General features: G+C 67.3%; 61 protein-coding genes and 1 tRNA gene (2 of these 62 only partly in view). 22 read left to right on the forward strand and 40 right to left on the reverse strand.

Annotated features, from left to right (window positions below; genetic code table 11):
* The 7 genes from ABV606_RS04965 to ABV606_RS04995 form a co-directional block, all read right to left on the reverse strand.
* A protein-coding gene (locus tag ABV606_RS04965; protein WP_353988585.1) for a M23 family metallopeptidase crosses the window boundary here: on the reverse strand, positions 1-43 show its 5' end (the start). It extends 1343 nt beyond the left edge of the window; only the first 43 of its 1386 coding nucleotides appear in the window; the start codon lies at positions 41-43; its stop codon lies off the left edge, out of view.
* 204 nt (positions 44-247) lie between these two features.
* A complete protein-coding gene (locus ABV606_RS04970; protein WP_353988586.1) occupies positions 248-1063 on the reverse strand; it encodes an inositol monophosphatase family protein in 816 nt (271 codons plus the stop codon).
* A 50-nt stretch (positions 1064-1113) separates the two neighbouring features.
* Positions 1114-2082, reverse strand: a complete 969-nt coding sequence (locus ABV606_RS04975) for an NAD-dependent epimerase/dehydratase family protein (protein ID WP_353988587.1) — start codon at positions 2080-2082, stop codon at positions 1114-1116.
* A complete protein-coding gene (locus ABV606_RS04980; protein ID WP_353988588.1) occupies positions 2075-3073 on the reverse strand; it encodes a zinc-dependent alcohol dehydrogenase in 999 nt (332 codons plus the stop codon). The genes ABV606_RS04975 and ABV606_RS04980 overlap by 8 nt, the downstream gene beginning before the upstream one ends.
* A 10-nt stretch (positions 3074-3083) precedes the next feature.
* Positions 3084-3830 carry a hypothetical protein gene (locus tag ABV606_RS04985; RefSeq protein WP_281488676.1) on the reverse strand — a complete coding sequence of 249 codons (747 nt, stop codon included), beginning with the start codon at positions 3828-3830 and terminating at the stop codon, positions 3084-3086.
* Between the two features lie 59 nt (positions 3831-3889).
* Positions 3890-4924, reverse strand: a complete 1035-nt coding sequence (locus ABV606_RS04990; RefSeq protein ID WP_353988589.1) for a zinc-dependent alcohol dehydrogenase — start codon at positions 4922-4924, stop codon at positions 3890-3892.
* 155 nt (positions 4925-5079) lie between these two features.
* Positions 5080-6120, reverse strand: coding sequence for a DctP family TRAP transporter solute-binding subunit (locus ABV606_RS04995; protein ID WP_353988590.1), 1041 nt, complete (start codon positions 6118-6120; stop codon positions 5080-5082).
* A gap of 258 nt (positions 6121-6378) precedes the next feature.
* Between ABV606_RS04995 and ABV606_RS05000 the strand changes: the two genes are divergently transcribed.
* Entirely contained in the window at positions 6379-8310 is a 1932-nt protein-coding gene (locus tag ABV606_RS05000) for an amino acid transporter (protein ID WP_353988591.1), read from the forward strand.
* Positions 8311-8507: 197 nt separating this feature from the next.
* Here ABV606_RS05000 and ABV606_RS05005 read toward each other — a convergent pair.
* Positions 8508-8592, reverse strand: a tRNA-Tyr gene (locus ABV606_RS05005).
* 101 nt (positions 8593-8693) lie between these two features.
* Here ABV606_RS05005 and ABV606_RS05010 point away from each other — a divergent pair.
* Together ABV606_RS05010 and cls are read left to right on the forward strand one after the other, a co-directional pair.
* Positions 8694-9182 carry a YajQ family cyclic di-GMP-binding protein gene (locus ABV606_RS05010; RefSeq protein WP_281488683.1) on the forward strand — a complete coding sequence of 163 codons (489 nt, stop codon included), beginning with the start codon at positions 8694-8696 and terminating at the stop codon, positions 9180-9182.
* 81 nt (positions 9183-9263) lie between these two features.
* Positions 9264-10727 (forward strand): cardiolipin synthase, encoded by a 1464-nt coding sequence (cls, locus tag ABV606_RS05015; RefSeq protein WP_353988592.1) that lies wholly within the window; start codon positions 9264-9266, stop codon positions 10725-10727.
* Here cls and ABV606_RS05020 read toward each other — a convergent pair.
* From ABV606_RS05020 to ABV606_RS05030, 3 genes are all read right to left on the reverse strand, one after another.
* Positions 10708-12084: an FAD-dependent oxidoreductase gene (locus tag ABV606_RS05020; protein WP_353988593.1), complete on the reverse strand. Its 1377-nt coding sequence runs from the start codon at positions 12082-12084 to the stop codon at positions 10708-10710. The two genes, cls and ABV606_RS05020, sit on opposite strands and share 20 nt — an antisense overlap.
* A gap of 83 nt (positions 12085-12167) precedes the next feature.
* Complete coding sequence (locus ABV606_RS05025; protein ID WP_281489034.1) at positions 12168-13226, reverse strand: polyprenyl synthetase family protein; 1059 nt, start codon at positions 13224-13226, stop codon at positions 12168-12170.
* Positions 13227-13237: 11 nt separating this feature from the next.
* Positions 13238-14350 (reverse strand): class I SAM-dependent methyltransferase, encoded by a 1113-nt coding sequence (locus ABV606_RS05030; protein WP_353988594.1) that lies wholly within the window; start codon positions 14348-14350, stop codon positions 13238-13240.
* Positions 14351-14471: 121 nt separating this feature from the next.
* Here ABV606_RS05030 and ABV606_RS05035 point away from each other — a divergent pair, with 121 nt between their 5' ends.
* Positions 14472-15776 (forward strand): isochorismate synthase, encoded by a 1305-nt coding sequence (locus ABV606_RS05035; RefSeq protein ID WP_281488687.1) that lies wholly within the window; start codon positions 14472-14474, stop codon positions 15774-15776.
* 4 nt (positions 15777-15780) lie between these two features.
* On the opposite strand, the gene ABV606_RS05040 is transcribed toward ABV606_RS05035, so the two are convergent.
* The 3 genes from ABV606_RS05040 to ABV606_RS05050 are packed head-to-tail and all read right to left on the reverse strand — an operon-like array spanning position 15781 to position 19057.
* Entirely contained in the window at positions 15781-16743 is a 963-nt protein-coding gene (locus tag ABV606_RS05040; RefSeq protein WP_353988595.1) for a PPK2 family polyphosphate kinase, read from the reverse strand.
* A 60-nt stretch (positions 16744-16803) separates the two neighbouring features.
* The gene (gene menD, locus ABV606_RS05045; protein ID WP_353988596.1) at positions 16804-18720 is read right to left on the reverse strand and encodes a 2-succinyl-5-enolpyruvyl-6-hydroxy-3-cyclohexene-1-carboxylic-acid synthase; all 1917 of its coding nucleotides are present in this window, start codon (positions 18718-18720) and stop codon (positions 16804-16806) included.
* A 4-nt stretch (positions 18721-18724) separates the two neighbouring features.
* Positions 18725-19057 (reverse strand): PLD nuclease N-terminal domain-containing protein, encoded by a 333-nt coding sequence (locus tag ABV606_RS05050; RefSeq protein ID WP_281488690.1) that lies wholly within the window; start codon positions 19055-19057, stop codon positions 18725-18727.
* A 189-nt stretch (positions 19058-19246) separates the two neighbouring features.
* Between ABV606_RS05050 and ABV606_RS05055 the strand changes: the two genes are divergently transcribed.
* Positions 19247-19687 carry a hypothetical protein gene (locus ABV606_RS05055; RefSeq protein ID WP_353988597.1) on the forward strand — a complete coding sequence of 147 codons (441 nt, stop codon included), beginning with the start codon at positions 19247-19249 and terminating at the stop codon, positions 19685-19687.
* On the opposite strand, the gene ABV606_RS05060 is transcribed toward ABV606_RS05055, so the two are convergent.
* Genes ABV606_RS05060 through ABV606_RS05075 form a run of 4 tightly spaced genes read right to left on the reverse strand, consistent with a single transcriptional unit; the run spans position 19658 to position 23375 of the window.
* Positions 19658-20752, reverse strand: coding sequence for a 1,4-dihydroxy-2-naphthoate polyprenyltransferase (locus ABV606_RS05060; protein WP_353988598.1), 1095 nt, complete (start codon positions 20750-20752; stop codon positions 19658-19660). The two genes, ABV606_RS05055 and ABV606_RS05060, sit on opposite strands and share 30 nt — an antisense overlap.
* A gap of 23 nt (positions 20753-20775) precedes the next feature.
* Positions 20776-21927: an AMP-binding protein gene (locus ABV606_RS05065; protein ID WP_353988599.1), complete on the reverse strand. Its 1152-nt coding sequence runs from the start codon at positions 21925-21927 to the stop codon at positions 20776-20778.
* A 14-nt stretch (positions 21928-21941) separates the two neighbouring features.
* Positions 21942-22859, reverse strand: coding sequence for a 1,4-dihydroxy-2-naphthoyl-CoA synthase (locus ABV606_RS05070; protein WP_353988600.1), 918 nt, complete (start codon positions 22857-22859; stop codon positions 21942-21944).
* A 39-nt stretch (positions 22860-22898) separates the two neighbouring features.
* Complete coding sequence (locus ABV606_RS05075; RefSeq protein ID WP_353988601.1) at positions 22899-23375, reverse strand: hypothetical protein; 477 nt, start codon at positions 23373-23375, stop codon at positions 22899-22901.
* A gap of 44 nt (positions 23376-23419) precedes the next feature.
* Here ABV606_RS05075 and ABV606_RS05080 point away from each other — a divergent pair, with 44 nt between their 5' ends.
* Both ABV606_RS05080 and ABV606_RS05085 read left to right on the forward strand, forming a co-directional pair.
* Entirely contained in the window at positions 23420-24451 is a 1032-nt protein-coding gene (locus ABV606_RS05080) for an o-succinylbenzoate synthase (protein WP_353988602.1), read from the forward strand.
* 101 nt (positions 24452-24552) lie between these two features.
* The gene (locus tag ABV606_RS05085; protein WP_353988779.1) at positions 24553-24954 is read left to right on the forward strand and encodes a four-helix bundle copper-binding protein; all 402 of its coding nucleotides are present in this window, start codon (positions 24553-24555) and stop codon (positions 24952-24954) included.
* 87 nt (positions 24955-25041) lie between these two features.
* Here ABV606_RS05085 and ccsB read toward each other — a convergent pair whose 3' ends face one another.
* Genes ccsB through ABV606_RS05110 form a run of 5 tightly spaced genes read right to left on the reverse strand, consistent with a single transcriptional unit; the run spans position 25042 to position 29726 of the window.
* Positions 25042-26094 (reverse strand): c-type cytochrome biogenesis protein CcsB, encoded by a 1053-nt coding sequence (ccsB, locus tag ABV606_RS05090; RefSeq protein WP_353988603.1) that lies wholly within the window; start codon positions 26092-26094, stop codon positions 25042-25044.
* A complete protein-coding gene (gene resB / locus ABV606_RS05095; RefSeq protein ID WP_353988604.1) occupies positions 26091-27779 on the reverse strand; it encodes a cytochrome c biogenesis protein ResB in 1689 nt (562 codons plus the stop codon). Before resB ends, ccsB begins: the two co-directional genes overlap by 4 nt.
* On the reverse strand, positions 27757-28488 hold the full coding sequence (locus tag ABV606_RS05100) for a cytochrome c biogenesis CcdA family protein (protein ID WP_353988605.1): 732 nt from the start codon (positions 28486-28488) through the stop codon (positions 27757-27759). The genes resB and ABV606_RS05100 overlap by 23 nt, the downstream gene beginning before the upstream one ends.
* 9 nt (positions 28489-28497) lie before the next feature.
* A complete protein-coding gene (locus ABV606_RS05105; protein ID WP_353988606.1) occupies positions 28498-29091 on the reverse strand; it encodes a TlpA family protein disulfide reductase in 594 nt (197 codons plus the stop codon).
* Entirely contained in the window at positions 29088-29726 is a 639-nt protein-coding gene (locus tag ABV606_RS05110) for a histidine phosphatase family protein (protein WP_281488701.1), read from the reverse strand. Before ABV606_RS05110 ends, ABV606_RS05105 begins: the two co-directional genes overlap by 4 nt.
* 247 nt (positions 29727-29973) lie before the next feature.
* Between ABV606_RS05110 and aspS the strand changes: the two genes are divergently transcribed.
* The gene (gene aspS / locus ABV606_RS05115) at positions 29974-31314 is read left to right on the forward strand and encodes an aspartate--tRNA(Asn) ligase (RefSeq protein ID WP_353988780.1); all 1341 of its coding nucleotides are present in this window, start codon (positions 29974-29976) and stop codon (positions 31312-31314) included.
* A 103-nt stretch (positions 31315-31417) separates the two neighbouring features.
* On the opposite strand, the gene ABV606_RS05120 is transcribed toward aspS, so the two are convergent.
* Both ABV606_RS05120 and ABV606_RS05125 read right to left on the reverse strand, forming a co-directional pair.
* Complete coding sequence (locus ABV606_RS05120; RefSeq protein WP_353988607.1) at positions 31418-31852, reverse strand: hypothetical protein; 435 nt, start codon at positions 31850-31852, stop codon at positions 31418-31420.
* A complete protein-coding gene (locus ABV606_RS05125) occupies positions 31849-32178 on the reverse strand; it encodes a hypothetical protein (RefSeq protein ID WP_353988608.1) in 330 nt (109 codons plus the stop codon). Before ABV606_RS05125 ends, ABV606_RS05120 begins: the two co-directional genes overlap by 4 nt.
* An 85-nt stretch (positions 32179-32263) precedes the next feature.
* On the opposite strand from ABV606_RS05125, the gene ABV606_RS05130 reads away from it, so the two are divergent.
* Positions 32264-32998: an aspartate/glutamate racemase family protein gene (locus ABV606_RS05130; RefSeq protein WP_353988609.1), complete on the forward strand. Its 735-nt coding sequence runs from the start codon at positions 32264-32266 to the stop codon at positions 32996-32998.
* Positions 32999-33075: 77 nt separating this feature from the next.
* Here the strand turns inward: ABV606_RS05130 and ABV606_RS05135 are convergent, their stop codons facing one another.
* From ABV606_RS05135 to ABV606_RS05155, 5 genes are all read right to left on the reverse strand, one after another.
* The gene (locus ABV606_RS05135; protein WP_353988610.1) at positions 33076-34350 is read right to left on the reverse strand and encodes a TRAP transporter large permease; all 1275 of its coding nucleotides are present in this window, start codon (positions 34348-34350) and stop codon (positions 33076-33078) included.
* 1 nt (position 34351) lies between these two features.
* Entirely contained in the window at positions 34352-34933 is a 582-nt protein-coding gene (locus ABV606_RS05140; RefSeq protein ID WP_353988611.1) for a TRAP transporter small permease, read from the reverse strand.
* Between the two features lie 68 nt (positions 34934-35001).
* On the reverse strand, positions 35002-35757 hold the full coding sequence (locus tag ABV606_RS05145; RefSeq protein WP_353988612.1) for an SDR family NAD(P)-dependent oxidoreductase: 756 nt from the start codon (positions 35755-35757) through the stop codon (positions 35002-35004).
* Positions 35747-36784, reverse strand: a complete 1038-nt coding sequence (locus ABV606_RS05150; RefSeq protein ID WP_353988613.1) for a zinc-dependent alcohol dehydrogenase — start codon at positions 36782-36784, stop codon at positions 35747-35749. Before ABV606_RS05150 ends, ABV606_RS05145 begins: the two co-directional genes overlap by 11 nt.
* 165 nt (positions 36785-36949) lie before the next feature.
* Positions 36950-37996: a TRAP transporter substrate-binding protein gene (locus ABV606_RS05155; protein WP_353988614.1), complete on the reverse strand. Its 1047-nt coding sequence runs from the start codon at positions 37994-37996 to the stop codon at positions 36950-36952.
* Between the two features lie 239 nt (positions 37997-38235).
* Between ABV606_RS05155 and ABV606_RS05160 the strand changes: the two genes are divergently transcribed.
* The gene (locus ABV606_RS05160) at positions 38236-38949 is read left to right on the forward strand and encodes a FadR/GntR family transcriptional regulator (RefSeq protein WP_281488718.1); all 714 of its coding nucleotides are present in this window, start codon (positions 38236-38238) and stop codon (positions 38947-38949) included.
* Between the two features lie 80 nt (positions 38950-39029).
* On the opposite strand, the gene ABV606_RS05165 is transcribed toward ABV606_RS05160, so the two are convergent.
* The 4 genes from ABV606_RS05165 to ABV606_RS05180 all read right to left on the reverse strand — a co-directional run bounded on the left by ABV606_RS05165 (position 39030) and on the right by ABV606_RS05180 (position 40652).
* The gene (locus tag ABV606_RS05165; RefSeq protein ID WP_281488719.1) at positions 39030-39290 is read right to left on the reverse strand and encodes a glutaredoxin family protein; all 261 of its coding nucleotides are present in this window, start codon (positions 39288-39290) and stop codon (positions 39030-39032) included.
* A gap of 139 nt (positions 39291-39429) precedes the next feature.
* Positions 39430-39528 carry a 30S ribosomal protein bS22 gene (locus ABV606_RS05170; protein ID WP_003792170.1) on the reverse strand — a complete coding sequence of 33 codons (99 nt, stop codon included), beginning with the start codon at positions 39526-39528 and terminating at the stop codon, positions 39430-39432.
* Positions 39529-39652: 124 nt separating this feature from the next.
* Positions 39653-39847, reverse strand: coding sequence for a helix-turn-helix domain-containing protein (locus ABV606_RS05175; RefSeq protein WP_281488720.1), 195 nt, complete (start codon positions 39845-39847; stop codon positions 39653-39655).
* Positions 39848-40205: 358 nt separating this feature from the next.
* Positions 40206-40652, reverse strand: a complete 447-nt coding sequence (locus ABV606_RS05180) for an ArsR/SmtB family transcription factor (RefSeq protein ID WP_281488721.1) — start codon at positions 40650-40652, stop codon at positions 40206-40208.
* A 67-nt stretch (positions 40653-40719) separates the two neighbouring features.
* On the opposite strand from ABV606_RS05180, the gene ABV606_RS05185 reads away from it, so the two are divergent.
* Together ABV606_RS05185 and ABV606_RS05190 are read left to right on the forward strand one after the other, a co-directional pair.
* A complete protein-coding gene (locus ABV606_RS05185; RefSeq protein ID WP_353988615.1) occupies positions 40720-42165 on the forward strand; it encodes a TrkH family potassium uptake protein in 1446 nt (481 codons plus the stop codon).
* Positions 42158-42829 (forward strand): potassium channel family protein, encoded by a 672-nt coding sequence (locus tag ABV606_RS05190; protein WP_281488723.1) that lies wholly within the window; start codon positions 42158-42160, stop codon positions 42827-42829. Before ABV606_RS05185 ends, ABV606_RS05190 begins: the two co-directional genes overlap by 8 nt.
* A gap of 128 nt (positions 42830-42957) precedes the next feature.
* Here ABV606_RS05190 and proC read toward each other — a convergent pair whose 3' ends face one another.
* Positions 42958-43785 (reverse strand): pyrroline-5-carboxylate reductase, encoded by an 828-nt coding sequence (proC, locus tag ABV606_RS05195; protein WP_353988616.1) that lies wholly within the window; start codon positions 43783-43785, stop codon positions 42958-42960.
* Positions 43786-43808: 23 nt separating this feature from the next.
* Here proC and ABV606_RS05200 point away from each other — a divergent pair, with 23 nt between their 5' ends.
* The gene (locus ABV606_RS05200; protein ID WP_281488725.1) at positions 43809-44768 is read left to right on the forward strand and encodes a cation diffusion facilitator family transporter; all 960 of its coding nucleotides are present in this window, start codon (positions 43809-43811) and stop codon (positions 44766-44768) included.
* A 44-nt stretch (positions 44769-44812) separates the two neighbouring features.
* Here ABV606_RS05200 and rocD read toward each other — a convergent pair whose 3' ends face one another.
* Entirely contained in the window at positions 44813-46000 is a 1188-nt protein-coding gene (gene rocD, locus ABV606_RS05205; protein WP_353988617.1) for an ornithine--oxo-acid transaminase, read from the reverse strand.
* Positions 46001-46002: 2 nt separating this feature from the next.
* A complete protein-coding gene (gene tadA / locus ABV606_RS05210) occupies positions 46003-46455 on the reverse strand; it encodes a tRNA adenosine(34) deaminase TadA (protein ID WP_353988618.1) in 453 nt (150 codons plus the stop codon).
* Between the two features lie 49 nt (positions 46456-46504).
* On the opposite strand from tadA, the gene upp reads away from it, so the two are divergent.
* The gene (gene upp, locus ABV606_RS05215; protein WP_281488728.1) at positions 46505-47140 is read left to right on the forward strand and encodes a uracil phosphoribosyltransferase; all 636 of its coding nucleotides are present in this window, start codon (positions 46505-46507) and stop codon (positions 47138-47140) included.
* A gap of 483 nt (positions 47141-47623) precedes the next feature.
* On the forward strand, positions 47624-48442 hold the full coding sequence (locus tag ABV606_RS05220) for a winged helix-turn-helix domain-containing protein (protein WP_353988619.1): 819 nt from the start codon (positions 47624-47626) through the stop codon (positions 48440-48442).
* A gap of 64 nt (positions 48443-48506) precedes the next feature.
* Here ABV606_RS05220 and ABV606_RS05225 read toward each other — a convergent pair whose 3' ends face one another.
* Positions 48507-48905, reverse strand: a complete 399-nt coding sequence (locus ABV606_RS05225; protein ID WP_281488730.1) for a VOC family protein — start codon at positions 48903-48905, stop codon at positions 48507-48509.
* Between the two features lie 310 nt (positions 48906-49215).
* On the opposite strand from ABV606_RS05225, the gene ABV606_RS05230 reads away from it, so the two are divergent.
* The 3 genes from ABV606_RS05230 to ABV606_RS05240 all read left to right on the forward strand — a co-directional run bounded on the left by ABV606_RS05230 (position 49216) and on the right by ABV606_RS05240 (position 50551).
* Positions 49216-49659: a MarR family winged helix-turn-helix transcriptional regulator gene (locus ABV606_RS05230; RefSeq protein ID WP_281488731.1), complete on the forward strand. Its 444-nt coding sequence runs from the start codon at positions 49216-49218 to the stop codon at positions 49657-49659.
* A 125-nt stretch (positions 49660-49784) separates the two neighbouring features.
* On the forward strand, positions 49785-50051 hold the full coding sequence (locus ABV606_RS05235; RefSeq protein ID WP_281489037.1) for a DUF7218 family protein: 267 nt from the start codon (positions 49785-49787) through the stop codon (positions 50049-50051).
* Between the two features lie 119 nt (positions 50052-50170).
* Complete coding sequence (locus ABV606_RS05240; RefSeq protein ID WP_353988620.1) at positions 50171-50551, forward strand: nuclear transport factor 2 family protein; 381 nt, start codon at positions 50171-50173, stop codon at positions 50549-50551.
* Between the two features lie 164 nt (positions 50552-50715).
* Here the strand turns inward: ABV606_RS05240 and ABV606_RS05245 are convergent, their stop codons facing one another.
* Positions 50716-51045, reverse strand: coding sequence for a hypothetical protein (locus ABV606_RS05245; RefSeq protein WP_353988621.1), 330 nt, complete (start codon positions 51043-51045; stop codon positions 50716-50718).
* 341 nt (positions 51046-51386) lie between these two features.
* Here ABV606_RS05245 and ABV606_RS05250 point away from each other — a divergent pair, with 341 nt between their 5' ends.
* The 4 genes from ABV606_RS05250 (at position 51387) to ABV606_RS05265 (ending at position 54408) form a co-directional block, all read left to right on the forward strand.
* Positions 51387-52106, forward strand: coding sequence for a hypothetical protein (locus ABV606_RS05250; RefSeq protein ID WP_353988622.1), 720 nt, complete (start codon positions 51387-51389; stop codon positions 52104-52106).
* Positions 52103-52519 (forward strand): phage holin family protein, encoded by a 417-nt coding sequence (locus tag ABV606_RS05255; RefSeq protein ID WP_353988623.1) that lies wholly within the window; start codon positions 52103-52105, stop codon positions 52517-52519. The genes ABV606_RS05250 and ABV606_RS05255 overlap by 4 nt, the downstream gene beginning before the upstream one ends.
* The gene (locus ABV606_RS05260; protein WP_353988624.1) at positions 52516-53094 is read left to right on the forward strand and encodes a DUF3618 domain-containing protein; all 579 of its coding nucleotides are present in this window, start codon (positions 52516-52518) and stop codon (positions 53092-53094) included. Before ABV606_RS05255 ends, ABV606_RS05260 begins: the two co-directional genes overlap by 4 nt.
* Positions 53095-53181: 87 nt before the next feature.
* Positions 53182-54408: a YihY/virulence factor BrkB family protein gene (locus tag ABV606_RS05265; protein ID WP_353988625.1), complete on the forward strand. Its 1227-nt coding sequence runs from the start codon at positions 53182-53184 to the stop codon at positions 54406-54408.
* On the opposite strand, the gene ABV606_RS05270 is transcribed toward ABV606_RS05265, so the two are convergent.
* Positions 54365-54577, reverse strand: partial view of a nitroreductase family deazaflavin-dependent oxidoreductase gene (locus tag ABV606_RS05270; RefSeq protein ID WP_353988626.1) — the 3' portion only. Its footprint extends 252 nt past the window's final position; only the last 213 of its 465 coding nucleotides appear in the window; its start codon lies off the right edge, out of view; the stop codon is at positions 54365-54367. The two genes, ABV606_RS05265 and ABV606_RS05270, sit on opposite strands and share 44 nt — an antisense overlap.

The following is a 54577-nucleotide window of genomic DNA, read 5'->3' on the forward strand; positions in this document are numbered from 1 at the left end:
CGGAACCGCGATCTGAGACTGGGTTGACGCCGCGCTGAGTCACGTCGGCGTGTCCGGTTGGATGCAGCGACCTCTCCTCACGCGGCGGGCCCGGCGGGCCGAAACGAACTCTGATCTGCCGAACACGTCAACAGATAACGGATTGATAAAGGCTAGCGAATCTCAACCCGACTTCGCGAGTCGAATTTTCTTCCCGTTTCCGTTCAGCGAAAAATCCGCGAGTTTCCGGGCGACGCCTCGGCGCGTCTCAAACCATTCGCCCGCCGCGGCCGGCGTCGAGTTCGGTGAGCACGTCGAGCAGTTCTGTCGCGAGCTTCGGCTCTGCCGCGAGGGTGAGGTCGGCATCCGCGGCGCCGTGCCATCCGCGCACCGTCGCGCCCGCCTCGCTCGCGATGAGCGCCGCAGCTGCGTGGTCCCACGGTTGCAGGCCGCGCTCGAAATAGGCGTTCAACCGCCCGGCCGCAACACCGCAGAGGTCGAGCGACGCGGTACCCATTCGCCTGATGTCGCGAACGCGGGGCAGCAGCGCGGCGACGATCTCGCCCTGCGTGCGACGTCCCTCTGCCGTGTACGCGAATCCGGTCGCGACAAGGGCGTGATCGAGGTCGACGTAGGACGCGATCTCGAGCCGCTCGCCATCGAGGAACGCGCCCTGGCCCGCGGTGGCCCACCACTCTTCGCCGGTCGGAACGTTGAGCACGCATCCGGCGAGCGCGCGCCAGCTCTTCGGGTCGGGGTCGCCTTCGACGGCCGCGACGCTCACCGCGTAGTGCGGGATGCCGTAGAGAAAGTTGACTGTGCCGTCGATGGGGTCGATCACCCAGGTGAGCCCGGTGCTGCCCTCTTCGGCACCTGACTCCTCGCCGTAGAACCCGTCGTTCGGCCGCGCGTCGGCAAGCATGCCGCGGATGAGCGCTTCAGCCTCGCGGTCGGTCTCAGTGACCACGTCGGTCAACGACGACTTGCTGGCAGCAACGCTCACGCCGACGGCGCGCCGTTCGGCGATCAGTGCAGCGGCGGATGCTGCGACCTCCCGTGCCGTCAGAAGCAGTTGGTCGCTCACATCACTCCTCAGGGATCAGCCGGCTCGCATCGGCTGAGTTGCCGCCGAAGTCAGTGCCGGTAGTACGCGATGGTCTGCTCGAGGCCATCCCGCAGTTCGGTGCGCAGCACATCGTCGCGTCTGGCGCGAAGATCGAGTTCACCGACTTCAGCGTGGATGCCGAGGTCTCCCGAGCCGCGGCTGATCGCCGATCCCGGAACGAGTTCGCCGAGCAGGCGCACCACGTCATCGATGTCCACCACGGTACCCGCGATGCTGCACGAGTGCGCGCCGTCGAGCGGTTCGAGAGCGCTCACCACGAATGCGTCGGCGACATCGGCCACGTACACCGCGTCGGTGCGGCCGTGCAGCGGGATCTCGTAGCTCTCGCCTCGCGCCGCTGCGCGGCAGGCGAGCGCGATGCCCGCACTCGCTCCGCTCTCGCGGCCCGGCCCGTAGACCACCAGTGGCCTCAGCCCCATCGAGTTCAATCCGAACTGCTCGTAGAACGCCTTCGCGGTGAACTCGGCAGCCAGCTTGTAGGCCCCGTAGAGCGAACGCGGATTGAGATCGAGGGCGGTGGAGGAGTAGACAGCCGCGCTGCTGGCGTACGAGACGCCGGCGATGCCATGACGTCGGGCGGCGTCGAGCACGTTGACCGTGCCGATGACATTGATCTCGGCGCCGCTCACCGGGTGCTCGTTGCAGAACGGCGTGAGCACACCAGCGAGGTGCACGACGGCGTCGACACCGCTCACGGCGTCGCTCACCTGCGCAGCGTCGCGGATGTCGCCCGTCAACCACTCGATGCCGTTCAACCGTTCGCCGAGCAAGTCGGTGATCAGCGGGCTCGGGGCGCCCACATCGAACACGATGGGCCGGTGTCCGCGCTCGAGCAGGTTCTTCACGACCCACGCGCCGATGAAGCCGTTGCCGCCCGTCACGAGAACGGAGCGCGCGCCACCGGGCTTCTCGGAGGCTGCGTCCGCGTGCTGCGGCATTTGCGCCGGCTGCACGTCCGCGCTCTTGGATTCACTCATCTGCGTCACGGCTCCATTCCTCGAACGAGATCACGACCTTGCCCGGCGCGGTCAGCGCCGATTCGTAGGCCCGAGACGCCTCGGCGACGGGGACGACCGCGCTGACGACGGGCGCCACGTCGATCGCTCCATCGCGCACCGCGTTGATCGCGCGCTCGAACCCTGTGGGGTGGTCGTACACGTAGCTGCTGAGCACGCGCACCTGGCGCAGTACGAGGTCTTCGCTCGTGAACTCGAGCGGAGCGCTGCCCATTCCCACGAGCACGATGGCTCCGCCTGGCTCGACTGCGGCGAGCGCCGACTTCCAACCACCGGCGCTGCCCGACGCCTCGAACACGCGGGAGTACCGGGAATCCGGCGCACTCCTCGGGCCGATGCCGAGGTCGGCGACGAACGCGGCCTTCTCGGGCTGGATTTCGGAGAGCTCGACTCGGATGCCTCGGGCCTGCAGCAGCTTCCCCACGAAGACCCCCTGAGCACCGCCTCCGATGATGAGCACACTGTCGCCTTCGCGCACGTCGGCGAGTTCGACCGCTTTCGCGGCGACGGCGAGCGGCTCGATGCAACCGAGCACGGCTAGGGGCCACTCTGCCGGAACAGTGTGCGCGTGCGAGGCCGGCAGCGTGTAGTGCTCACTGCCCGCTCCCGCCTCGGTCATGCCGAGCACGCGCCGGCTCTCGCAGATCGCCGACATGCCGCCCGTGCAGCGCAGGCACTCGCCGCAGCCGATGATCGGTTCGATCACGACTGTCTCGCCCACTCTCGACGGGTCGACCCCGTCGCCCACAGCCGTCACCGTGCCGAAGGCTTCGTGGCCGACCACCCACGGCAGCCGTGGCACGCCGCGATGCCCGAGGTAGCGGCTCAGGTCTGAGCCGCACAGGCCCAGCCCGCGCACGGCGATCCGCAGTTCCCCGGGTGCGGGTTGCGGCGCCGGGGCCACGTCGAGCACTGCCACATCGCATTCGCCAGTGAGCGAGAGGGCCAGCATCCGTCAGTCCTTACTTGGAGCGACGCTCGATGGCGTCGGCGTCGAACGGGGTGCGGGTGACGTGCGTCTCGTCGACCATGTAGTCCACGAGGAACGTGGAGCAGTGGCCGATACGAGCGTCGCCCAGCTCGGCGGCGAGCGCCTCGATCTTCTCGCGCACGGGGCCGGCGGCATCCGCGGTCAGTGTGTCGACGAAGATCACCGCGAGGTGACGCACGCCGTCGAGTTCGGGGTTGACCGGGCGCAGTTCGGCCTCCTCGGTCTTGTAGTCGGTGATCTCGTCACGCGACTCACCGAGGAACACCGAGCTCACCTTCGGCAGTTCGCCGAGCTCGTCGACGAGGGCACGCAGGCGAGCCTCCAGCTGAGCGAACGTCGCAGTGGCGTCACCAACTGCTTCGATGCGAGCCGTGGTGACGAAAGCGCCGTCGCCGAATCCCTTCTGCAAGGCCGGCACGTTGGCGTACCGCACGAAGTTTTGGAACGACGGCTGGATGCGCTGTGTCCACGGCGTGGGATTGTCGAGACGCTCGAGGTACTGCGTCGAACGGAAGATCTCAGCCTCTCGCGCTTCGTACAGCGTCAGGTACTTCGGCGACTGCGCGGGATCGAGCGCCACTCCCCGGCGGCCGCGGACGAACCCGTCGATGGAGGCCCGCTCGGGCATGTGCTCGAGCGTGTGCCACTCGAGATACGCGTCTTGCGCGGAGGGTTCGATGTCGTGCCAGATCGACAGCACAGCGTCAGCGGTGATCATGTGGGCTCCTTCGTTCAGAGTTTTCAGCAGATGTGGGGTGGTCGAGTCGCGGACGAGGCCTATGGAACGAGGAGGATCTTGTTCGCGCTGCGCGAGCTCGTCAGCAGCTCGAGCGCCGTTTCGACATCGGTGAGCGGCATCCGGTGCGACACGACCTTGAGGGCATCCACGTGCACTGCAGGCAGCACCCGCAACAGCGCGTTCCACGTCGACTCGCTGTAGCCGCGCGAGCCGATGAGCTCCAATTCGCGCAGGACGATCGGCGTCATCAGCAGCTCGCTCGGCCGCGACGCCAGCCCGACGAGTGCCAGCCTGCCGCCTCGGCGCGCCATCGAGATCGCCTGCTCGGGAACCGCAGGATTGCCACTCGTCTCGTAGACGATGTCGGCGCCATCCCAGCCGAGCGACCGCACCACGTCGACCGGGTCGGTCTCGTCGATGTTGACCGGGATGCCGCCCAGTTCGCGGGCGAGCTCGAGCCGTGCCGCATCGGCCCTGGTTCCCGTGACCACGACGTTCGCCGCGCCGGCGTTGCGCGCGAGCACCAGCGTGAGCAACCCGATCGGCCCGCAGCCGATGACTGCGACGAGGTCACCGGGAACGGGCGGCACGCGCTCGATCACCGCGTGCGCCGCGACGGCCAATGGCTCCATGAGCGGCGCGACGGCGGGGTCGCACCCCTCGGGCACGGCGAAACAGTTCTTCTCGGGCACCACCGCGTATTCCGCCCAGCCGCCGTTGATGCCGCCGCCGATGAAGACTCGGCGAACGCACAGTGTCGAGCGTCCGACGGCGCAGTACTCGCACCGACCGCATGCGATCTGGGGGTTCACGCCGACGAGCGTGCCCGGCGCGAGCTCTCCCGTGGTCGACTCGACCACCGTGCCGGCCATCTCGTGTCCGGGCACCAGCGGGAAGATCGCGTTGTACTGGCCGACGATCTGCTCGTGCCAGCGCCAGATGGCGATGTCGGTGCCGCAGATTCCGGCGCCCGTGATCTTGATGAGCGCTTGACCGGGCCGGGGCACGGGCGTTTCGACCTCGCGGAGTTCGAGAGCGCCTGGTTCGGGGGCCGTCTTCACGATCGCGCGCATGTGGGGGCCTTTCGGGGTCGTTGCGATGGTTGGTGCATCCGGGCCAGCGAAACCAGCGAAGGCTGGAAGCAGGCGGGGGCGAAAGAGCCGAGCGCCCGGGCGGGCTCAGCCGCCCGGGCGCTCGGTCTCTTGTCAGGCGTGATGCCGGAGTTGACTCAGTTCGAGGGCGCGCTCTCGCGGATGGCCTTGTAGAACTCAAGGCGCTCACCCGTGTACTTGTTCATGAAGTACGACTCGGCCTTGTTCGCGAATGCGGCCTTGTCGACGTCCTTCACAACCGTGACAGCACCGGTCTCTTCCCACTCGTCGATGATCGCCTGCTCGGCTTCGACGATGCAGTCGTAGTCCTGCTGCCGCGCGTCAGCTGCCGCCTCGGTGAGGGCGTCGCGCTGCTCGTCGGTGAGGCTCTGCCAGGTGTCATCGTTGACGAGCAACAGCTGGACGCCGGTCTGGTGCTCACTGAGGTTCACGTGAGTCTGCACCTCATCGAGGCTCATCGACTTGACGGTCGGGATGGGGTTCTCCTGACCGTCGACGATGCCCTGCTGCAGCGCGACGTAGATCTCCTCGAACGCGACCGCGACGGCAGTCGCGCCGACTGCCTCCGCGTTCATGAGGAACTGCGGGCTGTCGGGGAAGCGCATCTGCAGCGCCGCAAGATCTTCCGGCGTGCGGATCGCCGAGTTCGCGCTGAAGTTGCGCATGCCGAAGAAGAACGGCTCCAGCGTGCGGTAGCCGGTCGCCTCGAGCAGGCCATCAGTGAGTTCGTCGGCAGCGCCGCTGTCGAAGAACTCGAACGCGTGGTCTGCGCCGTCGAACGCATACGCCGTGTCGATGACGCCGATCTCGGGGTACATGCTCGACAGCGCCGAGGGGCCCTGCAGATCGAGGTCGATGTCGCCCGACTTGAGCGCTTCGAATCGCTCGGTGTCGGGGCCCAGCTGGCTGTTGGTGAAGACGTCGATCTTCAGTCCGAGGTCGGTCTGCTCGTTGATTGCATCGCGGATGACGAACGAGCCACACCGGTTGTGCGGGTGATCGTCGGTGAAGCTGGTCGCGAAGGTGAGGGTGGTGGTGCTGGCGGCCTTGTCTCCCTCATCGCCGCCATTCCCGGCGGCACAGCCGGTGAGGGCGAGTCCGATTGCTGCGGAAGTGGCGATGAACGCAGTGCGCTTCCGGTTCAGAGTGCGAGACATCTTTGTCCTTTCGGTGAAGGGGATCAACCCGTCATCGTAGGGAAGGCTCGGAGACCGCGCCGCTGGGCGTCCCACCGAGTGACCCTCGTCGGGGCCGCGATCGAGCAGTCGAGACCGCCAAGCTCCCTGCACATGCACCGTTCGGCCGTTCCGCTGACCCCGGAGGATCGAGTACGGTCCGCTTGAAGTCCGCGCCTGCGGCAGTACGCTGTCGGTGCAGCGCGGGTCCGCGCGGAGCCGCCCTGCATGGAGTGGCTCATGACGGTTCGAGCGTCGCGACTGCGAAGCTGGCTGCTCGACGGACTGACGGATGCCGTCGGGCGGCATCAGGGGCCGCACGCCGTGAAGGTCCACGCCACTCACCCCTGGTGGCGAGTCATGTGTCTCACCGGCGTCGACTACTTCTCGACGCTCGGTTATCAGCCGGCGATCGCGGCGCTGGCCGCCGGCATCCTCTCGCCGTTCGCAACCATCGTGCTCGTCACGCTCACGCTCGCCGGCGCTCTGCCGGTCTACCGTCGCGTGGCGAGTGAGAGCTTCAGGGGGTCGGGCTCGATCTCGATGCTCGAGCGGCTGCTGCCGTGGTGGGCGGGAAAGCTCTTCGTGCTCGTGCTGCTCGGATTCGCGGCCACGGACTTCATGATCACCATCACGCTCTCGTCGGCCGACGCGACCGCGCACATCCTCGAGAATCCATTCACGCCGAGCTGGCTCGAAGGAAGCCAGGTGCCACTGACGCTTGGCCTCATCGCTGTGCTCGGCGCGGTGTTCCTCCGCGGATTCAGAGAGGCGATCGGCATTGCCGTGCCCGTCGTGGCGGTCTACCTCGCGATGAACGCAGTGGTCATCTCAGTTGCCATCTACGAGGTGCTGCTGCACCCAGTGGCGATCCCCGATTGGTGGGCGGCGCTGACGACGCAGCACGGCAACCCATGGGTCATCGCGGGCATCGCGCTGATCGTGTTCCCGAAGCTCGCCCTCGGCCTCTCCGGGTTCGAGACCGGGGTGGCGGTCATGCCGCAGGTGCAGGGCAGGCGGGGCGATACCGAGAACGATCCTGTCGGCCGAATCAAGGGCACGAAGCGATTACTAACGACGGCGGCGCTGATCATGAGCGGGTTCCTGCTCACCTCGAGCTTCGTGACGACACTGCTCATTCCGCATCAGGAGTTCGAGCCAGGCGGCGAAGCGAATGGACGAGCACTCGCCTATCTCGCGCACAAGTACCTGGGCGCCGAGTTCGGCACCGTGTACGACGCCAGCACGATCCTCATCCTCTGGTTCGCCGGCGCCTCTGCCATGGCCGGGCTGCTGAACCTCGTTCCGCGGTATCTGCCCAGGTACGGAATGGCGCCCGCGTGGGCTCGGGCGATCCGGCCCCTCGTGCTCGTGTTCACGGCGATCGCGTTCCTGATCACGATCGAGTTCGGTGCCGACGTGGATGCACAGGGCGGCGCGTACGCGACCGGCGTGCTCGTCCTCATGACATTCGCCGCGATCGCCGTCACGCTCTCGGCCCGCCGTCGCCGAAGACGCGCCTCGACCATCGGATTCGCGACGGTCTCCGTGGTGTTCATCTACACCACAGTGGCGAACGTGATCGAGCGGCCCGACGGCATCCGCATCGCGAGCCTATTCATCCTGGGGATCGTCGCCGTCTCGCTGGTCTCGCGCGTGCAGCGCTCGTTCGAGCTGCGGGCGACGTCCGTGACCTTCGATGCCCAGGCTCTCGAGTTCATCAGAGAGGATGCCGAGCGCGGTGCTGTGCGGATCATCGCCCACGATCCGGATGTCGACTCTCCGGAGGAGTACCGCCGGAAGAACCTCGACGAGCGCCGGTTCAGCCACATCCCGTCGAACTCCCCCACGATCTTCCTCGAAGTGACGGTGGCCGACTCCTCAGACTTCGAGGACGACCTCCGCGTGGTCGGAGCTCGCGTCGGGGGCTTTCGCGTGCTTCGGGTCAGAGCGACCAGCATCCCGAACGCGCTCGCGGCCCTGCTGCTCGAGATCCGCAACCTCACCGGCGTGGTGCCGACCATCTACTTCGCCTGGACCGAGGGCAACCCCATCACGAACATGTTCAAGTTCCTCTTCACCGGCGGCGGCGAGGTCGCGTCGGTCACCCGCGAAGTGCTGCGCGAGAGCGAGCCCGACCCGAAGCGCCGCCCCTCAGTGCACGTGAGCTGATGCGGCACCTCGATCGCGGCCTCGCGGCGCCCACCGCTGCCCGTCTCGGCCAGAGTCGCCGTCGCGCGGCCAGTGTTGCAACCCAGGCAGGTGAAGCGAACCCCAGCCAACTCCGAAACGAAGCTCCGGATGCCGCGCCACCGCGGCCAGCAGCACCCCCGAACGCGAAAACCCCGCCGGAGCGGGGCTTTCGCACATGGTGGCGAGTGAGGGATTCGAACCCCCGAAGGCTACGCCAGCTGATTTACAGTCAGATCCCTTTGGCCGCTTGGGTAACTCGCCTTGATGCGCTTCCGCCCAGTGTGATCACCAGTCGAACGCGCGCAATACAGCATACAAGGCCACGAGGCTCACCTTTGACCACCGCGGCTACACTCGGCGGCATGGCAGATTCCTCATTCGACATCGTCAGCAAGGTCGACAAGATGGAGGCGGACAACGCCGTCAACCAGGCGCAGAAGGAGATCGCGCAGCGCTACGACTTCAAGGGCGTCGGCGCGTCGATCGAGTGGAGCGGCGAGAAGCTGCTGCTGAAGGCCAGCACCGAGGAGCGAGTGAAGGCCGTGCTCGACGTGCTCGAGCAGAAGTTCATCAAGCGCGGCGTGAGCCTGCGCTCTCTCGACAGCGGCGAGCCATTCGCCAGCGGCAAGGAGTTCCGCATCGAGGTCGGGCTCAAGAACGGCATCGCGAGCGACGACGCGAAGAAGATCTCGAAGATCATCCGCGACGAGGCTCCCAAGAGCGTGAAGAGCCAGATCCAGGGCGACGAGTTGCGCGTGCAGTCGAAGAGCCGCGACGACCTGCAGGCGACGATCGCGCTGCTCAAGGGCAAGGATCTCGACGTCGCGCTGCAGTTCATCAACTTCCGCTGATCTGCTGCCGCATGAAGCCCCCCAGCGCGACGGCGGCCGGGCACAGCTGAGAGGCGTACCGCACTCACTATCCTCAACACTATGAACCCGGCATCGATCACTGTATGGATCGGTGCCGCGCTCATCGTGATCGATATCGCGGTGCGCATCACCGCTCTCATCGTGGTGCCGCGCAATCGCAAGCCGCAGACGGCAACGGCCTGGCTGCTCGCCATCTTCCTGCTGCCGTACATCGGCATCCTGCTCTACCTGTTCATCGGGTCGACCAAGCTGCCGAAGAAGCGCCGTCAGCGACAGCAGGCGATCAATCAGTACATCCTCGAAACGACCGACGGCATCGAGTTCGTGCGCACCGAGCCGCCTTGGCCCGACTGGCTCGGGCCGATCGTCGAGATGAACCGCACCCTCGGCGCCATGCCGATGGTCGGCGGCAACCGGGCTGCGCTCTTCTCCGGCTACGAGGAATCACTGCAGGCGATGACGGATGCCGTGAACTCCGCCGAGCGCTACGTTCACGCCGAGTTCTACATCATGAATCTCGACAAGACGAGCGCGCCCTTCTTCGACGCACTGCAAGCCGCTCACGAACGTGGTGTGACAGTGCGCGTACTGCTCGACCACATCGCGTCGTGGCGCTACCCGGGATATCGGCGCACGATCAAGCGTCTGAAGCGCAGCGGCGTGCAGTGGCAGCTCATGCTGCCCGTGCAGCCGCTGCGGGGCAAGTACCAGCGCCCAGACCTCCGGAACCATCGCAAGCTGCTCGTGATCGACGGTGACCTTGCGTTCACCGGGTCGCAGAACATCATCGACGCGAGCTACAACAAGCGGTCGAACAAGCGTCGCGGTCTTCAGTGGAAAGACCTGATGGTGCGCTTCGAGGGCCCCATCGTCGCGGGAATCGATGCCCTCTTCGTCACGGATTGGTACAGCGAGACCGACGAACTGCTGATCCGCGAGACCGAGAGCGCCCGCGCCGTCGAGTCAGCCGTGCCGATGGACTGCCAGGTGGTGCCGAGCGGCCCCGGCTTCGACGGCGAGAACAACCTCAGGCTCTTCAACTCGCTGCTGTACAGCGCACAAGAGCGCATCATCATCACGAGCCCCTATTTCGTGCCCGATGACTCGATGCTCTACGCCATCACCTCGGCGGCCCAGCGCGGGCTCGACGTGCAGCTGTTCGCGAGCGAGATCGGCGACCAGCCGATGGTGTACCACGCGCAGCGCTCCTACTACGAGGAGCTGCTCCGTTCCGGGGTGCGCATCTTCCTCTACCAGGCGCCGACCGTGCTGCACAGCAAGCACTTCACCATCGACGACGAGGTGGCGGTCGTCGGCTCGAGCAATATGGATATGCGCTCGTTCACCCTCAACCTGGAGATCTCGGTGATGGTGCGCTCAGACCAGTTCGTCAAGCAGTTGCGACAGATCGAAGACGACTACCGCAGCCGCAGCACCGAGGTGCTGCTCGACGACTGGCTGCGCAGGCCGTTCCGCACTCAGGTGCTCGACAACGTCGCGCGGCTCACTGCCGGACTGCAGTAGAGATCTTCACCATCTCGTCGCGCGGGACCACCTTGATGCGCGCCCGGCCCTCGGGCTCTCCCAGCGCGATCTCATGCTCGTCGAGCGCGTGCCAACCGTCCAGATCGGTGTACTGGATGCCGCGCGATTCGAGCAGCTCGACGATCGCCTGCTCCTCCGGGTGTGCAGGGTTCCACCAGCTCCCCTGGTCGTTGACCAGGTGCTTCACCGTCTCCATCGCATCGGACTTGGTGTGCCCGATCAGCCCCACGGGCCCCCGCTTGATCCAGCCCGTGGCGTAGACGCCGGGCAACTGCTCGTTGAACTGCCCCGGGCTCGTCGGGTCGTCACGCAGCACGCGGCCCTCGTGGTTCGGGATGACGCCCACGCGCTCGTCGAACGGGATGCCGTCAAGGGGCGAGCCGAAGTACCCCACCGCGCGATACACCGCCTGCACCGGCAGTTCACGGAACTCGCCGGTGCCGACGACTCCGCCTTCACCATCGGGCGCCGTGCGCTCCCAGCGGATGCTCTCGACATGGCCGACGCCCGTGAGTTCGACCGGCCGCGCGAAGAAGTGGAAGTGCAGGCGCCGTGACGCGGAACCCGTCTCGCGCTGCCGCCACTGCTGCAATACTCGATCGATCACCATGACCTGCTTGTTGGTGGCGATCGCGTTCTTCGAGGCGTCGTCGTAGTCGAAGTCCTCGTCGTGGAGGATCATGTCGACGTCGCGCAGCTCGCCGAGCTCGCGGAGCTCCAGCGGGGTGAACTTGACCTGCGCCGGGCCGCGGCGACCGAAGATGTGCACATCGGTGACGGGCGAGCGCTTGAGCCCCTCGTACACGTTGCTCGGGATCTCGGTCGACTGCAGGTCTTCGGGGTGCTTGACCAGCATCCGCGCCACATCGAGAGCGACGTTGCCGTTGCCGATGACGGCGATCGACTGCGCCTCGAGCGGCCACTCGCGAGGAACATCGGGGTGACCGTCGTACCAGCTCACGAACTCGGCCGCACCGTACGATCCCTCGAGGTCGAAGCCCGGCAGCGTGAGGTCGGAATCGCGCATGGCGCCGGTCGCGAAGATGACCGCGTTGTAGTGCTTCTTCAAGTCGGCGAGGGTGATATCGGTGCCGTAGTGCACATTGCCGAAGATGCGGATGTCGCCGCGGTCGAGCACCTCTCGGAGGGCCGTGATGATGCCCTTGATGCGCGGGTGGTCGGGTGCGACCCCGTACCGCACCAATCCGTACGGTGCGGGCAGCGCCTCGAAGAGGTCGATCGAGACATCGAACTGCTTCTCGAGCTTCAGCAGGATGTCAGCGGCGTAGATACCGGCGGGGCCGGCTCCGACGATGGCCAGGCGAAGCTTGGTCACGGTCTTCCTTTCGACTCGATCTACGTCTTGGCTCATCGGTGCGATTTCGCGCCCGACGGTTCTCGGACCCTCGGCCGAGCTGCTCAACTGCTGCGCTCGACCACGGCATCGGCGAAGGTCGACAGCGCCTTCTTCACAGGCCCCTCAGGCAGCGGCTCGAGCGCGGCGACCGCGGCTGAAGCCCAGCGTCTCGCTTCGGCGAGGGTGCGCTCCGTGACCGGGTGGTCACGCAGCGCGGTGATCGCCTGGTCGGCTTCCTCGGGGGTGCCGTCCTGCACATCGCGGGTGATGCGCTCGTGCAACTCGGATGCCGCGGCATCCGTCTGCGCCTGCTGCCTCAAGTACAGCATGGGCAGCGTCGCGACGCCCGCGCGCACATCGGTGCCCGCGGTCTTGCCCGTCTTGTCGGCAGGAGGCGCGAGGTCGATGACGTCGTCGACCAACTGGAAGGCGACGCCCACCCGTTCGCCGTACTCGACGACCGGCTGCTCGAACTCGGCCGGCGCGTTCGAGAACTTCACACCCACCTGCGCGGCGGCCGCGATGAGCGAGCCGGTCTTGTCGGCGAGCACCCCGATGTAGTGCTCGATGGCGTCTTCACCGGGCTTCGGACCGACCGTCTCATGCAGTTGCCCCAGGCAGAGCCGCTCGAAGGTGTCGGCCTGCAGTGCGATGGCGCTCTCACCGAGCGAGGCGATGAGCTTGCTCGCCCGAGCGAAGAGCAAGTCGCCGGTGAGGATCGCGACGGCGTTGCCCCAGCGCATGTGGGCGGCGGGCACCCCGCGGCGAACCGGCGCCTCGTCCATGACATCGTCGTGATACAGCGAGGCGAGGTGCGTGATCTCGATCGCCCTCGCCGCGGTGATCACCTCGTCGGTCGCGCCGTCGCCGAGCTGCGCGGCGATAAGAGCGAGCACCGGGCGCACGCGCTTGCCGCCGGCGTCGAGCAGGTACCGTGCGGTGACATCGGCCAGCTCGTCGGCGAAGCCCATCTCGTCGAACAATCCGGCTTCGACGCGCTCGAGGCCGACTTCGATGGCGCGTGCGAAGCGGCGTTCATCAGCTGATGCGAAGAGGCGGTCGCCGATGCCGAGCGAGGCCGAAAGGCTGCTCCGACGGCGAGCGGGTGCGGTGGGAATCACTGGGGTGCGGCTCACGAGTCGTTCGAACGTTCGGATGCCGGCTCGTTCGCCCCGCGCTTGGCCTCGGGTTCGATGGCGCCGCTCTCGACGGCGGGACGCTGGGGCGCGGGATCAAGGACGGGCTTGCGGCGGGTGGACGGCGTCGGCCTGGTGGTCGTTGCGGCCGTTTCGCCGGCACCCTTGGCGGGCGCAGGCTTCGCGGTCTTGGCTCTTGCAGGCGGAGCCTTCACCGTCGCGGCCTTCGGGGTGGCTGCCTTCGCGGTGGCCTTCGCGGTGGCGGCCTTCGCGGTGGCGGCGTTCACGGCGGCCTCAACTGTGGCGCCGTTGGCCGACCGGCCAGTAGAAGGGTCAGTGGCGGCATCCGCCGGAGCGCTCGGCACGCTGCGGCTCGCGCGGCGGCGCTTCGAGACCGACGCACGAATCGCCGCATCCTCGGGCTTGCGTCCTCGGTGCAGGGCGACGACTCCGGCGGTGAGATTGCGGTGTGCGACGCGGGTGAACCCGGCACCTCTGATCCACTGACTCAGAGTTCCCTGATCTGGCCAGTCCTCGATCGAGTCGGCGAGGTACGAGTAGGCATCGGCATCCGTGCTCGCGATGTTGACGACGGCGGGCATGACCCACTTGAGGTAAGCCTGGTAGCCCGCTCGAACGATCCCGACCGGTGGCTTGCTGAACTCGCAGATCACAAGCCGACCGCCGGGCTTGAGCACGCGGAACATCTCGTCGAGCGCGAGTTTCGGGCGTTGAACGTTCCGCAGCCCGAAACTGATGGTGACGGCATCGAACTCATCGTCACCGAAGGGGAGCGCCTCGGCGTTGCCCTCGATGAACTCGAGCTCGGGATGCCGCCTGCGACCTTCCTCGACCATGCCCCGCGAGAAGTCAAGGGCGACGACCTGGGCGCCCGACCGCGCGAAGGCGGCCGCGCTCGTGCCCGTCCCGGCGGCGACGTCGAGGATGCGCTCGCCCGGTTTCGGGTCGACGGCGCGCACGGTCGCGATGCGCCAGAGAGCGGAGTTACCGACCGAGAGCACGGCGTTCGTGCGATCGTAGCCGCGGGCGACGCTGTCGAACATGCCCGATACCTCTTCCGGGCGCTTGTTCAAGTCGGCCTTGCTCACCACTCCATGCTAGCCGCGTGGCGTCTGGCCGGGACCCGGGCGATGAGGGGAGCCGTGCGGGGCTCTGCAGCGCCGTTCGACCGGGCTGGGGAGGCCCTCGGGAGCGGCATAGGCTGTTGCGGTGTCTGCTGTGTCGTCTGCCGCTGCGTCGTTGCGAGCGGTGACGACGGCGATCGACCTCGACCAGCCGCTGATCCCGCTCGCCGATCCGAGGCATCCGCTCGTATTCGTGCGGCGAGGCGAGGGCGTCGTGGGCTTCGGCGAAGCGCTGCGTCTCGAGTTCGCCGGCGCCGAGCGCATGCGCGAGGCGGCATCCGCGTGGAAGAGCCTCGTCGAGCGCGCGTCTGTGACGGACCCGGTCGGTGTTGCGGGGTCAGGCCTCATCGCCTTCGGCACCTTCGCGTTCAGCGCGCAATCGTCGGCGACCAGCACCCTGATCGTTCCGCGGTTGGTGGTCGGCCGCCGAGGCGACGCCGCCTGGCTGACTCGCATCGACATCGCCGACATGCGCCTCGACGGCGGCACGGCATCCGCCGCACAACCCATCGACGACCTCGCGGATGCAGAAGCGGTGAACCGCGCGCTGAGCCCGGCGCCGTGGGGTCACCCCGTGAAGCTGGCACTCGATGCCGGCACACCGACGGCGTCCGGCTACCTCGCTGCGGTCACGGAGGCTGTGCAGCGGATTCACGACGGCGCGCTCAGCAAGGTCGTGCTGGCGAGAACCCTCACGGGCGAATTGCCGGCGGATGCCGATCTTCGGCGTGTGATCGCCGCGCTCGCGCTCGGCTACCCCGACTGCCACACGTACGCCGTGGATGGTCTGATCGGGTCGAGCCCCGAGACGCTCGTCCGCGTCGAGCAGGGCACGGTGTCGGCCCGGGTGCTGGCGGGCAGCGCGGCGCGGGGTGTCGATCAACGCAGCGACGAGGCGGCAGCGGCAGCGCTCGCCACCAGCACGAAGGACCTCGACGAGCACCGATTCGCGGTGCAGAGCGTGCTGGCGGCGCTCGATCCCTTCGCTCGTGCGCTCTCGAGCGACGAAGTGCCGTTCACGCTGAAGCTCCCGAACCTGTGGCATCTCGCAACCGACGTGGAGGGCACGCTCAGCGCCGGCGCCTCGTCGCTCGACCTCATCGACGCTCTGCATCCCACCGCTGCGGTGGCCGGCACCCCGACAGACACTGCGATGAGGATGCTCGCCGAACTCGAAGGGTTCGATCGCGGCCGGTACGCGGGACCGGTCGGCTGGGTCGACGCCGACGGTGACGGAGAATGGGCCATCGCGCTTCGCGGGGCTCAGATCGACAGCGAAGGACGTGTCACCGCGTTCGCGGGGGCGGGCATCGTGGCCGAATCCGACCCGGAGGCGGAGCTCGCCGAGACGCGGATGAAGTTCAAGCCGGTCGTCGAAGCGTTCGACTGAGAGCTCAGGATGCCTCGAGTCGGCGTCGCTCCGACGCGACATCGAACTCGGCCAGCGGCCACTGCAGTTGAAGACCGCGCAACGTCTCGAGCAGCAGCCCGTGCACGGCATAGCGCGCGAACCACTTGCGATCGGCGGGCACCACGTACCACGGAGCCGCCGCTGTATTGGTGCGATCGATCGCGAGCTCATACGCCCGCATGTAGTCGTTCCAGTACGCGCGCTCGTCGATGTCACCCGGGTCGAACTTCCAATGCTTGTCAGGGCGGTCGAGCCGCTCCCGCAATCGCTCCTTCTGCTCGGCCTTGCTGATGTGGAGCATCACCTTGATGAGCGAGACACCGGCATCCGTCAGCTCGTGCTCGAATTCCACGATCTGCTCGTAACGGCGCTCGACCTCGTCGGGGCGGCTCAACCCCCGCACCCGCTGCACCAGCACGTCTTCGTAGTGCGAACGGTCGAAGACTCCGATCATGCCGGCCGGCGGCAACGCGCGCCGCACCCTCCAGAGGAAGTCATGCTGCCGCTCTTCCTCGGTGGGCGCCTTGAAGGCGGTGATGCGGACGCCCTGCGGGTCGACGGCGCCGATCACATGCCGGAGGATGCCTCCCTTGCCGGCGGTGTCCATCGCCTGCAGCACGAGCAGCACTCGTCTGGTGTCGCCTGTGCGACTGCCCGCGAAGAGCCGCTCCTGCAGATCTGAGAGCTCGTCGTCGGTCGCGCGCATGGCGGCGTCGGCGTCTTCGCGCTCGCCAGTGAAGCCCGGTGTTCCGCGAGGGTCGATCGAGGCGAGGTCGAGGGGCAGCGGGGCGCGGAACAGACGGCGGAAGGCGGATGCCGCTGCGTCGGCGGTGCCGGTGCCGGTCCCGGTGCCGGTCCCGGTGCCGGTCCCGGTGCCGGTCCCGGTCCCGGTGCCGGTTCGATCGTGTGGCAGGTGGTCGCCGCGGATACGGGCCGCATCGCTCATGCGCCGAGCGTAGCCCCGGCATCCGCCGCGGACTATCGCCTGATCACGATCGGGAGGCGATCAGCGCTCGAGCGGCACCTCGATGATCGACAGACGCTCGGGAGCAGTGAGGGCCTGCTCGAGCTCGCCGTAGGTGCGGGCGGTCGTGTGCTGCCAGCCATAGGCTGCGGCGAGCGCAGCGAGGTCCACGCGCTGCGGCGTGTAGAGCACGCGATCGAACGCGCTGCGATCCGCGGATGCCGCCACCTCCAGCCCGTCGAAGATGGTGCCGCCTCCGTCGTTGCCGACGATCAACTGGACCCGCGGGCGGCGCTCGCCCTCTCCGAAGAGCAGCGAGCCGGCGTCGTGCAGCATCGCGAGGTCGCCGAGCAGCACACGCGTGGTGCCGCGGCCGCCTGCCGCCTCGGCGGCGAGCGCGACGCCGATGCCAGTCGCGATCGTGCCGTCGATGCCCGCCAGCCCGCGGTTGGAATGGACGGCGAGCTTCTTGCCCGGCACCACCTCGTCGGCGACGCGGATCAGCCGCGACGCCCCGAGCACCAGCCGGTCGTGCGGCCAGGTCGCGGCCCACACCAGCTCAGCGACCAGTCGACGCGTCAGCGGCCTGCGCACGGCGGCCAGTTCGGCCCGCGCGAACCGAGCTCTGTCAAGACGGTCATACGAGCGGGAGGCATCGACATCCGGTGCGGCGACGGCAGAGTCAGCCGCATCCGCCTCGGCCAGCTCGCGGCCCGCGTGCACCCACTCCGCCGTCCACCGCCGCAGTTGGCGCACGTCGGCCGCGAGCGCAGCGGCGTCGTCTTCGGATGACGAATCGACCACCTCGACGGCGTCGACGAACGACGACACTCGCCGACCCGGGTTGTAGTCGTCGACGCCGGGGGAGCGGACGACGATCGTCTCGACGTCTTCCCGTGCGATGAGCGCGGGCACTTCGCGACTGAGGGTCGGATGCCCGAACACGATGACCCGGCGTACCGCGCCGCCGAACTCCGCGGATTGCAGCAGCCGACGGTATGCCAGCACCAGATTCCGCCCGAAGTGCGCGCCGCTGGCGATCTCAGCCACCAGCGGAGCGTGAAGGGCATGGGCGACAGCCTCGGCCACGGGACCCGCGCGGTGGCCCGCGACGACGATGGTACCCAGCGTCGGAGCGACGGTGGCGATGGATGCGGCAGCAGACGCGGCCGGGGCCTCCGTCGACCGGGCGTGGACGGAGACACCCGCATCGACGGGCGGCAAACCAAGATCGTCGAGCTCGATGGCATCGGCGTCGATCGCGCTCGAGAGCGGCTCGGTGAACGCGAGGTTGGCGTGCACGGGGCCGCCGGCCGACGCGGCGACGAGCTCGCGCGCGAGCGCAGCGGCAGCATCCGTTTCGCCCGGAGCGCCGACCGGCGCATCGAGGTTCCACGCGGCCACCACGGCGGTTCCGAAGATGCCGACCTGGTCGGTGGTCTGGTTGCTGCGGATGCCGCGCAGCTCGGCCGGCCGATCGGCGGTCAGCGCGATCAGCGGAACGCCCGCATGGCGCGCCTCGAGCAGGGCGGGGTGAAGATTCGCGACCGCGGTGCCCGATGTGGTGATGACCGGCACGGGAGAGCGCGACTCCATCGCGAGCCCGAGCGCGAGGAACCCGGCGGCGCGCTCATCGATGCGCACGTGGAGACGCAGTGCCTCGCGTTGCTCGAGCGCTGCGGCTGCCAGTGCAAGCGCTTGGGATCGCGACCCGGGGCTGAGCACCACGTCACGCACCCCGAGACGCACGAGCTCGCTCAGCAGTGAGACGGCGAAGCTCGAGGAGGGAGCCGACGAGGCATCCGCCCGTCGCGCGTCATCGATGCGACGTGATGTCAGGGCAGCAGCGGATCCTTCTGCACGCGAAGCGGATGCCGACCGCTCGCCGCTCGGCGTGTCCACCGCGGTCGACTCGGGCTCGTCGGCCTCGGGGTCGGCCGGTGCGGATGCTCCCGGCATCCGGTCAGTCCTTCGACGAGTCGTCGTCGAGTTCGGCGAGTTCACGCTCCAGCTGCCGAATGCGCTCTTCAGCGGCGAGATCCCGCTCGAGCCCGCCCAGGAATGCAGGGTCGTCGTCTGGCGCGATGAGCCCTGCTCCGCCGCCCCGCTGGCGCCGCGACTTGCCGAAGACCAGCCAGAGTGCGCCGCCGATCGCCGGCAGCAGCACGATGATGAAGACCCAGATCACCTTGTTCAACGCGCGCACGCGAGCGCGGTCGGTGAGAATCAGGTCGATGAGCGCGTAAACGGTGAACGCGACGACGACCACGGCAAGCGCGAACAACAACCGGGCCATCCACTGAGTGTATGCCGAGACGCTGGGGGTGCGCTGGGGCGGTGGGGCGGTGGGGCGTCCGGGGGCACCCGGCCCAGGCGACGGGCACCGCATGGCTGCTCGGCGAAGCCCGGCGCGAGATCGGCAGAGCCCGGTGGCCGGGCTCGAGCGCCGAGCCGGCGTCCAGCGTGCGATCTCTAGACTTGTCGCATGCCTGATCCGGCCGATGCCACGCCTGCCGCCGAGCCCGCGACGAGCGGCGCGACCGCTCCTCGTTCATCCACCAGTCGTTGGGTGATCTACTCGGTGGTGCGCGTCGTCATGTTCGTGGGCGTCTTCGTGCTGCTCTGGGCCCTGGGCATGGATCTGTGGCTCGCCGGCATCGCGACCGCCATCATCACGCTCTGCATCAGCTACATCTTCATCCCGCAACCCAAGCGCGCGCCGCGGGTCGAGAAGCCTGACGTCGACGCCGAGGTCGAAGACGCTGTCATCGCGGATGCCGCAACCCTGAGCCCCGGCGACGACCCGCAGTTCGGAGGCCAACCGGCCGTCGAGCAACCCCCGGCTGCTGCATCGGGCAACGCCTCAGACGCGACTCGAGAGAACGAGCCGACCCCGTCAGAAGGCGATCGCGGCGGCGAGCGCTAGTCCGTACAGCAGCGCGGCAAGGCTCGTCAGCTTCAGCGCGAGCAGCGCTTCGGCCGCTGTCTTGCCCCACACCCCGATGACCGCGGCCGGGATCGCCACGAGGAGCGCCAGGTAGACCAGCGGCGCCCACAGGTAGAACAGCGCGAAGAACACCAGCACGCCGAACGGGGCGAGCACCAGCACCGCGAAGAGCGCTCGCGCGGGGCGATCGCCCATGCGCACGGCAAGGGTCTTCTTGCCGGCCTGCGAGTCGGGCACGCGGTCGCGCAGGTTGTTGATGAGCATCACCGCGGCGGTGAAGAGACCCATCGCGAGCCCGGCGAACCACGATTCGAGGTTCACGCTCCCCAACTGCACGAATGTGGTTCCGGCGGTCGCCACGGGGCCGAAGAAGAGGAACGACACCAGTTCGCCGAGTCCCGCATAGCCGTACGGCCGCTTGCCACCCGTATAGAACCAGGCGGCGAGCAGCGCGAGAGCACCGACCGCGAGCAGCCACCAGAGCTGGGTGAGCACCACGATGGCGAGTCCGCAGGCGGCGCCGAGGGCGAAGCACACCAGGGCGACGGTGAGCACGTGCTTGGGCGCGGCAGCGCCAGACCCGGTGAGCCTGCTCGGTCCCACGCGGAATTGGTCGGTGCCCCGCACACCATCGGAGTAGTCGTTCGCGTAGTTCACGCCGATCTGCAGCAAGACCGCCACCCCGAGGCAGAGCAGCGCGATGGTGAGGTCGAAGCCGCCAGCCACATGGGCTGCGGCCGACCCGAGCGCGACCGGTGCGACCGAGAGCGAGAGGGTGCGGATGCGGGCGCCGGCGACCCAGTCGCGCCAGGTCGCTTTCGCCGGCTGCCGCTTCTGGGCTGCACCCTTCGGCGCGGCGTTGCGTGCGGCGGGGTTGCCGCTGTTGCGGCCCTTGGTGCTCGAGTTCGACTTGGACTTCGCGCTCGTGCCGGCCGCGGTCGAGCCACCGGCCGGGCTCTTCTGCTGCGCCGCCCTCTCCTTCCGGGCGGCGTTCGCCCGGTTGAGCCGGTCGGGATCAATGCGCTGCGGTCTGGGTTTCGCCACGCAGCGATCCTATGGCGAGGCGGTCACGACGACTCCCCCGTTGCGAGACGTTGCGCCTCGCGGCGGTCAGGTTTTCCGGAGGGGAGCAGCGGCATCCGCTCGACCACGACCAGTCGATGAGGCCTCCCTGCCGGCCCCTCCACTGCCTCGACGGCTGCGCGCACTTCGACGAGCGATGACTCGCGTTCGGCGATGACCACCGGCACCTCGCCCCATTCGGCGTGAGTGGCGCGCACGACGACCGCCGTTTCGAGCCCAGGGAGCGATCGCACCACTCGCTCCACCGCGCCGAGCGACACCTTCAAGCCACCCGAGATGATCACGTCATCGAGGCGGCCGGTCACGCGCACGATGCCATCGACGACGTCGCCCGTGTCGCCCGTGCGGTACCAGCCGCCGATGAAGCGGTGAGCGGTGAGCGCGGAGTCATCGAGGTAGCCCTCGGCGAGCGTCGGTCCGCTGATCCAGAGTTCCCCATCGACTGCACGCACGTCCACTCCGTCGAGGGGGCGGCCGTCGTAGATGCAGCCGCCGCTGGTCTCGCTGGCGCCGTAGGTGCGGACGAGACGGATGCCGAGGGCATGTGCCCGGTCGACAAGGCGCGCCGGGGTGGCCTGCCCGCCGACGAGCACCGCCTCGAACGCGACGAGCGACTCGTGCGCCCGCTCGTCGTCGAGCAACCGGGCGAGTTGCACCGGCACGAGCGAGACGTAGCGGCGCTCGTGCTCGAGGGCGGCTGCAGCAACCATGAAGCGATCGACGTCGAAGTGCGTGCCCTCCATTCGCACGGGCTCTGTGCCGGCGGCGATCGATCGCACCAGCACGTTGACCCCAGCGATGTAGTGCTCAGGCAGGCACAGGAGCCACTGACCCGGGCCGCCGATGCGCGCATCGGCCGCGGACGCCGACGCGAGCAGCGCTCGGGCGCTGAGCGCGACCCGCTTCGAATCGCCGGTCGAACCCGAGGTCTCGACGACGAGGGCGACCGGATCGTCGACCATGGCGGGCACATCACTCGGAGGCGCGAGCGCTGCGTCGACGTGATCGATCGCAGCGCTGCCGCCGAGATCGATCGAGGCGCGCGGACGGGGCAGCACCGCTGGCCCACCCGCCAACGCCTCGCGCAGCGCCGGCAGCACGTTGCCGTCGGCGACGATCCGCAGCGGTCGCGACATGCGGGTGCCCTCGCTCAGTACTGCCAGGGGAAGGGCGACCAGTCGGGGTCGCGCTTCTCGAGGAACGCGTCGCGGCCCTCGACCGCCTCATCAGTTCCGTAGGCGAGCCGAGTGGCTTCGCCGGCGAACACCTGCTGACCGACCAGCCCGTCGTCGACGGCGTTGAACGCGAACTTCAGCATGCGCACCGCGGTGGGCGACTTCGTGAGGATCTTCTGCGCCCAGTGATAGGCGGTCGCTTCGAGCTCGGCGTGCGGCACCACCGCGTTCACGGCGCCCATCTCATAGGCCCGTCTCGCCGAGTACTCCTCGGCGAGGAAGAACACCTCCCGGGCGAACTTCTGACCGATCTGGCGCGCGAAGTACGCGCTGCCGTAGCCGGCGTCGAACGAGCCGACATCAGCATCCGTCTGCTTGAACCGGCCGTGCTCCTCCGACGCGATCGTCAGGTCGCATACGACGTGCAGCGAGTGACCGCCGCCGGCTGCCCACCCCGGCACAGCAGCGATGACCACCTTCGGCATGAAGCGGATCAAGCGCTGCACCTCGAGGATGTGCAGGCGACCCACTGCTGCGCGATGCGCACCCTCGACGACGGCCGTCTCGGCATCCGAGTACTTGTAGCCGTCGCGTCCGCGGATGCGCTGGTCGCCACCCGAGCAGAATGCCCAGCCGCCGTCCTTCGGGCTCGGACCGTTGCCGGTAAGCAGCACCACGCCGATGCGCGGGTTCTGGCGGGCATCGTCGAGCGCGGCGTAGAGCTCGTCGACCGTGTGCGGGCGGAACGCGTTGCGCACCTCTGGGCGATTGAACGCGATGCGGGCGACCCGGCCGTCGACGTCATGGTGGTACGTGATGTCGGTGAGCGCGCCGAAGCCCGGCGCATCGCGCCAGAGCTCGGGATCGAAGAGTTCAGAGACCGCCGGTGCCATGCCGCAAGCCTAATCAGCCGCGAGCAGCGAGAGCCTCGGTCAGTATGGCGTGAGCGACGAGGCGCCAGACACGAGCGTGAAGAGCACGAACGGGTTGGTGATGAGGCCGAGCACGATGCCGACCGCTCCCGCAACGCGAGACCAGCCCGCGATCACCGAGACCGTTCCGGTCACGGCGGCGAGCCCACTGACTGCCACGGCAGTCCACAGCAGCGCGGTCGTGAGCAATGCTGCAGCGGGCGCGAGTTGCGCGTTCGCCGGAGCGATCGCGTAGATGGCGACGACCAAGCCCGCAGCAATCGCGCTCAGCAGGATCGCGGCCCAGCCGAGCCATTTGCGCTTCCGCGCACGCCGGCGCGAACGATACGTCGTCCGCGGTTCTGGCTCTGCGTCCAGCTGCGGATACACGCCATCGGGGGCCGGCTGGTGCGGATACGCGGCCGTGGTGAACTCGTCGTCGGAACGCTCGGTCGCGTGAGGCGTGCGGCTGCTGCTGCCTGCGACGTCGAAGCTCATGCAACTCACCGTACCGGCGGCGGCCGCCCTGTTAGGGTCGCAGCGTGCCCCAGCCGGATGCCGGCGCGCTCGTCTCGCGCCCTCTGCCGCCGCTCCGCGAGCTGCTCGCCGAGGCGCGAGTTGTCGCCCTCCCGCTGCGCACCCGCTTCCGGGGCATCGACACGCGTGAAGCGCTGCTCATGCAAGGCCCTCAGGGGTGGACCGAGTTCTCGCCGTTCGTCGAGTACGACGATGCCGAGTCAGCCGCCTGGCTCGCTGCCGCGATCGACTTCGGATGGAGCGCACCCCTCCCGCAGCGGCGTGGGTCGATTCCAGTGAACGCCACGTTGCCTGCCGTGCGAGCCGAGGACGTCGCCGAAGTGCTCGCTCCGTTCGGCGCCTGCCGTACCGTGAAGGTCAAGGTCGCAGAGCCCGGGCAGTCGCTCGCTGATGACCTTGAGCGGGTGGCGGCCGCCCGTGAGGTAGTCGGCCCGACCGGCCGTGTGCGCATCGATGCGAATGGCGCCTGGAGCGTCGATGAGGCCGCGATCGCTGTGCGCGCGCTCGCGGAGTTCGACCTGGAGTATGCCGAGCAGCCATGCCGCACGGTCGCCGAACTGGCGGAGCTCCGGCGACGGCTCGACGGCGCCGTCGCCATCGCAGCGGATGAGAGCGTGCGCAAAGCCGATGACCCGCTGAGGGTGGCCGGGGCCGGGGCCGCAGACATCGTGGTCGTCAAGGCGCAACCGCTCGGCGGCATCCGTGCTGCCCTCAGCCTGATCGAGGCTGCGGGGCTTCCGGCCGTCATTTCGAGCGCTCTCGACACCTCTGTCGGGCTCTCAATGGGCGCTCACCTGGCTGCAGCCATGCCCACGCTGCAGTTCGACTGCGGCCTCGGCACGGCCGCATTGCTCGCGGCCGACGTCGCCCGGCATCCGCTCATGCCGTCGGGCGGGGCGATCGAGGTGCGCCGGATCGACGCGGATGCCGAATTGCTCGACGAGCACGCGGCCGACGATGCGCGCCGCGAGTGGTGGTTCGAGCGACTGCGTCGCTGCCACTCCGTCCTCGCCAGCCAGCCGCCGGCCGCACGCTGAGCGCCGCCACAGAAGATCTTTCGAGCTCCTTGCCCGTCCGCATGCCGGGGGTACGCTCCGACGCACCGCGAACCAACGGAAGCGAAGGAGTGCTCATGTCGATGTCGATGGTGGAACGAATGCTCGACGCTCGTCCGGCCGGACCCGGCGAGTTGGACCGGGCCGCGTTGGTCGAATGCATCGAGGCGTGTCTCGAGTGCGCGTTCGCGTGCGCCTCGTGCGCCGACGCCTGTTTGAGCGAATCGATGGTCGACCAGCTCGTGGAGTGCATTCGCACCGATCTGGACTGCGCGGAAGTGTGCGCGACGACCGCGTCGGTGCTCAGCCGCCGGAGCGCCGACACCACGATCATGCGCGCGGTGCTGGAAGCGTGCCGCGCGGCGTGCGCGGCGTGTGCCGCCGAGTGCGCCAAGCACGCGGATATGCATGAGCACTGCCGCGCCTGCGCCGAGGCGTGCCGTCGCTGTGAGACGGCATGCGCGGCGCTGCTCAGCACCCTCTGACTGCGCGCTCCAGCCGCGGGCTCGGATAGCGCGCTCGAACCGGGAACCATCAGCCGCCTTCGGTCGAGCGCGCTGCGGTGGGTGGGTCTACAGGCCTGAGTAGGCGTGCAGTCCCTTGAAGAAGAGGTTCACGACGGTGTAGTTGAACAGGATCGCACTGAAGCCGATGATGGCGAGCCAGGCGGATCGGTTACCGCGCCAGCCGCGCGTCGCGCGCGCGTGGATGTAGCCGGCGTAGAGCACCCAGACGATGAACGTCCACACCTCCTTGGTGTCCCAGCCCCAGTACCGGCCCCACGCGCGCTCCGCCCAGACGGCGCCGGCAATGAGCGTGAACGTCCAGAAGATGAAGCCGACGATGTTCAGCCGGTATGCGAGGTTCTCAAGGCGCTCGGCGCTCGGCAGCGAGCGAAGGAATCGCAGCTTCACCGCCTGCAGCTCGAGCGAGAGCAGCTCTCGCCGGTACTGCAGCAGTTGCACGATCGACAGGGCGAACCCGAGGGCGAGGAACCCGGTCGCGAGTGAGGCGACGAACACGTGGATGACCAGCCACGGCGACTGCAGCGCCGGGGGAAGCGGGATGACGCTCACGTAGAACCCGACGGTCGAGACGCCGAGGATCAGTACCGACAGCCCGATCACGAAGGTGCCGAGGAAGCGCAGGTCCTGCTTCACCTGCACCGCGATGAACACGCCGACGATGATGAGCGTCATCGTGAGCGAGAACTCGTACATGTTCGCCCACGGCACTCGCCCGGCCGCGATGCCGCGCAGCACATCCGCCGCGAGGTGGATGAGGAATCCGAGCACGGTCAGCGAGAACCCGACCTTCAGGCTCGGCGAGCCCTTCTCGCGGCCCTCGCGCACCGCCCGGACTGCTCCCTCGCCGCGGCGCTCGGCCGCAGTCGTTCGCGCGACGGTGGCGGTCGGAGCGGTACCGATCGCGGCGCCCACCGAGCTCGAGCGCGCGGCAGGGGCACCCCCGGCATCCGTCGCGACGAGACCGTCGATCTTCGCCGGCTTGTCGGCCGACCGCCTCGCCAGGTCGAGGGCGTACGAGATGAAGGCGAGGGTGTAGACGGCCATCGCCGAATACACCAGCACCAGAGAGATGGTGTCGAGTTCTGCGTTGACGTTCATCGCTTGCTCCTGCTCTCGAGCTCTGCTTCATGCCGTGCGGCGAGGTCTTCGACCGCTTGATCGAGCGTCGGGTCTTCGCCGCGAGCGAGTCCCGCGTATTCGAGGGTGGTACGCCCGTCGGCTGCAACGGTGGCCTTGACCCAGAGACGGCGGCGAGGCACGAAGAGTGCGGCGGCCAGGCCGCCGACCACAAGCACTGAGAAGATCAGCACCCAGAGCTGGGTCGGGTCGTGGTGGATGTCGAGGCTGACGAAGCGTTTGAGCTCGGTGAATTCTACTGCGCCCAGCCCATCGGGAAGCTCCACGCGTTCGCCCGGGCGCAACTCGATCGCCGCAGCGTCGGCTTCACCTCCGGCGGCCGGCGTCATGCCATCAGTGTCCAAGGCATATACCGATCGCGGAATACCCTCGTTGATCCCGAGATCGCCGCTGAAGACGTTGAAGGTGAGCAGCGGATCACCGGGCTGGGGGTGCGCCGACGCATACGCGCCCGTGTGCTGCTCGACAGCCCACGGGTAGAAGAACCCGACGAGGCCGAGTTGCTCCGGAACAGCATCCGGCACCTTCACCACGCCGAGGCTCGTGAGATTGCCGTCTTGAGGGAGGAACGGAACAGCCTGCGAGAACGCCACTTCGCCCGAACTGTCGTACACCGTGACCACGGGGGCGTAGCCGTTGCCGAGCAGATAGGCGTTGTTGCCCGCGATGTGGAGAGGCTCGTTCACCTTGGCATTCGCCTCAACGGGCTCCTCACCTCGCACCTTGGTCGTGAGATGCGCCTCGTAGTCGAGCGGCACAGCGGCGCCCGTGGTCTGATCGATGCCGTACTGCGCGTCGAAGCTGTCGAGCGTGATCGTGTACGGAGTGAGCGACGACTCGTCGAAGAAGCGACCCGGGTTGAACGAGTCATAGCCGGCGAGCACGTTGGTGAACGATTGGCCCTCGACGATGACCTTCTGGCCGTTGTAGCCGAAGCCGCTGATGATGCCCACAGCGAAGAGCACGCCGACCATCGCCGCGTGGAAGACGAGGTTGCCCGTCTCGCGCAGGTACCCACGCTCGGCTGACACCGAATAGGTCGCGGCGCCCCGCGCCTCGGAGTCGTATCGCTCCACGCGGTATCCGAGCTTGCGCAGGAGCGCGCCGGCCTCGGAGACCGCCGTCTCAGGATCTGCGTCGCTGACTGCGCTGCGGTAGCCGGCGAGCCGCTGCAGCCGCGCGGGAGTGCGCGGAGGGCGCGCGCGGAGTGCCTGCCAGTGATGCCTGGTGCGCGGGACGATGCAGCCGATGAGCGAGATGAACAGCAGCAGGTAGATCGACGAGAACCAGACCGAGCTGTAGACGTCGAACATCTGCAGTCCATCGAGCACCGGGAAGAGTTCGGGGTGGTCGGCCTTGTACTGCACCACGCCGTTGGGGTCGGAGGTGCGCTGCGGCACGAGCGAGCCGGGCACCGCGGCGACCGCGAGCAGCAGCAGCAGCAGCAGCGCGGTACGCATGCTCGTCAGCTGGCGCCAGGCGAAACGCAACCAGCCGACGAGGCCGAGCTTCGGCTGCGTGATGTCGCCGGGGGCTGAGCGCTCGGCATCCGTTCGCCGTGGATCCGTCGACGATCTCTCGTCGTCCGGATCGGCGAGGCCTCGCGCTCCAGCGTCGACATAGTCAGAGGGGCGTGACGGTTGCATCGATCACCCCCTGGAGTTGCAGCATGATGGCCTGCCACACGCCCGAGACCATGAGCAGCCCCATGACGATGAGCAGCGCGCCACCGATGAGGTTGATGGTGCGCACATTCCGTCTGAGGAATGCCATGGAGCGGCTGGCCCAGCCGAGGCCGAGCGCGACCAGCAGGAACGGGATGCCGAGACCGAAGCAGTAGGCAGCGCCGATGAGCGCCGCGCGACCGGGGCTCTGGCCGAGGGCGAGCGTCGACACGGCCGCGAGCACCGGGCCCATGCACGGCGACCAACCGACGGCGAATACCGCACCGAGCAGCGGTGCGCCCGCGAGGCCGGTCGTGGGCCGCCACGTGGGCTTGAAAGTGCGCTGCAGGAACGTCACCTGGCCGATGAAGACGACGCCCATGAGCAGCACGACCACACCTGCGATCCGCAGGATGAGATCGCTGTACTGGAAGAAGAAGACGCCAACCGAGCCGACGAGCACGAAGAAGCCGAGGAACACGATGCTGAAGCCGGCGATGAACAATGCGGCGCCGGCGGCCATGCGCCCGCGCCGGGCGTCAGCGGCATCCGTGATGCCGGTCACGTAGGCGAGATAACCGGGCACCAGTGGCAGCACGCAGGGCGAGGCGAATGCGATGAGCCCCGCGAGCACCGCGATGGGAAGCGCAAGCAGCAGACTGCCGCTCGCGATGATCTCGCCCGCGCCCACCGAGGCCGCCTAGCTGTTCTCGGCGAGGGTGTCGGCGATGAGGGTGCCCAGCACCGACTTATCGGCGAGGCCGTTGATGCGCGCGGCCACTCTGCCCTCGCGGTCGAGCACGAGCGTCGTGGGCACGGCCTTCGGCTGTACCTTGCCGGCGAATGCCAGCATCGCCGACTGCTCCGATTCGGTCTCGATGATCGAGGGGTACTCGATGCCGTAGGTGCGCGCGAACGCGAGCGCCCCCTCGGTGGAGTTGTACAGGTTCACTCCGAGGAACTCGACACCGTCGGGCTGGTGCTCCTCGTACAGCGCCTGCAGATCGGGCGCCTCGACACGGCACGGTGCGCACTCGGCGTACCAGAAGTTCACGACGAGCACCTCGCCGGCGAAGTCGTCGCTCGAGACGGTGGTTCCGGCATCCGTGCTGCCTGCGAAGTCGATGGGCTCGCCGCGGTCGCCGATCGCGAACTCGTTGATGGTGCCATCGCCCGAGATATAGCCCTTGTCGGAGCCCGCACGGTACTGCTCGGCGAGCGGGTCGCTGGAGCATCCGGCAAGCAGGGTCGTCAGAGCGACCGCGGCAGCGGCGAAGGCGAGTCGAGACGTCACACGGCTCCAAGATCGACGGATGCTGCGAGCAATTCTCTCGCCGGATCCTGATAGTTCACCTCGGCGAAACGGTCGCCACGACGCTCGAAGGTGGTGATGCTCGACAGGCTGCACCGACGCCTGCGGGGGTCGTGCCAGAGCCGCTGGCCGGTGATGGCGCGGTGAGCGAGCCAGATCGGCGACTGGTGGCTCACCATGACGACCTCGCCGTCCTCTGTCTCGTCGAGGGCACTGTTCATCGCCGCGATCATGCGCGCGGCGATGCTGGTGAACGGCTCGCCCCAGCTGGGCCGGAACGGGTTGACCACCCAGGGCCAGGCCTGCGGACGAACCAGCACCTGCGGACCGAACTCGAAGGTCTTGCCCTCGAAGCGGTTGGTGGGCTCGATGAGGCGGTCGTCGGTCTGGATCGGCAGCTCGAACTTCTCCGCCCACGGAGCAGCCGACTCCTGGGCGCGCTGCAGCGGGCTCGCATAGAGCGCCGTGATGTCGTGACCGTCGAGCGCCTCCGCGGCGAGCGCGGCCATGCGATGCCCGAGCTCCGAGAGGTGAAACCCGGGGATGCGCCCGTAGAGGATGCGCTGCGGGTTGTGCACCTCGCCGTGCCGAACCAGATGAACCAACCGAGCTGCCACGGCGCCAAGTCTAGGCGGCACGTGCTTGGCGGAAGCCTGCGTGCGCTCGGGCGGCGGCTCGGGACGCACGCTGCTGCTGCTGCTGCTGCTGCTGGTGGTGCTGCTGCTGCTGCTGCTGCTGCTGCTGCTGCTCGATAGTGTGCGCGCCACCTGCGGGCGTCTGCGCCAGCTGGACGTGGCGCAGACGTCTGTAACTGGCGCGGAGGTGGGGGTGTCAGCGGGAGGTCGGCAAGTAGACTCGGATGCCGTGACCGAACGCATCCTGATCAAGCACCTGGCCGCGCGCGAAGACGGCCCCGTGACCGTCTCGGGATGGGTCGATACGGTGCGCGATCAGAAGAAGGTGCAGTTCATCGTGCTGCACGACGAATCCGGTGCGCTGCAGCTCGTGAACCCCGCCGTCCGCGAGGTCGACCCCGACGACGCCGCGTCGGCCGGCCGCCACGAGATCACCGAGACGATCTCGGGCCTCAGCCAGGGCAGCTTCATCACGGTGACCGGTGAGCTCAAGCACGACGAGCGTGTGAAGCTCGGCGGCATCGAGGTGAAGATCGGCACGCTCGAGGTGGTGAGCCACGCGGTTCCCGAGTCGCCGATCGCCGACGACTCGAGCATCGACAAGCGACTCGACTGGCGCTTCATCGACCTGCGCCGCCCCGAGCAGAACCTGATCTTCCGCGTGCAGACTACGTTCGAGCACGCACTGCGCACGTACTGGATCGAGCACGACTTCATCGAGATCCACACCCCGAAGCTCATGGCGTCGGCATCCGAGTCGCGGGCCGAACTGTTCGAGGTCGGCTACTTCGACGACACCGCGTACCTGGCGCAGAGCCCCCAGTTCTTCAAGCAGATGGCCCAGCCCGCCGGCTTCGGCAAGGTGTTCGAGATCGGGCCCGCGTTCCGCGCCGACCCGTCGTTCACCTCTCGGCACGCGACCGAGTTCACGTCGATCGACACCGAGGTGAGCTGGATCAGCAGCCACGAAGACGTGATGCGCCTGCACGAAGAGCTCATGGTGGCCGGCATCCGCGCCGTCAAGGAGAAGCACGGCGAAGAGATCGAGCAGCGCTTCGGCGTGACGATCGAAGTGCCGACGACACCGTTCCCGCGGATTCCGCTGGCCGAGGCGAAGCAGATCGTCGCCGAGCGCGGCTACGTCGTCCCTCGTCACGACGACGACATGGACCCTGAGGGCGAGCGGCAGATCGCGGCGTACGTGAAGGAGAAGTACGGCCACGACTTCGTCTTCCTGACCGACTACGCGTCGAGCATCCGGCCGTTCTACCACATGCGCAACGCCGACGATCAGGGGATCACCAACAGCTACGACCTCGTCTACCACGGCGTCGAGATCTCGACCGGCGCGCAACGCGAGCACCGCATCGACGTGCTCACGACCCAGGCGAAGGAGAAGGGCCTCGACCCCGAGGAGCTCGGCTTCTACCTTGACTTCTTCCGCTACGGCGTGCCGCCGCACGGCGGGTTCGGCATGGGACTCGCTCGGGTGCTGATGCTCATGCTGGGGCTCAACTCGATCCGCGAGGTGACCTACCTCTTCCGCGGGCCGAACCGCCTGCTGCCCTAACGGCCACGAACCACGAAGCGCCCCGCGCCGGAATCATCCGGGCGGGGCGCTTCGGTCGGGTCGCGGCGCGGCCCTCCGAGAGCTGGAACCTCGGCGGCTCGTTTCAGTCGAGCGGGAGGGGTGCGTTCGCGCTGTCGAGGTGCTCGACGGTGGTGAAGATGAGGTCTTCGTCGCCGATGTTCTGGATGTCGTGGAGCAGGAACTCTCCCTCTCCGAACGAGTAGTGCCGTGTCTCCCCCTGCGGGTACTCCACGATCCGCGTCGTGCCGTCGGCGGTGTGCTGCAGGCTCTTCCCTGCGGTGACGGCGGTCCAGAAGTAGTCGAGCACGTGGCGGTGCACGTGCCACCGCTGCCCAGGTGCGAGGTGGATCTCCCACACCCGCACGCGCTCGTTCTCGCTCAACAGCCGTGAACCCACGTGGCCGTCGAACTCATAGCGCTCGAAGTCGGCCTTGACCTCGTCGGACCAGCCTTCGAAGTTCTCGGCGACGAGTTCTCCTGCGAGGGCGATGTCACTCGGGAGGTTGCTCGAGATCATGCGCCCTGCTCCTCCATCTGCTTCACCGGGAGTTCCTCGAGCACACGCACTTCGAGCGACTCGACGAACTTGCCCCGCACGTCGCCGAGCGCCACACGAGGGGGGTTCGAGAAGAACTCGTTCTCCTGCCGCTCGACGCTATCGGCCGATTCGAACTGCCGGATCCACACGAACTCGTCGGGGTCCGCGGTGTTCCGCGAGGCGAAGGGCACCGGGATGCCCACCTCATGGTGCAGCGGGACGAGTTTGTCGTGGAACAGTTCAAGCCACTCGTCCATCAGTCCTTGCCGTATGCGATAGATCCGCAATTGGGAGACCAGGGCCATCGCGAACAACTCCTTCGTCGTCAATCAGCGCCGGGGCTCATGCCCGGTGAACTAGTGTATTCAGAGTAACAGGTCATCAGAGGAGATGAGTACTTTGCTCGAGGAAGAGAAACGCCCGGATTCCCCGTCGGAGAACCAGCAGGCGCCGTACGCCGCGCCCTACGAAGGGAAGCGAATCGCGTTCGTCCACACCCTGGGGGCGCTGGCGCCCGTGTTCGATCAACTGGTCGCTGAGCACCTCCCCGGGGCAGTTGCCACCCATGTCGTCGATGACGGCTTCTACGAGGCCGAGTTCGCGGTGGGCGCGCTCGACGAGACGGAGCAGCGCCGCTTGGTCGAGCATCTGAACCATGGCGAGGCTGCCGAAGCCGACATCTCGGTGGTGACGTGCTCGTTCCTGGGCACCTACGTCGACGAGCTCGCGCATGAGGCGAACGGCTCGTGGCTGCGCATCGACCTCGCGATGGCGGAAGCCGCCTTGGCGATCGGCGACCGCATCGGTGTGCTCGCGACTGCGGAATCGTCATACCGCTCGACGGTGCAATTGCTGGAGCGTCTCGCCAGCGAAGCAGGGCGCGAGGTGCAGCTCAGCGCACACCTGGTCGAAGGCGCGTTCACCGCGTTGGAGCGCGGCGACCTCGACACCCACAACTCGGCGGTCGCGGATGCGATCGCGTCGGTGCAGGGCGAGGTCGATGTCATCGTGCTCTCGCAGGCTTCGATGGCCCAGGCGATCGCGACCATGACCGAGCAGCCGACCGTGCCGGTGCTGACGAGCCCGGTGCTGTGCTTCGAGCGGCTGCGCGAACTGCTCGCGTAACGCACTCTCGTACGAGCAAGAGGGCGGATGCCGCGGCTTCGAACCGCGGCATCCGCCCTCTTGTGTATCGGCTCCGGTCAGAACCCGAGCAGCCCGGGCAGCCAGGTCGTCAGAGCCGGCACCGCCGTGATCAGTGCCAGCACCGCGAGCATCGGAATGTAGAACGGCACGACACCCTTGATGATCCGTTTCACTGGGATGTTCGTGACGTTCGACAACACGAACAGCACCAATCCGACGGGCGGCGTCAAGAGCCCGAGCATGAGGTTGAACACGATCACCATGCCGAAGTGCATCGGATCGATCTGCATCACCATCGCGACCGGCCACAGCACCGGCACGAGGATCAGGATCGCGGCGACCGGGTCGATCAGCGCGCCGACGAACAGCAGCAGCAGATTGACCAGGACCAGGAACACGATCGGATCGCTCGTGAACGACGTGATCAGCTCCGCGGCTTTCTGCGGCGCCTGCTCGCGAGCGAGAATCCAGCCGAACAGCGCGGCCGGCGCGACGATCAGCAGCACCGCACCGACGGTCTCGACCGTCGTGGTGAGGATCGCCTTGATGTTGCCCCAGCCGAGCTGCTTGTAGAACAGCGCGAGCACCAGCATGTACGCGACACCTGCGGCTGCCGCTTCAGTCGGGGTGACGACGCCGGCGAGGATGCCGCCGAGGATGATCACGCCCGCTCCGAGCGCAGGGATGCCTCCTGCTGCGGTACGCACACGCTGAGCCATCGGCGTGCGAGGAAGCCGGAGGTCTTCGCGCTTGCGAGCGTAAACCCACACGCAGAGGCAAAGCACCGTGACCAACAGCAGCCCGGGCACGATCGCCGCGATGAAGAGCGACCCGACCGAGATGCTGGCGGTGACCGCGAGGATGATCGCGGGGATGCTCGGCGGAATGATCGGCGCGATCAGCGCTGCGGATGCTGTGACGCCCACCGTAAAGCCTTCGGAGTACCCGCGGCGCACCATGGCCGGCACCTGCACCTTGCCGAGGGCTGCCGCGTCGCCCAGGGCCGAACCGCTCATCCACGCGAATGCGAAGCTCGTGAAGACGTTGACGTAGCCGAGACTGCCTCGCACCCGACCGAACACGGCGGTTGCCGCTTCGAACAACCGATCGGCAATGCCCGTCACGTTCACGACGTTGCCGAGCATGATGAACAACGGCACAGCGAGCAGCGGGAAGCTGTTCACACCCGCGATGGTCTGCTGCACGAGCACGTTGATGGCTGTGCGGCCCTCGATCGTGAAGTAGATGAGCGAGGGGATCAGCAGCGAGAACGCGACTGGGACCCGGAGGAACAGCAGGACGACGAGAACGCCCACCATCATCAGCAACATGTCAGGCTCCCACTCGGCTCAGGTCGACGTCTTCTTCGAATTGCGCGGGGTGCCGCAGCGCGAGCACGATGTTCACGATCGCGTGAGCCGCCATGAGCACCCACGACACGATGCAGATCGAGTAGACCAGCGTCATCGGGAGGCCGGTGACCGGTCCATTGAGCCTCGTCGAGACGCCGACGAGCGCGATCGATCCCCAAGCCATGACGCCGCAGCCGGCCACGACAACGACTCCGGCCAGTGCTTCGACGATCGAGACCGCTCTTGCGCCGATGCGCTTGGCACCGAAGAGCACTACAACAATGTGACGGCGGCGCGCCATGACGAAGGTTGCCGAGGCGAAGACGAGCCAGATGAAGAGGAAGCGCGAGAGCTCCTCCGACCAAGGCAGGGGCGCCCCCATCACATAGCGGCTGAATACCTGGATGAGGATGAGAACGAAGACAACGGCCATCAGCACGCAGCTGACGATGACCTCGGCGCGCACGAGCATGCCGTAGGCCCGGGACTTCGTCTCGGGGTAGTACGGGCTCGCCGGATCGAGCGCCGTTTGAGGGGTATCGCCCTCATAGTCGAGTGTCATCGCGATACTCCTTCGTAGGTCGCGGGTGGGAAGAGATTGGTTGGTGTGCTTCTTGCGTGGTGGGTCGGTCAGGCCATCACTATTCCGCCGTTGACGTCGAGCGTCGCGCCAGTGATGAACGACGCGTCGTCTGAGAGCAGGAATCGCACCGCCGCCGCGATATCGCCGGGATCGGCGAGCCGCCCCAACGGGATCGCCTCGCGAATCGCCTCGAGCCGCTCGGGCCCCTCCAACTCGCGCAGCCGGGGACCATCGACCGGGCCAGGAGCCACGGCATTGGCGCGGATGCCGTGACGTGCGCCATCGCGAGCCGTGTGCCGCGTGAGTCCGAGGAGCCCTGCCTTCGCCGCGGTGTATTCCGCGCCGAGCGACGTCGCGGTCGAGCGGGCGGCATTCGACGCGATGTTCACGATCGCACCGCCTCCGCCCGCGATCATGCTCGGCATCGCCGCCTTAGTGGTCAGGAACGCGGCCTTGAGGTTGGAGTCGACGACGGCATCCCAGTCGTCTTCCGTGATCTCGTGCACTTCCTTGACCGCCACATATCGGCCGGCACAGTTCACGAGCTCGGTCACCGGTCCGAGTTCACCGACGAGGTCGGCGAACGCCGTGTCGACGGCGGCGGCATCCGTGAGGTCCACGGTGAACGCGCGCACCGGGGCGGTGGCGACGCTGGCGAGCTCCTCGCGGAGTCGTTCGATCGCCGACCGGTTCAGGTCGAGGAGCGCGACGGCTCGCCCAGCGGCGGCGAGCGATCGGGCGACTGCGTCGCCGATGCCGCTCGCCGCGCCGGTCACAATCGCGAAGCGGTGCTCACGCTGCATGCTGCACTACGACCTTGCCGGGCACCGAGCTGGCGTCGCCGAGAATCGTCGGGATCTCGTCGAGCCGCGCCTCGAGCCCCACGAACTGCTGCAGATCGAGCTTGCCGCTGCGAACGAGCTCATCGACGCGGTCCCAGCTCGACCAGATGTGCCGGCCGAAGGTGCCCTTCCAGTTGATGACTCGCAGATTCACGTCGCGCGAGATGTTCACGGGGATGGGCTGGCTGGTGTGGCCGATCGACACCAGGGTCGACTCCTTGCCGAGCGTGTCGAAGAGCGTCTCGTACGCCGACGGCGCTCCGGACACTTCGAATGCGAGGTCGGCGCCGGCGATGACGCCGCGCTCTCTGGCGAGAGCGATGAAGTCGTCCTTCTCACCGAGGTCGAACGCCGTCGCCCCGAGCTGCTCAGCCATGGTGCGGCGCGACTCCCCCGGTTCGAGCACGAGCACGTCACCCGCACCTTGCGCCTTGAGCATTGCGATCAGGAAGAGCCCGACCGGTCCCGCACCGCTGACCGCAACGACCTTGCCGGCGACATCGCCGGCGCGCTGTGTGGCGTGCATGGCGACTCCGGCCGCTTCGTAGAGCGCCGCGTGCTCAGGCGAGACGCCTGGCGCCACGCGATACAGAGCGCGCTCGGGGATGACGGCGTATTCGGCCCAGATGCCGTCCCGGCTCACGCCGGGGATCTGCATGTTCAGGCAGTTGTGGGCCGCGTCGTTGCGGCAGGCGACGCACTCGCCGCAGAAGATGTGGGTCTCGACGACGACGAGCTGCCCCTCAGGGATGTCGACGTCATCGGCGGCGTCGACGACGAAGCCGGAGCACTCGTGGCCGAGCACCATCGGCAGCGGGGAGCCCCAGGTCGCCGAGTGCCGGGGCCAGTCGAACGCCAGGCCGAGGTCGGTTCCGCAGATCGACGATGCAGCGACCTTGATGACGACCTCGCCCGGGCCGGCCGTCGGCTTCGGCACGTCGCCCGTCGATACTCCGGGGCTCGGGTCGGTCTTGGTGATGGCGAACAACGGTGTCTCCTTGCGAATGGGTACTGCGTGCGCGAGAGCGCGCTCTGTCTGAAGAACGCTCGTGCGTCTGACGCGGCGGTCGATAAGGCCGGGCCAGAGCCGAGCGAAAGGTGAGGGCCGTGCCCGCCGATCGGATGCCGGCGGGCACGGCTGCGACGGATGCCGCTACTTCTGCGACTCGATGATCGCGTTGTAGATGTCGATCGAGAAGCCGGAGTTGGCTGCCGCCCACTTCTCGGCGCTGCCCTTGGTCGCCTCACGGATCGACTTGAGGTCGGGGCGGGTGACGGTCATGCCGTGCTCGCTCTCGAGGCGCTCGAGCGCGGCGGCGTTCTCTTCGAGGGCGAGTTGCGACTGGTGCTCTCCGGCATCCTTGATCGCGGCCTCGATGAGTTCACGGTCTTCGTCGCTGAGGCGCTGCCAGAACGCCTCTGAGAAGAGGGCCACCTCACCCTGAGTGAGGTGACCGGTGACCGCGAGGTACTTCTGCACCTCGAAGAACTTGCCGGACTCGATGGTGCTGAAGGGGTTCTCCTGCCCGTCGACGGCTCCGGTCTGCAGCGCAAGATACAGCTCGCTGAACGCCATGGGCGAGGGCGAGGCGCCGAGGTCTTCGATCGCCAAGAAGTGGATCGGGGCGTCGGGAGTGCGCAGCTTCATGCCCTTGAGGTCGTCGACCGACTCGATCGGGCGCACCGAGTTGGTGATGTGGCGGTTGCCGTACCACCAGGTCCAGTCGACGGCGCGCATGCCGTACTCCGCAGCCATGTCCTCGGTCATCTGCTCGACCTCGTCGATCTGCGCGACCTTCTTGAGGTTCTCGTACTGCTCCTCCTCCGAGTCTCCGTCGATGAGGTAGGGCATCGACCAGACGGCCGCGTTCGGCGCGACGTTCGACATCACGGCTGGCGACACGAGCGCCACCTCGAGCGAGTCTGCCTGCACCTGCGCGATGGTGTCGAGCTCATTTCCGAGCTGCGCCGAGGGGTAGACCGACACGGTGATGCGTCCATCGGAGCGCTCCTCGACGAGCTCCTTGAACTTCAGCGCGCCTTCCTGCAGCGGGGTATCAGGAGCGATCTGGTGCGCCACGCGGATGTCGAACGAGGGCGCGTCGCCGCTGTCGCCGTCGCTGTTCCCGCCTTCCGAGGCGGCACAACCGGTGAGGGCGAGCGCTGAGGCGAGCCCGAGCGCGATGACCGTTTTCTTCACATTGACCTCTTTGTCTCTTCGATGCGGAGACCGGCTCCCCATCCCGGTCGTGGTTGACCAGGTCCTCTGAGGATCCGATGCTGTGATCCACATATGTATAGCGGTAGTGTGGTGACACCGCAAGCCGTCGGGCTCGAAAACTTGCCACGACGCACGACGTGCGGCGTAGTCGGTCGTGGTGAGAGGATCAGCGAGGCGACGCGTCAGCGGAGACGAACGCGATGAAGGAGGAGGCGACGATGACCTCGCAGGCCCTACTGGAGCCCATCCCAGGACCGATGAGTGTGTCGACGCATGTGCTGCGCGGCCTGCTCTCGTCGATCGTCGACGGCAAGCTGAAGACCGGCGAGCAACTGCCTTCCGAGGCCGAGATCGCACAGCAGATGGGCGTGGGTCTCTCGTCGGTGCGCGAAGCACTGTCGGCGCTGCAAGGCATGGGCGTCATCTCCGTGAAGCACGGTTCAGGACGAACCGTGCGCGGGCTCACCTTCGCCGCGATCGCCGACCCCCGCGTCAGCGACACCGTTGTCAACGGTCAGCTGCTGCTGCAGACGACCGCGGTGCGCGAGCTGCTCGAGGTCGCGGCGATCCGTCACGCGGCAAGTGAGGCCACGAGTTCCGACCTCGCCGAGATCGAGCGGGCCGTGGCCGAGATGGATGCCGCGGTTCACCGCGGCGAGCTCGGTGTGGAGGAGGACGGCGAGTTCCACCTGGCGATCGCCCGCACCACGGGCAATGTCGTGCTCGTGCTGCTGCAGGAGTCGATCAACTCGTTGATGAACAGCATCCGGCGCAAGAGTCATCAGCAGGAGGGACGGCCGCAGATGGCCGTCGACGAGCACCGCGCCATCGCCGAAGCGATCCGCAACGGCGATGTCGAGAACGCGGAACGCCTGCTCAGAGAGCACCTCGCGCGGGGCGCTTCCGACGCCGGCACCTATTTCAAGGACTGAGCCGCAGCCAGGGCTTGGAGCGACTCCGACGCTGCTCGTCGATGGCGATGCCAGCGCTGGTGCGCGCTTGACGAGCCGGTCTAGGCGGAGGCTTCCGCTGCGGCCAGCGCAGCCCGAAGCCGCTCGCGGTCGACGCGCCAGATGTTGTGCACCCGATCATCGATCATGACGACCGGGATCTCCTCCGAGTACCGATCGAACAGTTCGGGCTCCTGAAGGATGTCGCGTTCCTCGAGCTGCACCGCGGGGAACTCCGAGAGCACCTCCGTCACGACCTCGCGGGCGTCATCGCAGAGATGGCAGCCCGGCTTGCCGATCAACGTCACGCGCACAGAAGACACGGAGCCAGCGTACGACCCGCACCCTGAAGCGACGGGTGGAGCCCATCGCACGGCGGCCTTCGGCGCACGTGTGGAACGCGCCAAACGCAGAACGCGCCAGCCCTGATGAGGACTGGCGCGTTCGTCGCTTCTGGCGCGACTACTTCTTGTTGCGGCGCTGGTGGCGGGTCTTGCGAAGCAGCTTGCGGTGCTTCTTCTTCGCCATACGCTTGCGGCGCTTCTTGATCACGGAACCCATAAGAACCTCACTCATTGCTGAACAGGCAGACCGGGTCCGTTCGAGAACCGCGGAAAATGTACCGCGCTAGTCTACCTGCTCCGTGCTGGGCGGATGACACGCGGATGCTGGTTGAACCCGCGCCTCAGCCGACGTCGGCGTTCGGCAGGCGCAGCACCTGCTCCACCGCGCTCTCCGGGATGCGGAATGACCGACCGAACCGGATCGCCGGAAGCTCACCCGAGTGCACCATCCGGTACACCGTCATGTTCGAAACCCGCATCATCTCGGCGACTTCGGCCACCGTGAGAAAGCGCATATCCGACAACGAGCTCGCCATCTGATTCGTCCTTCGCCTGCGCACTCTCGACCGCCCGGCCCGGCTGCCTTGCTGTGACTGGAGTGCTGTATCGCAACCATAGGGGCTGATGTGATTCAGCGTCCAGTCCCCACCGAGGGGGTGAGCACAGGCGAATATGCGGCGGCGGCAATATCGCCATCCGGCTCAGAGATCCGCCCCTCTCGGAACGCCTGGACCGTCGCGAACGGGCGCGCTGACGCGCGTGAGCGCTCACAAGGTGGCCGCTATTCACTTCGACGGAGATCGCACCGCTCGCGCTGGGCGCAAATGACGAGCGGCGGAGCGAAGCCATCCGTCGGGACGTGCGCACGCGAGTGCGCAAGGAACAACGTCTTGGCTACTTCTTCTTGAGCCAGGGCAGCCGCTTCGAGACCTGCTCCTGCGCGTCGTGGATGACCGTGCGGGCCTGATGGAGGCTGTCGGCGGTGGCGCGGCCGATCGTGCTTGCCACCTCGGTACCGGCCCACGCCGTGTACGCGGACACCCCGCTGGTGTCGAAGTCGGCAGAGAGGAACGGGATCAGCCAGTCCTCGAGCTGCTCAAGCGGTGTCGCGTCGAGCCGGTAGTAGCGGTGCTGGCCGACATCGCGCACGCTGACGAGTCCGTGATCTCGCAGCACCTTGAGGTGCTTCGACACTGTGGGCTGACTCACGCCGAGCTTCGTGACGAGCTCTCCCACGCTGATGTCGCGCTTGTCGGCATCCGGCGACACATATCGGTCGAGCAGAGCGTGGAGGAGATCGCGTCGAGTCGCGTCTGCGAGCACGTCGAAGATGTCGGCCATTCCATCAGGGTAGCCAGCGCGCCACCGGAGTACCATGACGAACTGTCACAGATCGCGGGGGTTGGACATGAGCGCGCAACGAGTGCGCAGCAGCCTGGGCCGCCCGCGCGAGCGCGGGCGTGGAAGTCGGCTGCGCGGCGCCATCGACCGTCTCGCGTCGAGTTCGCCGGCGCGGTTCGCGATTGTCGTGTTCACGACGCTGATCGCCGTCGAGACCCTCCTGCTCTCACTGCCGATCGCGGCTCGCGACGGCAAGGCGACACCCTTCGCCGATGCACTGTTCACCGCCGTATCCACCATCTGTGTGACCGGACTCACGACGGTCGACATGGCGACGCACTGGTCGACCTTCGGCAACGTGGTCATTCTGGTCGGCCTTCAGGTCGGCGGCATCGGCGTGCTGACCCTGGCGAGCATCATGGGCCTGATCGTGTCGAGGCGCCTCGGACTGCGGCAGCGACTGCTCGCAGCGAGCGATACCAACCTCTCGCGCGTGCACCACGGTCCGGTGATCGAAGCGCAGGCGGTGCGGCTCGGCGAGATCGGCGGCTTGCTTGCGACAGTCGCAGCCAGCGCCTTGATCATCGAACTCGCACTCACCGCGCTCATCACTCCGCGGCTGCTGCTCGAGGGGTTCGAGCTGTGGCCGGCGATCTGGCAGGGGTTCTACTTCGCGGCATCCGCGTTCACGAATACCGGGTTCTCGCCGCTGCCTGACGGTCTCGCTGCCTTCGCTCTCGATCCGTGGATGCTGTCGGTCATCGCCGTAGGCGTGTTCCTGGGCGCGCTCGGGTTCCCAGTCATCTTCACGCTCGCGCGTCACTGGCGCACGCCGCGCCGGTGGCCGGTGCACGCGAAGCTCACCCTCACGGTGACGACCGGGCTGATCGTTCTCGGCGGCCTTGCGTTCTGGGCGCTCGAGGCAGGGAACCGCTCGACGCTCGGCGGGCACGAGGGCGTCTCCCAACCGCTCACCGCCCTGTTCATGTCGGTGATGACGCGCTCCGGCGGCTTCGCGACCATCGACGTGAACTCGATGAACGGCTCATCGCTGCTGGTCGCCGACATGCTGATGTTCGTGGGGGGCGGCTCCGCATCGACCGCGGGCGGCATCAAGGTAACCACGCTGGCGGTGCTGTTCCTAGCGGCGTTCGCCGAAGCCCGGGGATACTCCGACATGCAGGCGTTCGAGCGCCGCATTCCCGTCGACGTGCTGCGCCTCTCGGTGAGCGTCGTGCTGTGGGGCGCAACGATCGTCGCCTCGGCCTCGATCGCATTGCTGCAACTCACCGGCGAACCGCTCGATCGGGTGCTGTTCGACGTCATCTCGGCCTTCGCCACGTGCGGCCTCAGCACGGGTCTGGCCAACGAGCTGTCAGACCCAGGAAAGTACGTGCTCTCGGCCACGATGTGGGCAGGGCGCGTTGGTACAGTGACACTCGCTGCGGCGCTGGCGGCTCAGCAACGACGCCAGCTCTTCAGACGCGCGGAAGAGAGGCCCATCGTTGGTTGAGAAGATCGCCCCCAACGCGCCGGTGCTCGTAATCGGGCTCGGCCGTTTCGGCGCCGCGACGGCCGGCCAGCTCGACCGCCTCGGCCGCGAAGTGCTCGCCGTCGACATGGACAACGAGCTCGTTCAGAAGTGGTCGGAGCGCGTCACCCATGCTGTGCAATCGGACGCGCGGTCCATCGAGGCGCTACGACAGATCGGGGCGCAAGACTTCTCGATCGCAGTGGTGGCGACCGCATCCGACATCGAGGCGTCCGTGCTCATCACCGCCAACCTCGTCGACCTGCGCATTCCGCAGATCTGGGCGAAGGCGATCAGCCAGACGCACGGCAAGATCCTCTCGCGCATCGGCGCGCACCACGTCATCTACCCGGAAGCCGAAGCCGGCGTGCGCGTCGCCCACTTGGTGTCCGGTCGGATGCTGGATTTCATCCAGTTCGACGACGACTTCGCCATCGTGAAGATGTACCCGCCTCGCGCGATCCGCGGGCTCGCGCTCTCGGAATCGGGCGTGCGCAGCAAGTACGGCGTGACGATCGTCGGCGTGAAATCGCCCGGCAAGGACTTCACCTACGCGACCGCCGACACCGTCGTGTCGAACCACGACCTCGTGATCGTCTCGGGGCACAGCGGCGATCTTGAGCGCTTCGCGGCGCTGCAGAGTTGAGTGCTCGGGTAAGCGACAGCACTTTCCAGTTTCGCCGTGACGCCAACTGGGAGCGCCTTCTCGACGCTCGGTCGGCCAGCCCGGCTGTCTAGAGAGAATCAACCCGGCTGGGGCAGTGGTCCTACCGTTCAGCCGCCGGCGGCAAGCTCGCGGGCGCGGTCACGTGCCGCCGTCGCGGCTCGGGCTACCAACTGGCCGAGCCCGCCTCGCTCGAGCTCGGCGATCGCGCGCTCGGTAGTGCCATTGGGGCTCGTCACCGCGCGTCGCAGCTCAGCGGGCGGCTCACCGCCGTCCAGAAGCGCTCCGGCGCCGATGACGGTGCCGATCGCGAGGGCTGACGCCTGACGCTCATCGAACCCGAAGCCAGTCGCAGCCGCTGCCAGTTGCTCGGTGAAGTAATAGACGTAGGCGGGGCCGCTCGCGGCGATGGCGAGGGCCGCGTCAACCATGTGCTCCGGCATCTCGACCACCGCTCCGACTGCCGAGAACAATCGGCGGACGAGGGCGACATCCGCCTCGGTCGCTCTGGTCCCAGCGGCCAGCGACGTCACCCCCCGACCGACCGCCACGGGCGTATTCGGCATCGCGCGCATGACAGCGCCGGGCACGATCGACTCGAGGGCCTCAGTGGGGACACCGGCAGCGATGCTCACAACAATGGCGTCGTCCTCAAGCGCGGGAGCGATCTCGCGCAGCAGCGGCTCCACCATGGCCGGCTTCACTCCGAGGATGACGATTCGAGCGCCTTCCACAGCGGCGAGGTTGGCGGTCTCATCGCTCTCGAGCGCCAGGCTCACAACGCCCTCTTGGCGCAGGCGCGCCGCCTTAGTGGCGCTGCGATTGGTCACTCGCACATCGCGTTCCACCGCCGCGCCAGACCGGAGGATTCCGCTGAGGATCGCCCCGCCCATTGAACCGGCGCCGAGGATCGCGACAGCGGGCAGGTCGTTGGTCATTCGCTCATTCTAGGATGGGGCCTATGAGCGCGAGCGGCGGAACGAAAGCGGTCATCGCAGCACTGCTGGCAAACACGGGGATCGCGGTGACGAAGTTCATCGCCTGGGCGTTCTCCGGATCGAGCGCGATGCTCGCGGAGGCGGTGCACTCGGTCGCAGACGCCGGAAACCAGGCACTGCTGCTCTTCGGCGGCAAGCGAGCGAAGAAGAAGGCCGATGCCGAGCACCCCTTCGGCTACGGACGCGAGCGCTATCTCTGGGCCTTCGTCGTCGCGATCGTGCTGTTCAGCGTCGGTGGAATGTTCTCGATCTATGAGGGGATCGAGAAGCTCCGGCATCCGCATCCCCTCGAGGTGCCGTGGCTACCGATCGTCGTGCTGATCATCGCGATCATCATGGAGTCCTTCTCCTTGCGGACGGCAGTGAAGGAGTCGCTGCCGTTCAAGAAGGGAAGCTGGATCGACTTCGTACGCCACGCGAAGTCGCCCGAGCTGCCAGTGGTACTGCTGGAGGACATCGCGGCGCTCCTCGGTCTGGTGTTCGCCCTGTTCGGTGTAAGCCTCACGATCCTCACCGGCGACCCGATGTGGGACGGCATCGGCACGCTCGCCATCGGTGCGCTGCTGATCGTGGTCGCACTCATCCTCGGCTTCGAGACGCAGAGTCTGCTCGTGGGCGAAGGCGCGCTGCCGCGCGACGTCAGCACCATCCGCGCGGCGATCAACGCCCACCCGCGGGTCGAGGCGCTCATTCACATGAAGACGCTCTATCTGGGCCCCGATGAGCTGCTGGTCGCGGCGAAGGTCGCATTCCCTCGCACGGAGCAGCTCAGTCAGGTCGCGGCGCATATCGACGAGCTCGAGAAGTCGATTCGCGAGGCGGTTCCGGTTGCCAAGGTGATCTACCTGGAACCGGATGTCTACCGTCCCGACAACAAGGTCAATCCGCCGACCGATACCTTCGTCATTCGCGCCTCCGACTAACGAGGCTTGACCAGCGCGCCTTCGTCATTCGCGCCTCGACTGACTCATCGCGAGAGTTCGCCGAGCACGCCACTGAGCGCGTCGATCCCCTGTGCCAGTTGCTGCTCGGTGATCACGAGCGGCGGTGAGAAGCGGATGCTGGAGCCGTGTGTGTCCTTCGCCAGCACCCCGCGCTCCGCCAAGCGCTCGCACACCTCGCGGCCGGTGGCCAGACTCGGGTCGATGTCGATGCCGGCCCACAGGCCGCGCACCCTGACATCGACAACGCCTCGATCCGTCAGCGCTTCGAGCCCCTCCCGCAGCACTGGCTCGAGCCGCGCCGCTTGCCGTTGGAAATCACCCGGCTCGAGCAGTTCGGCGACCGCGCTGCCCACGGCCGCGGCGAGCGGATTCCCGCCGAAGGTGCTGCCGTGCTGACCCGGCTCGATCACACCCAGCACGTCGCGGTCGGCGACGACCGCTGAGACAGGCAGCACTCCGCCCCCGAGTGCTTTGCCGAGCACGTACATGTCGGGCACCACACCCTCGTGGTCGACCGCGAAGGTCTCGCCGGTGCGCGCCAGGCCCGACTGCACCTCGTCCGCGATGAAGAGCACGCCGCGCTTCGCGGTGATCTCCCGCACCCTGCGCAGGTAGCCCTCGGGCGGGATCAGCACCCCGGCCTCGCCCTGGATCGGCTCGATGAGCACCGCGACGGTGTGCTCGTCGATGGCCCGCTCGACGGCATCCGCGTCACCGTAGGGAGCGGTTCTGAACCCCGGCGTGTACGGGCCGAAGTCGGCGCGTGCATGCTCGTCGTCAGAGAACGAGATCACAGTGGTGGTGCGGCCGTGGAAGTTGCCGTGCGCCACGACGATGGTCGCCCGATCGCGCTCGACGCCCTTCACCAGGTAGCCCCACTTGCGCGCGACCTTGATGGCGGTCTCGACCGCCTCGGCGCCAGTGTTCATCGGCAGCATCATCTGCTTGCCCGCAAGCCGCGTGAGCTTCTCGGCGAACGGTTCGAGCTGGTCGTGGCGGAAAGCTCTTGAGGTGAGCGTCACACGGTCGAGCTGGGCCCGAAGAGCCTCCATGATCGCCGGATGCCGGTGACCGAAGTTGACCGCGGAGTAACTGGCGAGGAAGTCGAGGTACTGCTTGCCCTCGACGTCGGTGAGCCACACGCCCTCGCCGCGGGCGATCGTGACCGGCAAGGGGTTGTAGTTGTGCGCGAGTGCGTCGTGCCCGGTCATCCTCATCGCCTCGCTTCGAAGAACTCGAGCAAGAGGGATGCCGCGGCATCCGCCTCGACACCCGCCACGACCTCGACGCGGTGCGGCAGCCGGCGGTCGCGCAGCAGGTCGTGCACCGAGCCGGCTGCTCCGGCCTTCTCGTCCCACGCGCCGAACACCACTCGAGGCAGTCGCGCAGAGAGGATGGCCCCCGCGCACATCACGCATGGCTCGAGCGTCACCACCAGCGTGCAGCCATCCAGATGCCAATCGTCGAGGGCCGCCGCGGCACGACGGATCGCGACGATCTCCGCGTGCGCGGTCGGGTCATGATGGAGTTCTCGCTCATTGCGAGCGGTCGCGATGATGTCGCCCTTCGCGTCGACGATCACAGCGCCGACCGGCACGTCTTCGCTCGCCGACGTCGCGCGGGCCTCATCGATCGCGAGCCGCATCCAGCGTTCGTATTGGCTCATCGGCATCCGCCTCCCGAGTCGCGGCAACGGCCCTAGTAGCCTTGAGCCTATGCGAGTGCATATCGCGGATCACCCGCTCATCACCCACAAGCTCACGGTGTTGCGCGACAAGCACACGCCATCACCGACGTTCAGGCAGCTCACCGAGGAACTCGTCACGCTGCTCGCCTATGAAGCGACTCGCAACGTGCGGGTGACCCCGGTGCAGATCGAGACCCCCGTTGCTCAGACGATGGGGGTGGCGATCGCGACGCCCCGGCCCATCGTGGTGCCGATTCTGCGCGCCGGTCTCGGGATGCTGGAGGGCATGACTCGGCTGCTCCCCACCGCCGAGGTGGGGTTCCTCGGGCTCGTGCGCGATGAGGAGACGCTGCAGCCGGTGACCTATGCCGAGCGTCTGCCCGACGACCTCTCGAACCGGCAGTGCTTCGTGATCGACCCGATGCTCGCGACCGGCGGTTCGCTGATCGCGGCCATCGACTACCTCTTCGATCGCGGTGCCGTGGATGTGACGGCGGTGTGCCTGCTCGGCACACCGGAGGGGCTTGCCGCGACGGAGGAGGCTACGAAGGGCCGCGACGTCACGATCGTGCTCGGCGCGCTCGATGAGCGGCTCAATGAAAAGGGCTACATCGTGCCCGGGCTCGGCGATGCGGGTGATCGGCTGTACGGGCTCGCCCACTGACGCGCGCGCTGGAGCTTGGAGCGAAGATCAGTTCTCGTCTTCGTCGCGACACCGGCGCGGCGCTCGGGTTGGAGGCGATTCCTCGCCGTCAACGCGGCTGCTGGCTCTGGGCGCCGCCTCGGCGCACGGCACCGGCTGTGCCGGCCGACCGGACAACTCAAGTCTGAGAGAAGTTGACAATTCGGCACTCGCTCGCCGAAACTTGCAGTCATGATTGACACCGCTTTCTCCGTGACCTCCGTTGAGGCCCATGGGAACGCCGGCGCCATGTCGTCGGCGAGCGCTGTCACGTGTTGTCGAATGTGTGCTTGATCGGCTTTCTCGCCGGCGTCGCCTCGTAGAAATCCGACGCCCAGGGCTGCCCCTCTCATCACAGGCCAGCCCTCGCACCACACGCAACACGAAGGATTCCCTCTTCATTACGAGGCCTTCACTTGGTTTGACCGACCTCTGACGTCGGCATTCGCCACAAGGATTTCCGTAATGCCTCTCGCAACCCTCGAACGTCCCCTGACCTCCGCCACGCCGGTGCTGCGCCGCGCCGAAGCTACGAGTGCTCCCGCACGGGTCGCCGCGCTCGCCGCTAGTTCCTCAGCACCGGTTCCCACGCCGGCCGAAGAAGGCGTTGCCACGCCGACCCCCGACCAGGCGCCCCAGGCCCGCCAGAACCATCTGCGCTCAGTGCCCGAGGGCACCGAAGCGCGCGGTTTCGCCCTCTACGTCGGGCTCGACGAAGAGACGGCTGCCGCTGCAGGAGTCGACCTCGGCACCGTGGTCGACGCCGTGAAGCGCCTAGTTGGTGAGCTCGTGCCTTCGGCCCAAACGCACGCCGCGGTCGCGCTCGCGCCTAAGGGCGCGGGCGGCCGCGACGTCGACGTCGTTCGGCTTGCGCTCCGCGAACCGACGGCGGTGGCGCGCGTGCAGCGGAAGCCCGCGGTGCAGGAAGAGCCCGCGGCTCAGGCCCCCCGGCCCGGCATCGTGGTCGACCTGTCACGCAAGCGCGTGCTGCTCGACGGCGAGACCGCCGCACTCACCTTCAAGGAGTTCGAGCTGCTGCAGTTCCTCGTGCTGCGCGAGGGGCGCACGGTCGAGCGCACCGAGCTCATCGAAGGACTCTGGTCGGGTTCGGATGCCGAGACCCCGAACGAGCGCACGATCGATGTGCATGTGCGCCGCCTCCGTTCGAAGCTCGGCAACTACGACGACATCGTGCGCACCGTGCGAGGGCGCGGGTACCGGTTCGACCGTCACGCCGACGTCTCGATCCGGCACACATCGACGCCCTCACCTGACGTCTTCTGACGCGAACTGCGACGTTCGTCAGGCGTCACAGCGCTTGGCGCCCGAAGCGCGGGCGCGAGGTCGATCAGATCTGCCCGGCGCTCGCGTCGGAGTCTGTTCCGCCGGTGTCGGTCGAGCCCTCGTAGAGGCCGATCTCATTCCCGTCGGGATCGACTACCACGGCCCACCAACTCGTGGCGTCGATCTGCGTCTTCTCCGCCGCGACCTGCCCGCCCGCCGCGATAGTCGCCGCGATGGTGTCGTCGATCGAGTCGACCTCGACTGTCGACCGCGGCTGGGTGAAGCGCTCGTCACGCGGAGCGAGCCCGCCGCCGGAGACTCCGTTCGGTGCCCTCCACATCGGGTAGCCCTCGAACCCGGGATACTCGAGGATCTCCCATCCGAACAACCGCGAGTAGAACGCCTTCGCGCGCTCCATGTCGCTCACCGGGATGTCGATATGAGTGATGTCGCCGTGGGCCATGTCACGCCTCCTCGCCGTGCCGGACGCGCTCAGTCTCGCCTCAGCAAGCGGCGAAGACAAGGGTCGGCGAGCTATTTCTCTCCGGAAACCGAGGGCGCAGTGACCATTTCGAGATTTTTTTCGCGAGGCACTGGACGCCGTTACCTCACCGTTATATAGTGAGCATGCGTTGATCGTTTGCTGTGGCGGTCATCGCGGAATGTGATTGCAGGACACTCTTGGTGCAAGGGATGAGGGCCGGTCGTATTGCCTCTACGACCGGCCCTCGGTCTGTCCCGGCCGACGTCTGCAACGCTCATAGGCTTGAGCCATGACTGACCGGGCCCTGGCCGTGGATGCGTGGGAAGCGCTGTTCCGCGCACAAGTGGTCGTCATGCGGGAACTCAACGCCGAGTTCCCCGATGAGAACATGTCGCTGAACGAGTACGACGTGCTCTTCAACCTCAGTCGTCAGCCGGATCGGCGCGCTCGCATTCGCGACCTCAATCGCATGCTCTTCCTGACGCAGCCGAGCGTCAGCCGCCTTCTCGACCGCCTTGTCACCCGCGGATTCGTGACCAAGTCGCCAGACCCGAAGGACGGCCGAGGCACGATCGTCGCATTGACGGATACCGGCTACGAGCGGTTCAGAGCAGCGGCCGCTGAGCATTCGGCATCCATCAGCGCGCACTTGGGCAATGCGCTCGATGCCGGCGAACTCCAACGACTTCGTGAACTCTGCGACAAGCTCCGGAAGAGCGTCGAGCCGAACTGACGGTCCTCGCGGCGGCGCGTCGGAGCGTGAAGTGGCTGGCCGACGCGAGCCCTTGCGTCGCGCGCTGGGGCTCCTAGCGTGAGAGCGAGACGCGTCGCGGAGAGCCCGTGACAGAAGGGACGCTCATGCCCGGAAAGAAGAACTCACCGCTCAAGGATCGTGAACTCTACGAAGAGCTTCGCGATCAGGGCGCCTCGAAGGAGAAGGCCGCGCGGATCTCGAACGCTGCCGCGAAGCAGGGGCGCTCCGAGGTCGGCCGCAAGGGCGGAGAGTCGGGAAGCTACGACGACTGGACCGTCGATGAGCTGCAGCACCGCGCCAAGGAACTCGGACTCCACGGATACTCGGGCAAGCGAAAGGGCGAGCTGATCGACATGCTTCGCGACCACTGAGCTTGAGCTGAGCTCGAGCGGCGGAGCTATGCCCACCAGCGATGGCGTGCAACCCCTGAGAAAAGTTCCGCGGGCCGAGGTAGCATGCTACAGAACCACCGAGTTTTGGAGCCGCACGAATGAACACCCCGACCTACGCCCAAGAGCACGCCGCCATCGTGGAGACTGTCGGCAAGTACATCGCTGGAGGTACCCAGGCCGACAGCGCGCTCATGCAGCCCGCGTTCAGCGAGCACGCAATCATGTACTCGGCGAAGGACGGTGAACTCGCCGGAGGACCGATCGCCCGGCTCTTCGACACGGTCGATAACCGCTTCGTGGCCTCGCCTGACGCCCTTGCGGCCGTCACCTCGGTCGACATCGTAGGCAACGCAGCGAGCGTTCGCCTCGACATCGATGGCCTCTCCGGCTCACGATTCACCGACTTCTTCCACCTGCTGAAGGTGGAGGGAGAGTGGAAGATCATCAGTAAGATCTTCCACGCGCATCCCGCCGCCTGACTCTGCTCTTCCACGCAATGGCCGGCGCCCCATCGGGGCCCGGCCATTGTTGTCGCAACACTGTCAAGCGATGACCCAACCAGCACCGGCGGATTCGGCCGACTAACGCTGGCGAATTCGGCCCGGCGTGTCCCCGCGCAACAGCCCGCCCGGGGGCCCGGTACTCAGTCGACAGGCTCGATCTGGGTCAGGATGTACCGCCGGTCCTCCTCGCTCAGATGAGCGATTCCTGTGTCGCGCGAGCGTTTCGTGATCAACGCGATCTCCTGCACGATGACGGCGCCCAGCGGCGCATGCAGGTTCTCGAGCAGCGCATGCTTCGCCTCGACCGAGAGCTTCGGCCACCAGTGCTCGGCGGGCGGAAGAGGGTTGCTCCGGTCATCTACGGACTCTTCCGCAGTCACCGAGTACGCACTGACAGACTCTGCGGCGACAGACTCTTCAGCCACGGACTCTGCGTCGGCACGCTCTTCGCCATTCTTCGCATTGCTCATGTCGATCACCCCGTTCAGTTGAACGCTACGTGGCCCGAGTGCTCACGACAACGGTCCGCCCGCTGATGCGTCGCGGGTTGCCGCATAAATTCCTGAACGCCGCCTGCACTTCGCTTGCCTGACCCTCGAACGAGGCACAGGCTGCATGCAGACCGTGACCTTGCCGTGATCAGGCGACTAACCGGAGACACGAGCATTCGGCGAAAGGAAGCGCAATGTCGAACAGCGATCCCATGGTTCCCCCGTCGAGTTCGGGGTCGGTGCCGCCCAGCGGCGCGCGTCCGCCGATGACGACCAGTGGGGACATGTCCACACCTCCGAGCGGGGGCACAGATCAGGGAATGACCGACACCGCCAAGGAGCAGGCGAAGCACGTGGGCCATGAGGCGGCGGAGGCGACCAGTCACGTCGCACACACCGCGAAGGACGAAGCCGCGGGGGTGGCTTCCGAGGCATCCGCCCAGGCCAAGAGCCTCTTCGCCGAGTCGAGGCAGGAATTGACCGACCAGGCCGAGAAGCAGCAGCGCCGGGTCGCGGAAGGGCTGCGTTCACTCAGCGGTGAGCTCGACACCATGGCCCAGCACTCCGAATCCGACAGCACTGCCGGGCGCCTCGTGTCGCAGATGGCGAGCAAAGCCGACGATGTCGCAGCCTGGCTCGACCAGCGCGATCCCGGCTCGCTCGTCGATGAGGTCAAGGACTTCGCCCGCCAGCATCCGGGTGCGTTCATCGCCATGGCCGCGGGTGCGGGGCTGCTGGTCGGACGCCTCACCCGTTCCCTCGTGAGCGGTGATGAAGGCTCGTCGTCTTCGAGCACGAGCGGCATGGGCCGGCACGACACCCGTACGATGCCCGCGTCCCAGGTCTTCCCCCCGACCGGCGCAGGAGAACCGGGGCCCAGTCCGGCCGACCCGCTGCGCAGCGGCATGGGAACGACCGGGACCGGGATGGGCGCCGGCATGGGCACCGCGTCCGGCATGGGAACGACCGGCGCTACCGGCACTGACCCCATGAGACGAGACGAGGGGATGCCGGGAGCTAGCGGTGAGGTGGCACCATGACCGATCCGCAGACCCCGTCGGAAGAGAAGGCGGCGAGGGCGTCGCTCGGTGATCTCATCGGCGAGGTGAGTCGTGACTTCTCGACACTGGTGCGGCAAGAGGTCGAGCTCGCGAAGGCGGAGCTGACCGAGTCTGCCAAGCGCGCAGGGAAGGGCGCCGGAATGTACGGCGGGGCCGGCTACGCGGCGCTGATGGCGGTGTTCTTCCTGTCGGTCGCGCTCTGGTGGGCGCTGGGCTACCTGGTCGGCCTTGGATGGTCGGCCGTCATCGTGGCGGTCATCTGGGCGATCGTCGCGCTCGTGCTCTTCCTGATCGGTCGACGGTCGTTCGAGAGCGTCAAGGGCGCACCGCAGACCGTTGACACGTTGAAGAAGATTCCCGAGACATTGAAGAGGAACGAGGAGAACCGATGACCATGAACGATCCGGACGCGATCCGGCAAGACATCGAGGAGACCCGCGCAGAGCTCGGCCGCGACGTGGACGCGCTCTCCGACAAGGTCAATCCCTCGAAGATGGTGCACCGCCAGACCAGCAAGGTGCGCGGCGCGATGCACAGGGCGAGAGAGCGCGTGATGGGCGTGGCCAGTGACGCCGGCGACACGGCATCCGACATGGCGGAGAACGTGGGTGATGTCGCTCATGACGCTGTCGAGAAGGCGAAAGGCAACCCGCTCGCCGTCGGCCTGATCGCCTTCGGCGTCGGCTGGCTCGCCGCGTCGCTGATTCCGGCGACCGACGCCGAGAAGAAGATGGCGGCATCCCTGAAGGAGGCGGCACAGCCACTCATGCACGAGGTGACCGATGTCGCCAAGGAGATGGGTGAGCACCTCAAGGAACCCGCCCAGGAGTCGCTCGACGCCGTGAAGCAGCGCGCGACGGAGGGCGTGGACGCTGTGAAGTCCGAGGCAGGAATGGCCGCCGACGACGTCAAGCAGGAGGCGCAGCGGGCGACCCAGACGATGAAGGAACCAGGTCAGCCGCTCTAGCGGCCGGTCGCGAACAGCCGTCGCCGTCGCAGGCTAGAGGTGCTGCGACGGCGACGGCTCGTTCTCGAAGCGATGAAGAAGGCACCGATGTCTCGCAACTCCCCCGATGCCCGCACCCTCGGCGAGCAGGACCCGAGGTCGAAGCAGGATGCGCCGCATCCGGACGCCGAGCGGAAGGTCGATTGGCCGACGCAAGTCGAGAAGCCCTCATGGAAGTACATCGCGCGCAAGGTAGTGCGCGAGTTCTCAGACGACCAGTGCATCGACATCGCCGCGTCGCTCACGTATTACGGGGTGCTCTCACTGTTCCCGGGGCTGCTGGTCGTGATGTCGCTGCTCGGCCTGTTCGGGCAGTCGGGCGAGGCCGTGCGCGCAATCCTCGACATCGTGCGCCAACTGGCTCCGAGCGAGACGGTGCAACTGATCGAGGCGCCGCTGCGGCAGTTCGTGGAATCGCCAGCGGCGGGCTTCGCGCTCGTCTCCGGTATCGTGCTCGGGATCTGGTCGGCATCCGCCTACGTGACCGCGTTCAGCCGCGGAATGAACCGCATCTACGAAGTCGTCGAGGGTCGGCCGTTCTGGAAGCTCAAGCCGCAGCAGCTGCTCATCACGATCTGCCTGGTCGTGCTGGTGATCGTCATGATCACGCTGCTGGTGATCTCGGGCCCGGTGACGGATGCCGTCGGCAATGCGCTCGGCATCGGCGATACCGCCCGCACCGTGTGGTCCATCGCGAAGTGGCCCGTGCTCGCGATCGCCGCTGTGGTCATCATCGCGCTGCTGTACTACACGACGCCGAACGTCAAGCAGCCGAAATTCCGCTGGATGAGCGTGGGCGCCCTCATCGCGCTCGTCGTGATCGTGCTGGCCACACTCGCGTTCGGCCTCTACGTGACCAACTTCTCGAACTACGACCGCACGTACGGTTCACTCGCCGGGGTGATCATCTTCCTGCTCTGGCTCTGGATCACGAACATGGTGCTCTTGTTCGGGGCCGAGGTCGACGCGGAACTCGAACGCGGGCGCCAGTTGCAGGCCGGCATTGAGGCCGAGCGCTCTGTGCAGTTGCCGCCGCGCGATACCCGCAAGTCCGACAAGCTCGCCGCCAAGGCGGAAGAGGATATCGAGCGGGGAAGAGAGCTTCGTGAACGCGCCGCTGCCGAAGCTGCGGCTGCCGACCAGCGCCGCCGAGAGCAGGAGCGCAGCGAGCGCGAGGCCGCGCGTCGGGCGGAGAAGCTGCGAAAGCGCGAGGCCAAGACGCGAAGCGGAGCTACCCCTCCAGCCGCTCGTCCGCCTGCTCCTCCACGGGAGTGAGCACGAAGAGCGGGATCAGTCGATCCGTCTTCTTCTGGTAGTCGGCGTACGGCGGATACGCCTCGACCGCGCGAGGCCACCACTCCTCGCGCTCGGCGCCAGCGGCTTCGACGGCCCGGTAGGCGCGCTTCACGGCGCCGTCTTGCAGTTCGACGAGCGGATTCGCCCG

The sequence above is a fragment of the Ruicaihuangia caeni genome, from assembly GCF_040536845.1.
Taxonomy (GTDB): domain Bacteria; phylum Actinomycetota; class Actinomycetes; order Actinomycetales; family Microbacteriaceae; genus Ruicaihuangia; species Ruicaihuangia caeni.

Bases quoted from the DNA above. Each gene is read 5' to 3' on its own strand.
- ABV606_RS04975 (WP_353988587.1), bottom strand. From the start codon at position 2,082: ATGAGTGAATCCAAGAGCGCGGACGTGCAGCCGGCGCAAATGCCGCAG.
- ABV606_RS04980 (WP_353988588.1), bottom strand. From the start codon at position 3,073: ATGCTGGCCCTCTCGCTCACTGGCGAATGCGATGTGGCAGTGCTCGAC.
- ABV606_RS04985 (WP_281488676.1), bottom strand. From the start codon at position 3,830: ATGATCACCGCTGACGCTGTGCTGTCGATCTGGCACGACATCGAACCC.
- ABV606_RS04990 (WP_353988589.1), bottom strand. From the start codon at position 4,924: ATGCGCGCGATCGTGAAGACGGCCCCCGAACCAGGCGCTCTCGAACTC.
- ABV606_RS04995 (WP_353988590.1), bottom strand. From the start codon at position 6,120: ATGTCTCGCACTCTGAACCGGAAGCGCACTGCGTTCATCGCCACTTCC.
- ABV606_RS05000 (WP_353988591.1), top strand. From the start codon at position 6,379: ATGACGGTTCGAGCGTCGCGACTGCGAAGCTGGCTGCTCGACGGACTG.
- ABV606_RS05010 (WP_281488683.1), top strand. From the start codon at position 8,694: ATGGCAGATTCCTCATTCGACATCGTCAGCAAGGTCGACAAGATGGAG.
- cls (WP_353988592.1), top strand. From the start codon at position 9,264: ATGAACCCGGCATCGATCACTGTATGGATCGGTGCCGCGCTCATCGTG.
- ABV606_RS05040 (WP_353988595.1), bottom strand. From the start codon at position 16,743: ATGAGCGATGCGGCCCGTATCCGCGGCGACCACCTGCCACACGATCGA.
- menD (WP_353988596.1), bottom strand. From the start codon at position 18,720: ATGCCGGGAGCATCCGCACCGGCCGACCCCGAGGCCGACGAGCCCGAG.
- ABV606_RS05050 (WP_281488690.1), bottom strand. From the start codon at position 19,057: ATGGCCCGGTTGTTGTTCGCGCTTGCCGTGGTCGTCGTCGCGTTCACC.
- ABV606_RS05055 (WP_353988597.1), top strand. From the start codon at position 19,247: ATGCCTGATCCGGCCGATGCCACGCCTGCCGCCGAGCCCGCGACGAGC.
- ABV606_RS05065 (WP_353988599.1), bottom strand. From the start codon at position 21,927: ATGTCGCGACCGCTGCGGATCGTCGCCGACGGCAACGTGCTGCCGGCG.
- ABV606_RS05070 (WP_353988600.1), bottom strand. From the start codon at position 22,859: ATGGCACCGGCGGTCTCTGAACTCTTCGATCCCGAGCTCTGGCGCGAT.
- ABV606_RS05075 (WP_353988601.1), bottom strand. From the start codon at position 23,375: ATGAGCTTCGACGTCGCAGGCAGCAGCAGCCGCACGCCTCACGCGACC.
- ABV606_RS05085 (WP_353988779.1), top strand. From the start codon at position 24,553: ATGTCGATGGTGGAACGAATGCTCGACGCTCGTCCGGCCGGACCCGGC.
- ccsB (WP_353988603.1), bottom strand. From the start codon at position 26,094: ATGAACGTCAACGCAGAACTCGACACCATCTCTCTGGTGCTGGTGTAT.
- resB (WP_353988604.1), bottom strand. From the start codon at position 27,779: ATGCAACCGTCACGCCCCTCTGACTATGTCGACGCTGGAGCGCGAGGC.
- ABV606_RS05120 (WP_353988607.1), bottom strand. From the start codon at position 31,852: ATGATCTCGAGCAACCTCCCGAGTGACATCGCCCTCGCAGGAGAACTC.
- ABV606_RS05125 (WP_353988608.1), bottom strand. From the start codon at position 32,178: ATGGCCCTGGTCTCCCAATTGCGGATCTATCGCATACGGCAAGGACTG.
- ABV606_RS05130 (WP_353988609.1), top strand. From the start codon at position 32,264: ATGAGTACTTTGCTCGAGGAAGAGAAACGCCCGGATTCCCCGTCGGAG.
- ABV606_RS05135 (WP_353988610.1), bottom strand. From the start codon at position 34,350: ATGTTGCTGATGATGGTGGGCGTTCTCGTCGTCCTGCTGTTCCTCCGG.
- ABV606_RS05140 (WP_353988611.1), bottom strand. From the start codon at position 34,933: ATGACACTCGACTATGAGGGCGATACCCCTCAAACGGCGCTCGATCCG.
- ABV606_RS05145 (WP_353988612.1), bottom strand. From the start codon at position 35,757: ATGCAGCGTGAGCACCGCTTCGCGATTGTGACCGGCGCGGCGAGCGGC.
- ABV606_RS05160 (WP_281488718.1), top strand. From the start codon at position 38,236: ATGACCTCGCAGGCCCTACTGGAGCCCATCCCAGGACCGATGAGTGTG.
- ABV606_RS05170 (WP_003792170.1), bottom strand. From the start codon at position 39,528: ATGGGTTCCGTGATCAAGAAGCGCCGCAAGCGTATGGCGAAGAAGAAG.
- ABV606_RS05175 (WP_281488720.1), bottom strand. From the start codon at position 39,847: ATGGCGAGCTCGTTGTCGGATATGCGCTTTCTCACGGTGGCCGAAGTC.
- ABV606_RS05180 (WP_281488721.1), bottom strand. From the start codon at position 40,652: ATGGCCGACATCTTCGACGTGCTCGCAGACGCGACTCGACGCGATCTC.
- ABV606_RS05185 (WP_353988615.1), top strand. From the start codon at position 40,720: ATGAGCGCGCAACGAGTGCGCAGCAGCCTGGGCCGCCCGCGCGAGCGC.
- proC (WP_353988616.1), bottom strand. From the start codon at position 43,785: ATGACCAACGACCTGCCCGCTGTCGCGATCCTCGGCGCCGGTTCAATG.
- ABV606_RS05200 (WP_281488725.1), top strand. From the start codon at position 43,809: ATGAGCGCGAGCGGCGGAACGAAAGCGGTCATCGCAGCACTGCTGGCA.
- rocD (WP_353988617.1), bottom strand. From the start codon at position 46,000: ATGACCGGGCACGACGCACTCGCGCACAACTACAACCCCTTGCCGGTC.
- tadA (WP_353988618.1), bottom strand. From the start codon at position 46,455: ATGAGCCAATACGAACGCTGGATGCGGCTCGCGATCGATGAGGCCCGC.
- upp (WP_281488728.1), top strand. From the start codon at position 46,505: ATGCGAGTGCATATCGCGGATCACCCGCTCATCACCCACAAGCTCACG.
- ABV606_RS05220 (WP_353988619.1), top strand. From the start codon at position 47,624: ATGCCTCTCGCAACCCTCGAACGTCCCCTGACCTCCGCCACGCCGGTG.
- ABV606_RS05225 (WP_281488730.1), bottom strand. From the start codon at position 48,905: ATGGCCCACGGCGACATCACTCATATCGACATCCCGGTGAGCGACATG.
- ABV606_RS05230 (WP_281488731.1), top strand. From the start codon at position 49,216: ATGACTGACCGGGCCCTGGCCGTGGATGCGTGGGAAGCGCTGTTCCGC.
- ABV606_RS05235 (WP_281489037.1), top strand. From the start codon at position 49,785: ATGCCCGGAAAGAAGAACTCACCGCTCAAGGATCGTGAACTCTACGAA.
- ABV606_RS05240 (WP_353988620.1), top strand. From the start codon at position 50,171: ATGAACACCCCGACCTACGCCCAAGAGCACGCCGCCATCGTGGAGACT.
- ABV606_RS05245 (WP_353988621.1), bottom strand. From the start codon at position 51,045: ATGAGCAATGCGAAGAATGGCGAAGAGCGTGCCGACGCAGAGTCCGTG.
- ABV606_RS05250 (WP_353988622.1), top strand. From the start codon at position 51,387: ATGACCGACACCGCCAAGGAGCAGGCGAAGCACGTGGGCCATGAGGCG.
- ABV606_RS05255 (WP_353988623.1), top strand. From the start codon at position 52,103: ATGACCGATCCGCAGACCCCGTCGGAAGAGAAGGCGGCGAGGGCGTCG.
- ABV606_RS05260 (WP_353988624.1), top strand. From the start codon at position 52,516: ATGACCATGAACGATCCGGACGCGATCCGGCAAGACATCGAGGAGACC.
- ABV606_RS05265 (WP_353988625.1), top strand. From the start codon at position 53,182: ATGTCTCGCAACTCCCCCGATGCCCGCACCCTCGGCGAGCAGGACCCG.